General features: G+C 59.1%; 59 protein-coding genes and 1 tRNA gene (1 of these 60 only partly in view). 30 read left to right on the top strand and 30 right to left on the bottom strand.

The annotated features are described in order from the left end of the window. The 3 genes in view from BLR34_RS02880 to hflX are tightly spaced (at most 27 nt apart) and all read left to right on the top strand, a layout consistent with a single transcriptional unit that may run on beyond the window. Window positions 1-1,057, top strand: partial view of a PAS domain S-box protein gene (locus BLR34_RS02880; protein WP_176765220.1) — the 3' portion only. The gene continues 590 nt to the left of window position 1, outside the view; the window shows 1,057 of its 1,647 coding nt (coding positions 591-1,647); the start codon falls outside the window, past its left edge; it ends in the stop codon at window positions 1,055-1,057. After that, window positions 1,054-2,700, top strand: coding sequence for a sensor histidine kinase (locus BLR34_RS02875; RefSeq protein WP_092699242.1), 1,647 nt, complete (start codon window positions 1,054-1,056; stop codon window positions 2,698-2,700). Before BLR34_RS02880 ends, BLR34_RS02875 begins: the two co-directional genes overlap by 4 nt. Before the next feature lie 27 nt (window positions 2,701-2,727). Further along, window positions 2,728-4,056, top strand: a complete 1,329-nt coding sequence (gene hflX / locus BLR34_RS02870; RefSeq protein ID WP_092699240.1) for a GTPase HflX — start codon at window positions 2,728-2,730, stop codon at window positions 4,054-4,056. Between the two features lie 2 nt (window positions 4,057-4,058). Here the strand turns inward: hflX and BLR34_RS02865 are convergent, their stop codons facing one another. The 5 genes from BLR34_RS02865 to priS form a co-directional block, all read right to left on the bottom strand. Continuing rightward, window positions 4,059-5,489, bottom strand: a complete 1,431-nt coding sequence (locus BLR34_RS02865; RefSeq protein ID WP_092699237.1) for an NAD(P)H-hydrate dehydratase — start codon at window positions 5,487-5,489, stop codon at window positions 4,059-4,061. Between the two features lie 69 nt (window positions 5,490-5,558). Then, window positions 5,559-5,933, bottom strand: coding sequence for a hypothetical protein (locus tag BLR34_RS02860; RefSeq protein WP_092699235.1), 375 nt, complete (start codon window positions 5,931-5,933; stop codon window positions 5,559-5,561). A 49-nt stretch (window positions 5,934-5,982) separates the two neighbouring features. Next, window positions 5,983-6,636, bottom strand: a complete 654-nt coding sequence (locus BLR34_RS02855) for a hypothetical protein (RefSeq protein WP_092699233.1) — start codon at window positions 6,634-6,636, stop codon at window positions 5,983-5,985. A 65-nt stretch (window positions 6,637-6,701) separates the two neighbouring features. After that, entirely contained in the window at window positions 6,702-7,583 is an 882-nt protein-coding gene (locus tag BLR34_RS02850) for a hypothetical protein (RefSeq protein ID WP_092699231.1), read from the bottom strand. A 19-nt stretch (window positions 7,584-7,602) separates the two neighbouring features. Then, on the bottom strand, window positions 7,603-8,778 hold the full coding sequence (priS, locus tag BLR34_RS02845; protein ID WP_092699229.1) for a DNA primase small subunit PriS: 1,176 nt from the start codon (window positions 8,776-8,778) through the stop codon (window positions 7,603-7,605). Between the two features lie 106 nt (window positions 8,779-8,884). Here priS and BLR34_RS02840 point away from each other — a divergent pair, with 106 nt between their 5' ends. Continuing rightward, window positions 8,885-9,748 carry an SDR family oxidoreductase gene (locus BLR34_RS02840; RefSeq protein ID WP_092699227.1) on the top strand — a complete coding sequence of 288 codons (864 nt, stop codon included), beginning with the start codon at window positions 8,885-8,887 and terminating at the stop codon, window positions 9,746-9,748. A 105-nt stretch (window positions 9,749-9,853) separates the two neighbouring features. Next, window positions 9,854-13,363, top strand: a complete 3,510-nt coding sequence (locus BLR34_RS02835) for a PAS domain S-box protein (protein ID WP_176765219.1) — start codon at window positions 9,854-9,856, stop codon at window positions 13,361-13,363. A gap of 24 nt (window positions 13,364-13,387) precedes the next feature. Here the strand turns inward: BLR34_RS02835 and BLR34_RS02830 are convergent, their stop codons facing one another. Next, window positions 13,388-13,870 carry a GNAT family N-acetyltransferase gene (locus BLR34_RS02830; protein ID WP_092699223.1) on the bottom strand — a complete coding sequence of 161 codons (483 nt, stop codon included), beginning with the start codon at window positions 13,868-13,870 and terminating at the stop codon, window positions 13,388-13,390. 93 nt (window positions 13,871-13,963) lie between these two features. Between BLR34_RS02830 and BLR34_RS02825 the strand changes: the two genes are divergently transcribed. The 15 genes from BLR34_RS02825 (at window position 13,964) to BLR34_RS02760 (ending at window position 25,908) form a co-directional block, all read left to right on the top strand. Beyond that, window positions 13,964-14,362, top strand: a complete 399-nt coding sequence (locus BLR34_RS02825) for an archease (protein WP_092699221.1) — start codon at window positions 13,964-13,966, stop codon at window positions 14,360-14,362. A 39-nt stretch (window positions 14,363-14,401) separates the two neighbouring features. Next, on the top strand, window positions 14,402-14,854 hold the full coding sequence (locus BLR34_RS02820) for a DUF5788 family protein (RefSeq protein ID WP_092699219.1): 453 nt from the start codon (window positions 14,402-14,404) through the stop codon (window positions 14,852-14,854). Continuing rightward, window positions 14,851-16,593, top strand: a complete 1,743-nt coding sequence (gene polX / locus BLR34_RS02815) for a DNA polymerase/3'-5' exonuclease PolX (RefSeq protein WP_092699217.1) — start codon at window positions 14,851-14,853, stop codon at window positions 16,591-16,593. Before BLR34_RS02820 ends, polX begins: the two co-directional genes overlap by 4 nt. Next, window positions 16,590-17,048: a Mut7-C RNAse domain-containing protein gene (locus BLR34_RS02810; protein WP_092699215.1), complete on the top strand. Its 459-nt coding sequence runs from the start codon at window positions 16,590-16,592 to the stop codon at window positions 17,046-17,048. Before polX ends, BLR34_RS02810 begins: the two co-directional genes overlap by 4 nt. 34 nt (window positions 17,049-17,082) lie before the next feature. Then, a complete protein-coding gene (locus BLR34_RS02805; RefSeq protein ID WP_092699213.1) occupies window positions 17,083-17,562 on the top strand; it encodes a DUF5797 family protein in 480 nt (159 codons plus the stop codon). Between the two features lie 86 nt (window positions 17,563-17,648). Beyond that, window positions 17,649-17,719, top strand: a tRNA-His gene (locus BLR34_RS02800). 90 nt (window positions 17,720-17,809) lie between these two features. Beyond that, entirely contained in the window at window positions 17,810-18,709 is a 900-nt protein-coding gene (locus BLR34_RS17340) for a PD-(D/E)XK family putative nuclease (RefSeq protein WP_245683169.1), read from the top strand. Continuing rightward, entirely contained in the window at window positions 18,699-19,130 is a 432-nt protein-coding gene (locus BLR34_RS02790; RefSeq protein ID WP_092699211.1) for a DUF8129 domain-containing protein, read from the top strand. The genes BLR34_RS17340 and BLR34_RS02790 overlap by 11 nt, the downstream gene beginning before the upstream one ends. After that, complete coding sequence (locus tag BLR34_RS02785; RefSeq protein ID WP_092699209.1) at window positions 19,120-20,541, top strand: DNA-methyltransferase; 1,422 nt, start codon at window positions 19,120-19,122, stop codon at window positions 20,539-20,541. Before BLR34_RS02790 ends, BLR34_RS02785 begins: the two co-directional genes overlap by 11 nt. 2 nt (window positions 20,542-20,543) lie before the next feature. Further along, the gene (locus tag BLR34_RS02780) at window positions 20,544-22,208 is read left to right on the top strand and encodes a DUF7845 domain-containing protein (RefSeq protein ID WP_092699207.1); all 1,665 of its coding nucleotides are present in this window, start codon (window positions 20,544-20,546) and stop codon (window positions 22,206-22,208) included. 348 nt (window positions 22,209-22,556) lie between these two features. Beyond that, window positions 22,557-22,793 (top strand): hypothetical protein, encoded by a 237-nt coding sequence (locus tag BLR34_RS16590; RefSeq protein ID WP_143414118.1) that lies wholly within the window; start codon window positions 22,557-22,559, stop codon window positions 22,791-22,793. A 157-nt stretch (window positions 22,794-22,950) separates the two neighbouring features. Further along, window positions 22,951-23,607, top strand: coding sequence for a helix-turn-helix domain-containing protein (locus BLR34_RS02775; RefSeq protein ID WP_092699205.1), 657 nt, complete (start codon window positions 22,951-22,953; stop codon window positions 23,605-23,607). A 62-nt stretch (window positions 23,608-23,669) separates the two neighbouring features. Beyond that, window positions 23,670-24,209, top strand: coding sequence for a hypothetical protein (locus tag BLR34_RS16585; protein ID WP_176765218.1), 540 nt, complete (start codon window positions 23,670-23,672; stop codon window positions 24,207-24,209). Window positions 24,210-24,757: 548 nt separating this feature from the next. Beyond that, on the top strand, window positions 24,758-25,225 hold the full coding sequence (locus BLR34_RS02765) for a hypothetical protein (RefSeq protein ID WP_143414116.1): 468 nt from the start codon (window positions 24,758-24,760) through the stop codon (window positions 25,223-25,225). 137 nt (window positions 25,226-25,362) lie between these two features. Continuing rightward, window positions 25,363-25,908 (top strand): hypothetical protein, encoded by a 546-nt coding sequence (locus BLR34_RS02760; protein WP_092699199.1) that lies wholly within the window; start codon window positions 25,363-25,365, stop codon window positions 25,906-25,908. A 261-nt stretch (window positions 25,909-26,169) separates the two neighbouring features. Here BLR34_RS02760 and BLR34_RS02755 read toward each other — a convergent pair whose 3' ends face one another. From BLR34_RS02755 to BLR34_RS02745, 3 genes are all read right to left on the bottom strand, one after another. Further along, entirely contained in the window at window positions 26,170-26,709 is a 540-nt protein-coding gene (locus tag BLR34_RS02755) for a winged helix-turn-helix transcriptional regulator (protein WP_092699197.1), read from the bottom strand. Between the two features lie 52 nt (window positions 26,710-26,761). Next, window positions 26,762-27,058, bottom strand: a complete 297-nt coding sequence (locus BLR34_RS02750; RefSeq protein ID WP_092699195.1) for a hypothetical protein — start codon at window positions 27,056-27,058, stop codon at window positions 26,762-26,764. 83 nt (window positions 27,059-27,141) lie between these two features. Continuing rightward, a complete protein-coding gene (locus tag BLR34_RS02745) occupies window positions 27,142-27,780 on the bottom strand; it encodes a PepSY domain-containing protein (RefSeq protein WP_176765217.1) in 639 nt (212 codons plus the stop codon). A gap of 844 nt (window positions 27,781-28,624) precedes the next feature. On the opposite strand from BLR34_RS02745, the gene BLR34_RS02740 reads away from it, so the two are divergent. The 6 genes from BLR34_RS02740 to BLR34_RS02715 all read left to right on the top strand — a co-directional run bounded on the left by BLR34_RS02740 (window position 28,625) and on the right by BLR34_RS02715 (window position 33,014). Continuing rightward, entirely contained in the window at window positions 28,625-29,356 is a 732-nt protein-coding gene (locus BLR34_RS02740; RefSeq protein WP_092699191.1) for a recombinase family protein, read from the top strand. 23 nt (window positions 29,357-29,379) lie between these two features. Further along, entirely contained in the window at window positions 29,380-29,694 is a 315-nt protein-coding gene (locus BLR34_RS02735) for a hypothetical protein (RefSeq protein WP_176765216.1), read from the top strand. A gap of 603 nt (window positions 29,695-30,297) precedes the next feature. Further along, entirely contained in the window at window positions 30,298-31,230 is a 933-nt protein-coding gene (locus tag BLR34_RS02730; protein WP_092699187.1) for a hypothetical protein, read from the top strand. 234 nt (window positions 31,231-31,464) lie between these two features. Further along, complete coding sequence (locus BLR34_RS02725) at window positions 31,465-31,710, top strand: AbrB/MazE/SpoVT family DNA-binding domain-containing protein (protein ID WP_092699185.1); 246 nt, start codon at window positions 31,465-31,467, stop codon at window positions 31,708-31,710. Then, window positions 31,711-32,145, top strand: coding sequence for a PIN domain-containing protein (locus BLR34_RS02720; RefSeq protein WP_092699183.1), 435 nt, complete (start codon window positions 31,711-31,713; stop codon window positions 32,143-32,145). Window positions 32,146-32,333: 188 nt separating this feature from the next. Beyond that, window positions 32,334-33,014, top strand: a complete 681-nt coding sequence (locus BLR34_RS02715) for a class I SAM-dependent methyltransferase (RefSeq protein WP_092699181.1) — start codon at window positions 32,334-32,336, stop codon at window positions 33,012-33,014. Between the two features lie 317 nt (window positions 33,015-33,331). On the opposite strand, the gene BLR34_RS02710 is transcribed toward BLR34_RS02715, so the two are convergent. The 20 genes from BLR34_RS02710 to BLR34_RS02615 form a co-directional block, all read right to left on the bottom strand. Continuing rightward, window positions 33,332-35,329, bottom strand: a complete 1,998-nt coding sequence (locus tag BLR34_RS02710; RefSeq protein ID WP_092699179.1) for a hypothetical protein — start codon at window positions 35,327-35,329, stop codon at window positions 33,332-33,334. Continuing rightward, a complete protein-coding gene (locus BLR34_RS02705) occupies window positions 35,322-36,953 on the bottom strand; it encodes a hypothetical protein (RefSeq protein WP_143414114.1) in 1,632 nt (543 codons plus the stop codon). The genes BLR34_RS02710 and BLR34_RS02705 overlap by 8 nt, the downstream gene beginning before the upstream one ends. Beyond that, window positions 36,943-37,902, bottom strand: a complete 960-nt coding sequence (locus tag BLR34_RS02700; protein ID WP_092699175.1) for a hypothetical protein — start codon at window positions 37,900-37,902, stop codon at window positions 36,943-36,945. Before BLR34_RS02700 ends, BLR34_RS02705 begins: the two co-directional genes overlap by 11 nt. Beyond that, window positions 37,899-38,246, bottom strand: a complete 348-nt coding sequence (locus tag BLR34_RS02695) for a hypothetical protein (protein ID WP_092699173.1) — start codon at window positions 38,244-38,246, stop codon at window positions 37,899-37,901. The genes BLR34_RS02700 and BLR34_RS02695 overlap by 4 nt, the downstream gene beginning before the upstream one ends. A 328-nt stretch (window positions 38,247-38,574) precedes the next feature. Further along, window positions 38,575-40,857: a TFIIB-type zinc ribbon-containing protein gene (locus BLR34_RS02690; protein WP_092699171.1), complete on the bottom strand. Its 2,283-nt coding sequence runs from the start codon at window positions 40,855-40,857 to the stop codon at window positions 38,575-38,577. Window positions 40,858-40,914: 57 nt separating this feature from the next. Then, complete coding sequence (locus BLR34_RS02685) at window positions 40,915-41,439, bottom strand: hypothetical protein (protein WP_092699169.1); 525 nt, start codon at window positions 41,437-41,439, stop codon at window positions 40,915-40,917. Between the two features lies 1 nt (window position 41,440). Further along, window positions 41,441-41,698 carry a hypothetical protein gene (locus BLR34_RS02680; RefSeq protein ID WP_092699167.1) on the bottom strand — a complete coding sequence of 86 codons (258 nt, stop codon included), beginning with the start codon at window positions 41,696-41,698 and terminating at the stop codon, window positions 41,441-41,443. Beyond that, window positions 41,695-41,910 (bottom strand): hypothetical protein, encoded by a 216-nt coding sequence (locus BLR34_RS02675; RefSeq protein WP_092699165.1) that lies wholly within the window; start codon window positions 41,908-41,910, stop codon window positions 41,695-41,697. Before BLR34_RS02675 ends, BLR34_RS02680 begins: the two co-directional genes overlap by 4 nt. Before the next feature lie 12 nt (window positions 41,911-41,922). Continuing rightward, entirely contained in the window at window positions 41,923-42,858 is a 936-nt protein-coding gene (locus tag BLR34_RS02670; protein WP_092699163.1) for a hypothetical protein, read from the bottom strand. Then, window positions 42,855-43,109 (bottom strand): hypothetical protein, encoded by a 255-nt coding sequence (locus tag BLR34_RS02665; protein ID WP_143414113.1) that lies wholly within the window; start codon window positions 43,107-43,109, stop codon window positions 42,855-42,857. Before BLR34_RS02665 ends, BLR34_RS02670 begins: the two co-directional genes overlap by 4 nt. A 5-nt stretch (window positions 43,110-43,114) precedes the next feature. Further along, entirely contained in the window at window positions 43,115-43,339 is a 225-nt protein-coding gene (locus tag BLR34_RS02660) for a hypothetical protein (protein ID WP_092699159.1), read from the bottom strand. Window positions 43,340-43,341: 2 nt separating this feature from the next. Continuing rightward, window positions 43,342-44,022 (bottom strand): hypothetical protein, encoded by a 681-nt coding sequence (locus BLR34_RS02655; protein WP_143414112.1) that lies wholly within the window; start codon window positions 44,020-44,022, stop codon window positions 43,342-43,344. 89 nt (window positions 44,023-44,111) lie between these two features. Next, window positions 44,112-44,384 (bottom strand): hypothetical protein, encoded by a 273-nt coding sequence (locus BLR34_RS02650; RefSeq protein WP_092699155.1) that lies wholly within the window; start codon window positions 44,382-44,384, stop codon window positions 44,112-44,114. Window position 44,385: 1 nt separating this feature from the next. Next, complete coding sequence (locus BLR34_RS02645; RefSeq protein ID WP_092699153.1) at window positions 44,386-45,489, bottom strand: hypothetical protein; 1,104 nt, start codon at window positions 45,487-45,489, stop codon at window positions 44,386-44,388. A gap of 122 nt (window positions 45,490-45,611) precedes the next feature. Continuing rightward, window positions 45,612-46,391, bottom strand: a complete 780-nt coding sequence (locus BLR34_RS02640; RefSeq protein ID WP_092699151.1) for a hypothetical protein — start codon at window positions 46,389-46,391, stop codon at window positions 45,612-45,614. An 11-nt stretch (window positions 46,392-46,402) separates the two neighbouring features. After that, window positions 46,403-48,046 carry a S8 family serine peptidase gene (locus BLR34_RS02635; protein WP_092699149.1) on the bottom strand — a complete coding sequence of 548 codons (1,644 nt, stop codon included), beginning with the start codon at window positions 48,044-48,046 and terminating at the stop codon, window positions 46,403-46,405. A 5-nt stretch (window positions 48,047-48,051) separates the two neighbouring features. Then, window positions 48,052-51,627, bottom strand: a complete 3,576-nt coding sequence (locus tag BLR34_RS02630; RefSeq protein ID WP_143414111.1) for a hypothetical protein — start codon at window positions 51,625-51,627, stop codon at window positions 48,052-48,054. 539 nt (window positions 51,628-52,166) lie between these two features. Then, window positions 52,167-52,547 carry a DUF5658 family protein gene (locus tag BLR34_RS16835; protein WP_176765214.1) on the bottom strand — a complete coding sequence of 127 codons (381 nt, stop codon included), beginning with the start codon at window positions 52,545-52,547 and terminating at the stop codon, window positions 52,167-52,169. Between the two features lie 171 nt (window positions 52,548-52,718). After that, complete coding sequence (locus BLR34_RS02620) at window positions 52,719-53,510, bottom strand: hypothetical protein (protein WP_143414110.1); 792 nt, start codon at window positions 53,508-53,510, stop codon at window positions 52,719-52,721. Window positions 53,511-53,773: 263 nt separating this feature from the next. Then, window positions 53,774-54,058 (bottom strand): hypothetical protein, encoded by a 285-nt coding sequence (locus BLR34_RS02615; protein WP_092699141.1) that lies wholly within the window; start codon window positions 54,056-54,058, stop codon window positions 53,774-53,776. Window positions 54,059-54,197: 139 nt separating this feature from the next. Here BLR34_RS02615 and BLR34_RS02610 point away from each other — a divergent pair, with 139 nt between their 5' ends. From BLR34_RS02610 to BLR34_RS02600, 3 genes are all read left to right on the top strand, one after another. Next, on the top strand, window positions 54,198-54,407 hold the full coding sequence (locus tag BLR34_RS02610) for a hypothetical protein (RefSeq protein ID WP_143414109.1): 210 nt from the start codon (window positions 54,198-54,200) through the stop codon (window positions 54,405-54,407). Then, window positions 54,404-54,682 carry a hypothetical protein gene (locus tag BLR34_RS02605; RefSeq protein ID WP_092699136.1) on the top strand — a complete coding sequence of 93 codons (279 nt, stop codon included), beginning with the start codon at window positions 54,404-54,406 and terminating at the stop codon, window positions 54,680-54,682. Before BLR34_RS02610 ends, BLR34_RS02605 begins: the two co-directional genes overlap by 4 nt. A 123-nt stretch (window positions 54,683-54,805) precedes the next feature. Further along, complete coding sequence (locus BLR34_RS02600) at window positions 54,806-55,192, top strand: hypothetical protein (protein ID WP_143414108.1); 387 nt, start codon at window positions 54,806-54,808, stop codon at window positions 55,190-55,192. Window positions 55,193-55,358: 166 nt separating this feature from the next. On the opposite strand, the gene BLR34_RS02595 is transcribed toward BLR34_RS02600, so the two are convergent. Then, the gene (locus tag BLR34_RS02595) at window positions 55,359-56,603 is read right to left on the bottom strand and encodes an RNA-guided endonuclease InsQ/TnpB family protein (RefSeq protein WP_092699132.1); all 1,245 of its coding nucleotides are present in this window, start codon (window positions 56,601-56,603) and stop codon (window positions 55,359-55,361) included. A gap of 130 nt (window positions 56,604-56,733) precedes the next feature. Between BLR34_RS02595 and BLR34_RS02590 the strand changes: the two genes are divergently transcribed. Then, the gene (locus tag BLR34_RS02590; RefSeq protein WP_092699130.1) at window positions 56,734-56,943 is read left to right on the top strand and encodes a hypothetical protein; all 210 of its coding nucleotides are present in this window, start codon (window positions 56,734-56,736) and stop codon (window positions 56,941-56,943) included. Window positions 56,944-57,298: the final 355 nt, after the last annotated feature.

Below are 57,298 nucleotides of genomic sequence, written 5' to 3'. Positions count from 1 at the left end.
GTTCAATTCGCCGCCGGTGTTCACCGGTTCGGTGCTGGTGAGCAGCCTGCTGTTCGTGTTTGCCATCCGTCACTATTCGATGTTCGAATCCCTCCCGCTTGCGGGCGTTCTCGGGCGGGAACGGGTGATACGCGAGATGACGGAAGGAATCGTCGTCGTCGGTCAAGACGGGCAGATACAGGACCTGAACCCAGCGGCCCAAGCCCTGTTCGGGGTCGACAGCGACCGGCTGCTCGGCGAGGACTGGTCGGTGTTGGTTCCCGGCGATTTCTCGCTCGACGAGCTAACACAGACCGACCAGTCGGCCCGTGTCGAGCTTGCGGAGACTGTCGTTGCAATCAACGCGACAGTGGTGACCGACGAGCAGGGACGGTCACTGGGCCATCTTGTTGTCTGTCAGGATATCACCGACCGCCGCGAGCGCGAACGTCGCCTGGCGGTGTTGAATCGCTTTCTCGTCGAAACGGTCTCTGAACGCATGGAAACGCTCGAATCGGCCGCAGACGACATCGCAGACAGTCCAGCGAACGCCGCCGAGTCGGGCACAGAAATCTGGACCACGACGACGAATCTCATCACACTCCTCACCTACGTCCGGGAAGTCGAGCGTGGGCTGGCCGACGACGACACACAGCGAAGCGACGTGGCCACAGTCGCCGACAGTGTCATAGAGGACAGTCCAGCGGTGGTAGGCGACAGGTCACCGCCACCAGCCGCCATCGAGCCGCCGCTGCTCGAATCGGTGCTTGAACTGCTGGTGTCCGACGGGGTCGATACCCCCACCGAAGCCATCGACGTGACCATTGAGGCGACAGGCGAGGCCGTTGAGGTGACACTCAACGCCGAAGACACAACTGCAAACGCGCTCCGCGAGACCGCTCTCGAACTCGCACGCCTGACCGTGGAGTCGGCCGGCGGCACCGTCAGAACCGCCAGCGAGAGCGACGCCGGAAAGAGAGCCGGACTGGTGACGCTACAGCTGCCAGCGGCCGACGAACCCGGAACCGAGGGAGAGAGCACCACAGTAGCGGGACGGGTCGGTGGTGAGCCGCCGTGAGTACCGCGCTCGTCGCACTCGGGGCAGTCGTCGGCGTCCTCAACCTCTGGGCAGGTGCCCACGCCCTGCGCCGACGGGGCCGACCGGGGGCAATTCCCTTCGGATTGCTCGGAGTCGTCCTCGCACTTTCCAGCGGCCTCGTGACCAGCGAGGCGGTGCTCGACTGGAACGTCTCGGTCGCACTTGGCCTGGTGTTGGGGACGCTTCTCTGGAGTGGGTTCGCGCTCGAATACACGGGGCGAGGTCCCGCGATGACCCGGCCCCGTCTCGCGGGCCTGGTCGGGTTCGGTCTGCTCGCCAGCGGTGTGCAGGTACTGTTGTTGAACGCGTTCACCGTCGGGTCACCGTACTGGCTGGTGGTATCGGTGCTGAATCTCGTGGTGCTCTCGCTGGGGCTGTTCGGCGTATTCCTCGTCGTTCGGGCGGGCGTGACATACGACGACCTCCCGCTGGGGCGCGCGCTCGTCGTCGCGGGCGTCGGGTCGGTGCTAGTGAGTATCTGGATTGTGGGTGCAGTGGTTGCCGAACAGCTGTCGCTGACAGAACTCGTCAGCTGGCTGATTCTCGGCCTACTCGGCCTCACAGGAGTCTTGTGTCTGCTTGCCGAGTACCGCTGTGCGCTGTTCGAGACCGAGCCAAGCGCCGGCTACCTGGCCCGTGACAGCGTTCTCGACGAGATGACCGAAGCCGTCATCGTCGCCGACCGTGGTGGGCGATTGCTCGACAGCAATCGAACGGCCAACGACGCATTCGGTATCGACAGGTCGTCACTGGGTCGCCCCGTATCGGCGGCAGTCGGGGTCTCGCCCGCAGCCAGCGCCGACAGTCCGGTGAGCATCGAAACGTCGAGCGGCCGGCGCGAGTACGACATCACGGAGTCTCCAATCGAAGACAGCACGAACCGAACGGTCGGGACCGTGTATCTGTTCCGTGACGTGACCGACAAGCAGACACACGAACAGCAACTCGCGGTGCTCAACCGCGTTCTCAGACACAATCTGCGCAATAGCTTCGACTCGATTCGTGGATTCGCAGAGCCGCTCCGAGACGAGAGTGTGCCGCCGGCGGCCGCAGTCGAACACGGAGAGCGTATCAGACAGACAGCACGCGATATCAGTGACCTCGGCGAGAAAGTCTCGCGGGCTGAGCAGTTGCTCGAATGGGAACGCGTCGACCGTGAGCGCGTCGACCTCGTCGCCCTAGCGTCTGTACTCGTCGACACCGCCTCGACGGCATACCCTGACGCCACCATCGAGGTACCCGACCCCACGACAGCGGTCACAGTGCGGACGAATCGAGATATCCTAGAGGGTGTCCTCGAAGAACTCATCGACAACGGTCTGAAACACAGCCGCGAGAGCGAGCCACGAGCCACTGTCGAACTGGAGTCAGGGCCAGACGAGGTAGCCATCACCGTCTGTGATAACGGCCCGGGCATCCCCGAACACGAGCAGGCCGTGTTGCTCGACGGCGAGGAGACGCCGTTGCGCCACGGGACCGGCGTTGGACTCTGGTTTGTCTACTGGGGAGTCCGACGCCTCGGCGGGACGATTGCCTTCGCCGAAACCGACGATGGGAGCGCCGTCACGGTGACGCTACCGCGCGTCGAATCGCCCGAGAGCGGTACTGGAACTGGCATTTAAATATCATGGTACCGTACACAGGCGTAAGTGACAGAGAGAGACACACCACCCGAACGAGCGGTAATCGGCAAGCGGGTTCGGTCGGGCGAGGCGGAGACAGCGGAAGTCCGCGACCTGGCACAGGCGGCCGGCTATCGTGTGCTGGAGTCGGTCACCCAAACCCGGACAGAGGACCCCGCCTATCACTTCGGAGAGGGGAAAGTCGAGGAAATCGCGGCGACCGTCGCGGCGACGGACGCGACGGCGGTCATCGTCGACAACGAACTCGGTCCCTACCAGACGTACAACGTCGGCAACAAGCTCCCAGAAGGCGTGCGTGTCATCGACAGATTTCGTCTCATTCTCGAAATCTTCGGCCAGCGCGCACAGACACGGAAAGCCCAACTCCAGGTCGAACTCGCAGAGTTGCGCTACGAGCTCCCCCGAGCAGAAGCAAAGGCCAGCCTCGCCAAGCGTGACGAACGGCCCGGCTTCATGGGGCTTGGCGAGTACGACGAAAGCCGTGAACGCGACATCAAGGCGCGCATCTCGCGCATCCGTGACGAACTCGAACAGATAGAGCGTGACGACCAACACCGCCGCGAACAACGCCGGGAGTCCGGATTCGATTTGGTCGCACTCGCCGGCTACACGAACGCGGGGAAATCGACGCTGTTGCGCCAGCTCGCAGCCGACCTCGATGTCGACGAAAACGAGGACATCCACCCAGACCTGGACTCGACAGCGGAGTCTGAAGACCGACTGTTCACCACGCTCGGGACGACGACGCGCAAGGGCGATATCGACCGCCGAGACGTGCTCGTGACCGATACGGTCGGATTCATTTCCGATTTGCCCCACTGGCTGGTCGAGTCGTTCAAATCGACGCTCGATGCAGTCTACCGCGCGGATCTGGTCTTGCTCGTGGTCGACGTGAGCGAGCCGATGGACGAGATTCACGAGAAGGTCGTCACCTGCCACGATACGCTCTACGAGCGCAACGAGGCACCTATCGTCACCGTCCTCAACAAGTGTGATACCGTCGACGACGACGAAATCACTCGGAAAAAAGAGGGGTTGTCGGCGCTCGCGCCGAATCCAGTCGTCATCAGCGCAAAAACCGGCGACGGTATCGACCGGCTCTGGGAGCGGGTCCACGACGAATTACCGGATTACAAACACGAACGGCTGGTGATGCCGATGACAGAAGACACAATGAGCGTCGTCTCCTGGATTCACGACAACGCGTACGTCCAGACTGTCGAGTACGGCGACCACGCCGACGAGGTGACAGTCGAGTTCGAAGCGCGACCACAGGTGGTCGAGCAATCCCGCTCGAAGGCCCAACAACTCGTCGAAACCAGCCCGTCAGCCTGAGGCTACGACGGGTCCATAGCCTCGGGAATCGAATCGAACAGGTCTGACGCCACCAGTCCGTTACCGTACGTTTCAGCGGCGATATCGCCGGCACGCCCGGTGACAAATGCACCGACTGCGGCGGCATCGAACGGGTCGAGTTGCGCGGTGAGCGCGCCGGTCACGCCCGCGAGCACGTCACCCGTCCCGCCGACGGTCATCCCTGGATTGCCGGTTCGGCTCACCCGGCTGTGCTCGCCGTCGGCGACGATATCGTAGTTCCCCTTGACGAGCATCGTGTGGTCGAGGTCCGCGGCGAACCCGTCGACGAGAAACCGCCGTTCTCGCCAGTCCTCGGCCGCTGGTCCGCCCATCGCCGCCAGTTCGCCCTGGTGGGGCGTACAGATGAGGTCGGCCTCGGTTTCGACCTCCGGAACGATTTGGAGCGGATCAGCGTCGACAACAGCGGTCCCGTCGTACGATTCGATGATAGCTCTCGCGGCTTCGAGGGTCTCCTCGTCGTCGCCGAGACCTGGCCCGATGACGAGAGAATCGTGTTCGCGGGCGTACTCCATCACCGGACCGACGTGACCGGGTTCGAGTCGCCGCCCTTGCATCGGATAGAGGATGAGGTTCTCGCTGTACCCCTGGACCTCGTGGACAACTGAGGTAGGACAGGTGACCTTGACGAGGTCGGCACCCGCTCGGAGAGCAGCCTGTGCCGTCAGCGCCGGGGCCCCGGTGTAGGGACCGCCACCGATGACGAGTACCTCGCCGTGGTCACCCTTGTGACTCTCTGTCTCTCGGGAGAGTCGAAGCAAGTCGCCGCGCTCGACGAACGTCTCGACGCCCGTCGGGATGCCGATGTCGGCGACCCGAACGGTGGCATCGAGGTCGTCGAGACCCGGTTTGGTGTCGTGGAAGGTGATGACGTGGTCTGGCTCGACAGCCGAAGGTGCTGTGGCTCCGGTCTCTGCGTCCAGCCCGGACGGGACGTCGACAGAAAGCACGGGAGCCTCGGCTTCGTTCATCGCAACAGCAGCGGTCGCTGCGGGTTCGCGTAGGTCACCGCTGATACCAGTGCCGAGCATCGCGTCGACCACGACGTCTGCGTCGCCGAGGTCTATCGCCGTCGAGTCACGGACCTCCGTGGCGTCGTACTCGGCGGCGAGCAGCGCGTCCCAGTTTTTGCGTGCGATGTCTGTGGTGATGGTCTCTGCCCGTCCGAGCAGACGAACTTGCACGTCGAACTCGTCGAGAAACCGCGCCGCAACGAAAGCGTCGCCCCCGTTGTTGCCCCGTCCCGCGACGACGACGACGGTGTCGTCTGGCGAGGCAATCTCACGGATTGTGGCGGCGACTGCGTTGCCACTCGACTCCATAAGTTGCTTGCGGGGCACCCCCAGGGCCTCGGCGTTCGCGTCGACGACCGCCATTTCCGAGCCTGTTAGCATACGACGAGGTTTGGCTGGCTCCCTGATAACTGTCCGGGGAGTCGGCAGTCGACTTCCGGCTCCGGAGTGTTACACGCCAGGCACACCCAGCGCGTCGAGGTCACCGACGCCGACAACAGCGAGAACGAGCAAGGCGAACACCGCACCCAGCCACGCGCCGAGTGCGAGTACAGTCGCGCGAATCCAGCCGATTTCGTACCGGGAACGAATGACCCAGGTCCAGACGAGAAAGGCGACGACAGAAGAGAGCAGTCCACCCACGCCAACCCGACTGAACAGGAGTTCGACGAGCGCCCAGGCCAGCGCACCAAACAGCGCGGTGACGACCGCATACGAGAATTCACGCGATTTCAGCGCGAACTTGGACCCGACGTGGATGCCGAATCCACCCACGAGTAAGCTGACCGCGAACACGAGTACCGATGTTTCGACGCCGGTTGCCATACGCCCCAATCACAGGGCCTGAAGTTAACCGTTTGCCCGAGGTAGCAGGTCAGGCTGGTTCCTCCTTCGAGTCACGGAGGACGCTCGCGCCGGGGAGATAGCCCGCTATTTTCGTCACCCAGCCGAGCTTGAATAGCCCGAGTTGCGAGAGGACGCCCAGCGCAAACAACCCCAGAAACAGGGGCTCCGAGGCGTCGAAGACTATTGGGTCGAGCGTCGGGAACTCGTCGGCTGCGTCCATGATTGCTTCCTGGGTAATCGACTGTGACGCCAGCGCTGCCCCGATGAACGACGTGATGATGATGAGCGTCGTCCGGGTCAAAAACAGCCCCAGAAACGCCAGGGCGACACCGGTTCCGAGACCGACACCGACGGTCATCACCAGCGAATCAGTCCCAACGATGGGGTCGATTGCGACGACGCCAAGATAGGTTCCGACGGCGAACCCCATCGCTGCAATCGCCATCGACAGCAGAACGTACGTGACGCCGACGCCGACGAGCGCGCCAACCCCTACGGCAAGTGCGAGGCCAACAGCGCCCTCGACACCTGCCGCATCGGCGATTGTCGGCGCAACCAGATACCCGCCGCCGCCACCGAGGACGGCACCGAGCAGTCCTGCACCGTACACCGACAACGCCGCCCCGGCAAATAACAGTACGACACCGGCGGCAACCATCCCAATCGCGATAGCGTCGACCATGTTGGCTACGTTCTCGGGGGGTTCTCAAAACCTTTGTGGCAGAGCAAAAGCGCCCGTTTTCGCGCTCAGAGTTCGCGAGCGACGCCCTGTTCGAGGAGAATATCGGCATTGCCGGCGGGCAACGAGACAACGTCGTCGGGTTCGAGGTCGTAATCTCGGTCGTCGAACCCGAGAAACGTCTCCACGTCGTCGAGAATCTGGACGCGCTGGCGTTCGATATCGGGCTGAACCGCTTCGTCAGTGTCTGACTGTGGCTGCTCCGTGGCGGTTCCACCGTCGTTCCGGACGGGCGGGTCGACGGGGTCGGCCGACGGCGGGACGGCCTCGTCGGCCGGCGGACGCGGCTCGTTAGTCTGTGACGCAGCGTCGCCCGTGGCCGCTGGCTCTGTCTCTGGCGATGGGGCGCCACCCATCGCGTCGGCGGCGGTAACGCTGTCAGACTCGGCTGTCTCGTCCCAGCCAGCCGGCGTCTCGGCCGGCTCTGGGGCACCGCTGACGCCGGCGGCAGCCGGCTCGTCACCCTCTGTCGGCGCTGGCGTGTCCGTGTCGGTCGGCGGCTCGTCGCCGTCAAGCAACGCCAGCACACGCTCGCGATTGGCCTTGATGTTGCCGACGAGGTCGTCGAACAGTTCCTGTTCCTCGGCGGTCATGCCGTCGGACTCGGCCGGGAGGTCGGCCGCAGCGAACGACGCCGCCTTGACGATTTTACCGACGCGTTTCTCGTAAATTGCCTCGACGGTCTGCTCGGCGGTCTTGATTTCGTCGGTCAACTGGCGGACTTCCGGCGAGTCGAAGGGGTCATCGGCACGCTCGACGGCACGGTCGCGCTCGGCGTGTAACTGCTGGATGAACGAGCCCGCGTCGGCGTAAAACGACTCGCGCAGCTGCTGGAGCTTGTCGGTCTGTCGCTCGCGGTCGCGTACCGACTGCAGTTCGTTCAGGTCCATGGTATCACAGCGTCGTCTGTCATTCTTTGCCCTTTTCGGCGCGCCCTCGGGTCATCAGGAATACGCCAACGTACTCTGGAACGGAATGAATGCCCTCCTCCAGTGTAAAACTATCGCCACCGAGGCGAACAGTCCCGGGAGCTGTCACGTCGACGGTGATATCGTGGCGCGAGAACGTCTCCGGCACAGCATCGGTCAGCGGGTCGAACGCGTCGAGTTCGTCGGCCTGAATCGGTCGGACGACCAGGCCGCTCCCGCCGTGGAGGCTGCCGGGGAGGCGAATCAGTCGGTTCGTGTCTGTCGAGACCGGCTCGTCAATCTGTGCGTTCTGGTCGGCGACGACCGCCGGTGCGAACTGCTCTGCGAGGTTCTCAAAGACGTTGTGGGCAGAGAGATTGCCCTCCTCTATCTCGACAAACCGGTTCTGTGCGAACTGGTAGGCCGTCTCTGCCTTCTTTTGGCCGATACCATCGTACTCCTGGAGGGCCGGGACTGCCTCGTGTTCGTCCATCTCCCGCACCTCTTGCATCACCGAGAGCAGTTCCTGGTGGACCCGTTTTCCCCAGCCGGCGTCAGTCGGGAGGTAACGGTTGCTCGCTGGACTCTCTCGGCCGACAGAGCCAGCGACAGTCTGTTCCTCGACAAGCGCGTCGAACTCCAGGCCGATGCCGCGGACGTAGTCGACAATTTCGCGGCGGGCGTCGCTGTCGAGTGTCTGGACGTTGTCGTCGTGGACGTGGACGTGATAGCCCCGGCTCCCAGAAAAGACGATTTCGAGATCCTCGAAGGCGAAGTCGTCTCGGAGGAACTCGAGCAGCCGGGACAGTGCCTCCTTGCAGGCGGCGAGCATCTCGCCGTAGCTGTCGTCCGGCGTCGTCCCGGGGAGGTGGTCGGCGTCGAGGTCGAAGATGAGGTCGGAGGACTGCCAGTCTTTGCCGTCCATCGTCTTCTCGCTGGGGTCGTCGTACCGGCCCGCAGAGAAGTAGACGTGTCGTGGCCGTTCTCGCGCGAGAAAGTCATCGAGGTCACCCAAATCAAGCAGCGAGTTGTGACGGACGTACGTCTCGCCGGGGCCCTCGGTCCAGGGAACGTATCCCCACTCGCGTGCGTGGGCATCCAGCGGCTGGTCGACGGCCCCACCACGATAGTAATCGCCGAACCGGCCGCGCAGATACGCAAGCGTCCGCTCGTTCACGTCGATTCATTCTGGCAGCGATACCATAGGGTTTGTCATCTGGTGGGTGCCACGGTTGGGTAATTAACCCGGGGAACCATATCCCAACGGCGTGTCAGCGACATGCATGGCGGGGGAACCCTCAGACCTGCAAGCGCCGGAGTTGACACGCGAGGACCTGCTGGTCGTCGACGACAGCCGATTTTCGCCCGGAACAGTCGCGCTCGTCACGGGTGCGGCGTCGGGTATCGGGCGGGCGACGGCAGTCGCGCTCGCAGTCAACGGGCTGACCGTCGTCGGTGCCGACATCGACGAGTCGGGACTCGACGACACAACAGCAATCACGGCCGAACTGGACGCGGCGGGTCGCTTTCTCGGCGTCGAGACGGACCTGACAGACGAGGACGACATCGGCGCTGTCGTCGAGGCGGCCGCAGACGAGGGAACGCTGCGATACGTGGCCAATATCGCCGGCCTCCAGCATATCGACCCAATTACGTCGTTTCCGACCGCGCGGTACGACCAGCTCCAGGACGTGATGGTGCGCGCGCCGTTTCTCATCGCCAGAGACGCAATCCCCCACATCGAGGCAACCGAGGACGGTGTCGGCGCAATCGCGAACATGTCCTCGGTACACGGTCGATATGCCACCGAGCGCAAGCCGGCGTACATCGTCGCCAAACACGCACTCAACGGACTCACGCGGTCGATTGCGGCAGAAGGTGACGGGAAGTTACGGAGCTTCTCGGTGTCTGCGGGTTATGTCCTGACGCCGCTGATGGTCGACCAGATTGCAGAGACGGCCCAACAGCGAGGACTCTCCGAACAGGAGGTCATCGAGGATGTCATGCTGGGTCAAGCCCGTACGAAGGAGATGATGACACCCACAGAGGTCGCGAATCTGTTTACCTTCGGTTTTTCACGCCACGGCAGACACCTCAACGGCGGTGACTTGCTCTGGGACGGCGGCTTCACGACCACATACGAATGAGCGGGCGTGACTGCCTCTGGCAAGGTAGCGAGAGACTCGTTGTTTCGAGTGAAATGGTAACTATAGGCATGTTTTTATGAGTCAGGCACTCCTATGAAAAACAGTATGAGCGACATGTCGGGCCAGATTACGGTGCTACACGTCGACGACGACGCTGGCTTTACCGACCTGTCGGAGACGCTTCTGGAAGAGCGAAGCAAACAGCTCCAAGTCGAGACTGCCACCGGCCCGGAAGCAGTGCTCGACAATATCAGTGCGTGGGAGTACGACTGTGTGGTGAGCGACTACGATATGCCGGAGGTGGATGGCATCGAGTTCCTCGAAGCGATTCGGGCAGAGTGGTCGACGTTACCGGTCATCGTGTTCACCGGCAAGGGGTCCGAGGAGGTGGCAGCAGAGGCGATTTCGGCTGGTGCGACCGACTACATCCAGAAGCGAGGCGAGACGAGCCAGTTCACCGTGCTGGCAAACAGAATCGAGAACGTCGTCGAGCAACACAGGGCGCGACAGAGTGCCGAGCGTGCAAACCAGCGCCGACAGCGGACCCTCGAACGGATTACCGACGGGTACGTCGAACTCGACGACGAGATGGTCGTTACAGAGGTCAACGAACAGGCAGAGAGACTGATAGGGCACTCGCGTGAGGAGTTACTCGGTACCCCATACGACGAGCTCAGTTCCGAAGGAAGACCGGAAACGCTGTCGGAATACAGAGACGTACTCGACAAACAGGAAGCAAAAACCGTCGAGAGCGAGTCTGATATCAACCCCGGTCGGTGGTACAGAGAACGCATCTTCCCGGCACAAGACAGTGAGGGTATCTTCGTCTATTTCCGTGATATCACCGAACGCAGAGAGCAAAAGCGGGCTCTCGAAGAGAAAACCCAACAGCTCGAAGCCATCCTGAACAACGTCAAGTCCGCAATCTGGATGCGGGACAGCGAGAGTCGGTTCCTGCTGATAAACGAGAACTGCCGAGAGATGTTTGGTATCCCGAGCGATACCGACATGACTGGAAAGACACCCGAGACACTGTTTGGCGACAGGCTGGCCGGCCAGTTCAAGACAAACGACAGGGCGCCTCTCGACGCGGGTGAGTCGGTCGAGTTCGAAGAGGAGGTCCAGACAAAAGACGGCAACCGGACGTTCCTGACCCGGATTACACCGCTGTTCGAGGACGGAGAGGTATACGCGACAGTCGGTGTCGCGACCGATATCACGGCACAAAAGCGACAGGCCAGAGAACACGAGGAGAGTCGGCAACTCTACAGGACGCTACTCGACCAGAGCCCCAACGGCGTCGTCATCGTTCAGGACGAGACGATACAGTTCGTCAACGACCGGATGTGCGTCCTGACGGGCAAGGATGACACAGAACTGCGCGGACAGCGCTTCACCGAGATAATCGCACCGGAATACCACGAACTGGTCGAAACGCGGTACGAAAGTCGAGTCGACGGCGACCAACCGCCCGAAAACTACGAGATTGAGATGACAGCCGAAGACGGCCAGCACAGAGTCATCGACCTCTCTGCTTCGCGCATCCAGTACGAGGGTCGACCGGCCGTGCTCGCGACGTTCAACGACGTGACAGAGATAAAGCGTCACGAACGACAACTCGAAGCGCTGAAAGACGAGTACGAGAGCGTCTTCGAGCACACCGACGAGACGCTGTTCTTGCTCGATGAGGAAGGAGACACACTCAAGGTCAAACGGCTGGCCGAACCCGTTGTGGGCGAAGACGGGAGCACGCGTCCCGACGCACTGTCAGAGATATCGGATGCGAAGCTGAAAACGGAGTATCAGGAGTGCGTCGCACGGAATCGAAAGACGACGTACACTGAGCAGGTCAGTCAAAGCGGGCGGCGCACCTGGGAGGTGGTTTTGACACCAATTGCTATCGAAGGTCGCGTCGACCGCGTGGTCGGGACAGCCCGCAACGTTACGAGACAGCGGCGCCGCGAGGAGTTACAGAAGAGAATCATCGACATCTCGTCGGAGCTGATAGGCACCAGCAAAGAGGAAGTCGACGACCGGATAGAGACGGCACTCGCACGCATCGGCGAGTACGAGGGCGCAGACAGGAGCTACATCTTCGAGTTCACAGACGACGGCGACGTGATGGACAACACTCACGAGTGGTGTGCACCCGGCGTCGACTCCCAGCAAGCGACACTTCAAGGCCTCGACACCGGCGATTTCTCGTGGTTCATGCCGAAGATAGTCGACCAGCAGACGGTGACAGTCCCGGACGTAGACGACCTCCCGCCCGAAGCCACACACCTGCAACAGACGCTCGACGCCGGGAAAATCGACGCTATCGTTACAGTCCCCCTTACCCGCCACGACGAGACAATCGGATTCATTGGCTTCGACTGGACGGACGCGACTGCCCCATGGACAGACGAGACACTCGGTTTGATGGAGGTGAGCGCACACATCATCGCCAGCGCGCTCACACAAAAAGAGACGGTCGCACGGCGAGAGGAACGCGAGGAGACACTCTCTGCGCTTCACGATGCGGCGACCGAAATCGGACGAGCCGAGTCGGAAGCAGAGGTGTACGAGACAGTCACAGCGACGGCGGAACGCATCCTCGAATTCGATCTCGTGGCGATCGACGTCGAGCGAGACGGGGAGCTCATCCAGGAGGCGTGGTCACTGGAGATGAACGGCGGCGACTACTACGAGAGTACGTCGCTGGAAGACGACGACACGTTCGCGGGTCGGGCATACAACCATCAGGAGGCGATTCTCGTCGACGACTTACGGGAGTACGATATCACCCCTGCGGACAACGACTACCGGTCGGTGCTGACGATTCCAATCGGCACGTTCGGGACCTTCCAGACAGTCTCGACGAGCGTGGCTGCGTTCGACGAGTACGACCGCGAGTTCGCCGAGTTGCTGGTCGACCACGCGGCGGTGAAGCTCAGACAGCTCACGGACAAAGACCAGCTCAGAGAGCAAAAAGAGGAGCTAAAAGAGCAAAACGAGCGACTCGACGCGTTTACCAGCATCGTCAGCCACGACCTGCGGAACCCGCTGAACACACTCGAATTGTCTCTCGATTTGGCAGAGCGGACCGGCGACACGGAGCACTTCGAACGGAGCTACCGGGCAATCAGCCGGATGGACCGACTGCTCGAAGAGTTGCTGACACTCGCACATCAGGGCGACGACCTCGGCGACCTCGAATCGGTGTCGCTCAGACAGGCCGTCGAGCAGGCCTGGGAGACCGTCGAGACGGGTGAGGCAGAGCTACTACTGGCCGAAGACCTCACACTCAAGGCGGACCGCGTGCGACTGATGCAACTGCTCGAAAATCTCATCAGCAACGCCGTCGAACACGGCACCACCGCGACGAGTCCAGAATATTCCACCGTTTGTATCACCGTCGGCACGCTCGACGGCGGCTTCTACGTCGCCGACGACGGGCCGGGCGTTCCAGCGGGTGAAGACATCTTTGAGATGGGGTATTCGACAGCAGAGGACGGCACCGGCTTCGGGCTCGCAATTGTCGAAGAAATCGTCGACGCCCACGGCTGGGCGATTCGTGTCACCGAGAGTGATGGCGGCGGCGCACGGTTCGAGATAACGGGCGTCAAGGCCTGAAGCCACGGGCGGAACGTGTTTCGCTCACCGTCGTAGCAGCGACGCCAGCTTCTCTCTGATGCTGGCGTCGTCGCCGAGCTGGAGGTAGTAGGCATCGCCACCGTCCTCGTAGTAGTTCTCGATACGGCGGACAGTCTCGAACCCGAGGCCGCGGTAGAAATTCAGCGCGTTGCGGTTGGTCGTCCGGGCGTGACAGGTCACGCGTCCGAACTCTTCGGCAACTCTGGCGATGAGGCGTTTGCCAAACCCCTGACCACGGTAGTCATCGTCGACGGCCAGAAAGAGAAGATAGCCGTCGCGACGAACCGTGGCGAAGCCGATGAGCCGTCCGCGGGTCTCGTCTTTGTAGAGGAAGACACGCGAGCGGGTGTACGCACTGGAGAAGAAGTTCTTGCGCTGGCGAAGGACGCCTTCGTTGCGTCGGATACGCTCTTTTAGCCGCCAGGCTGCCTCCACGTGGTCGTCACTGCCAGGTGCAACCTCCAGTCGGCGGATGTTGACGCTCACTAGCTTACGGTTAGGTGGGCTGAATAATAATTCCTGTCGTTCCACCGCCGCGACAACGCAACCCTTTCGGTCGCGTTACCGTTACCCCGGGTCATGTCGTTCGAACTCCGCGACCACACGGCCGATATCGCCGTCGCCGCGACGGGGGCGACGCTGGGCGACGCCTTCGGCGCTGTTGCAGACGGGATGGCGGCCGCGATGTGCGAGGATGTCCCCGACGGCGGGAAGCGCCACCAGATTTCCGTCACTGCCGAATCCCGAGATGCGCTGCTGTTCGATTACCTCGACGAACTCATATACGAACGCGACATTCGGGGCGTGTTGCCGGTCGACAACGAGGTCACCGTCGACGACGGACGCGTTGGCGGGAGTTACCGCGGTGTCGGACTCGACGCCGTCGACGCCAGGGACCTCAAGGCGGTCACCTACTCGGAGATGGAGATTACCGACCGAGGAGACGAGTGGGAGCTCTATGTCGTCTTCGACGTGTAGGGCGAAGAAGCGAAGTAGCCCAGGCGAGTATACGGTCGTGTGAAAGAGTTCCAGCGCAAGCAGTTACTCGAGCGCGTCGAACGCGAGGGTGCGACAGTCGGAGTCGACATTCCCGACGCCATCACCATACAGGGAGAGGAACTCGATTTGCAGGCGTTCGTCTTCGAGATTCGACAGCGCGACACCGTGCCCTCGGGCGAGCGACAGCGCGTCGAGCAGGCAAAAAAGAACCTCCGGCGCGAGCGTCTAGAGCGTAAACAGCGTATCGAGGAGGAAAATATCAGCTACGAGGACGGCGAGGAGTTGGCCGAGGCAATCATCGGCATCGACAGGGCGCTGAACGCTCTGGAACAGCTCGGACCAGTCGACCTCGAACAGGAGGCCAGCGCGCAGGCGGTCGCAGACCGCAAGCGATGGATGAAGTTCCTCCAGAAGGCACTCGGCCAGGACAGCGACTCGACACACGGGGTCGGACGGGGGCAAGGGCGATGACGCGAAACGACGAGGTCGCCGCCCTGCTCGAAGAGTTTGCCATGCGACTCGACGCCCAAGGCGTCGACTACAAGCCACGGGCCTACGAGCGTGCCGCCGAGAGCATCCGCGACCATACCGTCGACATCGAGGCGCTGGCTGCCGAGGGAACCGATGCGGTCGCGGAAATCGACGATGTCGGTGACGCCATCTCCTCGAAGGTCGTCGAGTACCTGGAGACCGGTGAAATCGCCGAATTAGAGGAGCTACGAGCCGAGCTTCCCGTCGAGATAGACGCCCTGACCCGAGTCGAAGGCGTCGGCCCGCGGACAGTTGGCCAGCTATACGAGGAACTGGGCGTCCAGACCCTCGACGACCTCGAAGCCACAGCCGAGGCCGGCGAGATTCAGGACCTGCGCGGGTTCGGCGAGAAGACCGAGCAAAATATTCTCGACGGCATCCCGTTCGCTCGCGAGGCCCACGAGCGTCAGCTACTCGGCGAGGCACGGCCACGAGGCGAGCGCGTCCGTACGTATCTCGCAGACCACGACGCAGTCTCTCGCTGCGAGCTTGCGGGGTCGATTCGACGCTGGAAGCCGACTATCGGCGACGTGGACGTACTCGTCGGCAGCGACAACCCCGAGGCCGTCATCGACGCCTTCACGGACTATCCCGACGCGAGTGCCGTCATCGAAGCCGGCTCGACGAAAGCGAGCATCCGGGTGGGTGCGGTCCGTGTCGACGTTCGTGTCGTTGCCCCCGAGGAGTTCGGCGCTGCGTTGCAGTATTTCACCGGGAGCAAAGACCACAACGTGGCCGTTCGCAATCGTGCACTCGACCGCGGACTGAAAATAAACGAGTACGGCGTCTTCGATGTCTCCGCCCTGGCCGACGACAGACAGGAACACCAGCGGGCCGGCGAGCGGGTGGGCGGTGAGACCGAGACGGAGATGTACGAAGCCGTCTCGATGGCGTGGGTCCCGCCAGAGTTGCGCGAGGACCGGGGTGAGGTCGCAGCGGCCGCAGGCGAGGAGTTGCCCGCACTTGTCGAACCCGAAGACTTGCGCGGCGACCTCCACACCCACACTGAGTGGTCCGACGGCGACAACACCGTCGCGGAGATGGTCGCGGCCGCGGCGGACTTCGGCCACGAGTACGTCTGTCTCACCGACCACGCGACCGGTCCGGGGATGGTCGGCGGAGTCGGCCTCAGCGACGCGGAGATACGCGACCAGCGTGCCGAGATTCGTGCGGCCGAAGACGAGGCCGATATCGACGTGCTGGCCGGTATCGAGGCGAACATCGACGCCGACGGCGCCATCTCTGTCGGCGACGACGTACTCGCTGAACTGGACCTGATTGTCGCCTCGCCACACGCTGACCTCGATGGCGACGGCACCGACAGGCTCGCGGCGGCCGCTCGTCACCCGGAAGTCGACATTATCGGTCACCCGACCGGCCGACAGCTCAATCAACGCGAGGGGATGGACGTAGACATCGAGCGACTCGGCGCCGTCGCGGCCGAGCACGGGACTGCCCTCGAAATCAACGCGAACCCGAACCGTCTGGACCTCGCCGGCCGCCTCGTTCAACGCGCCGTCGAGCAGGGGGCGACCGTCGCCGTCAACACGGACGCACACCGTCCGTCGAGTTACGACTTCGCTCGCTACGGCGTCCACGTCGCCAGGCGGGGATGGGCCGAGCCAGACGACGTATTGAACGCGTGGCCCATCGCTGAGGTGCGCTCGTTCCTCTCATGACTGGCGTGGTGACTGACGCGATGTTCGGTCGGCTCACGACGTATCTGCGGATGTGTGGATACGACACCGTATACGTACTTGACGAGGACCTCGAAACCGACGACGAGATTCGCGCTGTCGCCGAAGATGAGAATCGAACCCTGCTGACGCGGGACGCCGACCTCGCCGCACAGACACACGATGCGCTCTTGCTCGAGTCACGGGACACCGAGACGATGCTCTCGACGCTTGGAGAGGCCGGCTTCGACCTGTCACTGCCCGAGACGCCCGAGCGCTGTAGCGCCTGTAACGGTATCGTCGAGCGTGTCGGCGGCGACGAGCCGACGCCAGAGTACGCACCCGACCCACAGACAGAGGACATCTGGCGGTGTACCGCCTGTGGGCAGCACTTCTGGAAAGGGAGTCACTGGGAGAACGTGACAGACATGCTCGGGGCCGCCCAAGAGAATTCATAATGGGGATAACTCTGGTTGTAGTACGAGCAGACATATGACACTCTCGGAGGAGGAGGCACGCGAGCGGCTGGCGGATATCGTCGAGCTACAGCCCACAAAAAACGCCGACCTACAGGAGCGCTGGGGGATGGAAAGTGGCAGCGAGGTCCACAGCTACCTCGAATCCGAACTCGGGGACTACTACTACCGGAACGAGGACAGTCTCATCTGTGCAACGCCGGAGGCGGTCGGCCTCATCGACGGCGAGGAGCCCGCCGACGACCGTTCTGTCCGAGGAACACCCCTCCAGGCATCGATTGTCGCAGTCCTTCCAGCGCCCGACACAGAACCCCAGAGCGTCGTCGCCACGCTCCACGACGTCGAAGGGGAACTCGACACTGACGTCGACGAGGTGCGGTCTGCATTACACACTCTCGTCGACAAGGGCATCGTCGAGCGTGTCCGGACGACTGTGCCGACGTTTCGGCTCGCGCTCGAACGCGACCGCGTTACAATCGACACTGACGAGTCCTGAGCCGCCGTGGGAGGCGATATCACCTGCCAGCACCGGTACCAGTCCGTAACGTATATTTATCCTACTCGGTAACCAACGAGTGCGTGTCCGGGCTGGGGTAGTGGTATCCTTTGGCCTTGTGGTGGCCAAGACGTGGGTTCAATTCCCGCGCCCGGACTCAGCCGAATTATTTAACGTCCGCGCCTGACGCGGCTGTTTTCAACGTTTCAGCGTCTCGCATAGCGGCTGCTCAACGGAGGTGTCGGCCGTGACGCCGTGGCCCGTCGAGCACGACGGCGACGAGTACCAGCCCGTCCCGCCCTCCTGGCTCGATCATCCTGACGCCTACCATCGGCAACATCGGACCGGCCCGCGCCTGCTCGCAGTCTCTGTTGCACTCCGAAACCACCGCACGCTGCGAGTTCGCTACGTGCATCCACGGTCCGACGAAGTTCTCGTCTGTCAGACCGCCGCTGTCGAGCACAACAACGGCCACTGTCCGGAAGCACTCGTCAACGGCACCGGCTGGCCTCACTCACTTCACCCTGGCCCGTCCGAACCCACAGATGTCCGACGAGAGTGCGAGACAGAGCACCTCCAGGACCTCTGGGGAGATCGGCTCGACCAGGCGGCCTCACACGAGGACGGCTCGAAAGAGGTCATCGCCGACGGCGGAACCAGAGTCCCACAGAACCCGATGCACCCGAAGCGGACTGGTAGCTCTGTCGAGAGTGTTGTCATCGACGGCGAAGAGGGTCTCGCGACGGTGGGCGACCGCGAAGCAGCGTGGCACGACGCCGTCACCACGACCGCACTCACGCCGACCGAAGAGCGTCCCTTCGGGAGCATCTGTGTTGTCGAGACTGACACGCCAGTCGAGATCAAAGGCTGCCTGCCCGAAGTCCAGAACGGCGACGGAACGGTGTCGGGTCGGTGGTACATCAAGCGTGAGGCCCACGAGCAGCTGACGGAGAACACGGGCGTCTACTGGTTCACCGTCTACGCACCTCGACCGGAGACGCCAATTCTCGCGCAGATCGTCGTGCCCGCGGCCGTCGTCAACGACCTGCTGGCTGGGAGCTGGTACGACAACGGGCGACGAGAGGTTGCGAAGCTCACCTGGACGACGATTCTCAGGGAATCGGAGGTGAGCAACCGTGCCGAGTAGTTCGCAGCACGCGGCTGGGCACGACCGCGAAGAGTTCGCCCGGCTCCGGAGGGACTTTGGTGAGGACCCCGCCCGGTTCCTCGATCACGACCTCATCCAAGACAGCGACAAGCGGCAGCTGGCGATGGCTCGGATTCGAGGAATCGACCGTATCGAGGTTATCCGTGGCTGGATTGCTGTCGAGCGGGCGCTCGACCGTCCTACAAGGACCGGCATTATCCGCGCACTCGAAGAACGCGAGGACACGCTTCAGGAGATAGGCGAGCGGCCAGAGCGGCTTCAGTTCGGCCCACGGCGTCCGCCGTCGTTCTACGAGGATGAGCGAGGAGACAGCGAGGACGAGGAGGAGAACCTGAGCGCGCATCAGAAACTGAACCGAATGCGTGCGCGGACTGACGGAGGTGAGCCCGATGGCAAGTGAGGACACAGACGCCTTTGATGAATCCTGGGCCAGTGACATCCACCAGGGAGACGCCGCGGAAACCCTCGCCGAGATGCCAGAGTCGTCGGTCCACATGGCGATGACTTCGCCGCCGTACTTCGGGCTCCGGAACTACGGCGTCGACGGTCAAATCGGACTCGAAGACTCTCTCGATGAGTACATCAGCGAACTCCTCGACGTCGCCAGTGAGTTGCGGCGCGTTCTTCGCGAGGATGGGAGTTGGTGGCTTAATCTCGGCGATTCGTTCGCTGGGTCCTGGGGCGCACAATCGAAGGACGACGAGGCGAACCACCGCAGCCGGGATGCTTACCCCGGCAAGACCCCGGCACGAAGCGGAGCACTACGCCGGAAGTCGAAGATGCTTGTCCCCCATCGCGTCGCTATCGCCCTCGAGGATGCCGGCTGGATCGTCCGGGCGGACTGCCCGTGGGTGAAACCGAACCCGATGCCGCACCCGGTCAAAGACCGACTTCACGAGCACAAGGAGTTCGTCTTCCACCTGACGCCGGAACCGGACTACTGGTTCGACCTGGACGCGGTTCGCGAGCCGCATAAGGAGTCCTCCCTGGAGCGGCGCGGACGCTACGACTACAACACCTCAGGCACGGCCGCCGACGCCTACCCGAACGAGCAAAATCAGGATGACGAGTATATCGGTACCGAGCCCGAGGACGCGCTGCACCCCAACGGGAAGAATCCGGGCGACGTGTTCGAGATCCCGGTGAAGGCGTTCCCCGAGGCCCACTTCGCGGTCTACCCGCCGGAGCTGTGCGAGGCGCCGATCAAGTCCTCGTGCCCACCCACAGTGTGCGCTGCGTGCGGGACTCCATACGAGCGTGACGTCGAGGAAGTTCCCGTCTGGGAGCGAGACCGGTCGGAGATAGAGCGCGAGCAGCTTAAGAAGGCACTTGACCGCTTCGACAAGTCTGACCTGACCGAAGAGCACTTAGAGGCGGTTCGCCGGGTCGGATTCAACGACGCGGGGTACACTGAGGTTCACCAAGTCGGACTCGGGAAGGCGGGCGAAGACGCCGAGGTACTCGCCCGAGAGGCGAAGGAGGTCCTCGGCGGATACTTCCGAGAGATCACCCTGACCGCCCACGAGACCGCGGGCTGGTCGCAGGCTTGTGACTGCGACACCGACGAGACCGACGCCGGCATCGTCCTCGATCCGTTCGCCGGCGCTGGTACGACCTGCATGGTCGCTAAGGACCTCGGCCGGCGGTTCATCGGGATCGACCTGAATCCGGACTACGTCGCGCTCGCTCAGAAGCGGGTCGGCGTGACTGTCGAGGAACCCGAGCGTCTCCTTGAGGACGATGCTCAGACCACTTTGGTTCAGACTGACGGCGGCCGAGAATCCTCGCCATGCGACACAGGTGGTGAGTAGAGATGCCCCAGATCAAACCAGCCACTCACGAGGCGAAGGGCCATCTCTACTATCATCCGGAGACAATCCACCGGTACAACGGGCTCGACCCCTACTGGACGGTGGGTAGTCTCCTCATCAACGAGTTCGATGGCTACGCCGATATCCAGACTGTTCTCGATGGCGAGCACTTCGACATCTCGCTGAACTATTCGAAAAGCGGCTTCGCACCCCGGCCACACGACGACGTCGAGGAGCGTCTGTACGAGTTCGAGTTGCATCTTCAGGGCGACGGCGAGCGGAAGTGCCATTTCAACATCTCTCCACGCTTCCCGGAGATGCAGCATTACGAGACCGGCGATGGGATTTCTGTTGCGTTCGACCATCTGGACGCTCGCGAAGGCATCACGGTTCAGTTCCAGGCGTCGAATCTCGGGCTCGATGAGATTCCGACTCTGCTCCCACGAGCGCTTCAGGAGATTGCTGAAGCTGCTGGGACATCGTTCGACCACCAGTACTTCCGTGAACCACAGGGCGGCCGTATCGAGGAACTCGAACGGTACGTACGCATCACGCGCGAGTGGAACCGGAAGCTCATCCAGCAGGGCGGGCTCTTCGACCGCATGACGATGCTTCTCTCCAATCAGAAGGGAACGAAGGGGGAGTACAAGTGGGACAACGAGAAAGAGGTCGGCTACAATACCCGGATGGAGTTTCACTCAGCGAGTGCCAGCAAGCTTGTCCCCCACCACTCCTACGGAAAACAGTTGAAGAGTTATCTTCCCGAGAACCCAGACAACTTCGACCCTGAGGACGCACTATATCATCCGAAGCTCGGCGTTCTGTTCCGAAAGAGTCTGAATAGCTCGACGAGCCTTCGGTGGTGCAAGCGCGACGAGCTCCTGGACGAGATCGACGAGACGGTCATCAACGTCCTCCACTGGGCGGACATTCCAGTCGATATCGGCGATGCGGCAAACAACGATGGCAGCTCGGGCTCTGGCGGTGGTGGAAACACGGTATTCGTCGCTGACGACCATTTCGGGGTTCGGCCTCGCGCCGAGGCAGTTCCGCTGAACGAGGACCCGCTCCCGCGCTTGGAGGCGGAGCAGGATCACCTTCTGATGACGGTTCTCCGGGATATGAACGTCTCGGACACGGAGATCGTCGAAACGGTCGCGACGGACGGCGGCCAGCCTGTCGACGACCTCGCAGAGAGTTCGGGATACTCGCTGTCGACGATTTACCGGGCACTCCAGCGTCTCGACGGTGTCCTGGAGAACCGCGAGGGTCACGTCCGGTTCGTCTCCCAGAAGATCGCCGAGGAGATTCGCGGCATCGTCCAGTCCGCCGAGCACGCGATTGAGAGCGCTGCGGACCGGGCGGCGAAGCTGTTTGACATCGAAGTGAACCAGTCGGCGAACTCGGCGGTCTCCCGGTGGCTCGCCGAGTACGGCGCGGAGTTCATCCCGCCCGAAGGCGAGACCGACCGCGGGAAGGTCCGCATCGATACGCTCATGTCCGAATATAAGGGCGCACCCCAGCCGACGCTCCAGGAGGCGCTCGATTACCTGTATCACGCCTGGATTTCCGATAACCGCCAGCGCGTCGACGTCGACGAACTGCTGGTTGAGGTCGATCTCGCGAGAGGCGAGCACTACTGCGCCCCCCTGAAGACTCTCCGGTAGCGCGGCCCTCGGTAGTGGCAACACTATTCTTCGGTCGGTTTTGTACAACTAATATTTCGTAATCCACTGATACCCTCCAAATACGGTTGGATTAGACGGCTCGGCTGTCGGCGTTATCACGGCGCTCACTCTACCCGGATGCGGCGGTCGTTCCCGCTCGGCGGGAATACCCCCTTAGGGCGTGTGCCTAAGGGCACGCCGCCTGCCGGCGGCGCAAAAATACAACGGCGGTTGTGGAGATTGTTTGTGTTGAATATATATTCTAAACCTGTATTCAGGTATTCTTGCCCGTGTTATCGACAGATTTAGACCAAGGTTATTTAGCATTGTCTTGAATATATCTTCAACATGGCGACGTACACAATGCGAGATAAAATCTGGAATGTTGCACTCTCGAAGGACAGTGTTCACCCGACAGACCTCACGAACGGCCTAGAGATAAGCGAGCGTACGGCACGAGATACGCTCGAAACAATGCACGATATGGGCTGGTTGAAGAAAGAAGGTGGCGAGGGTTCCGAACCTACTCGATATTCAGCAGTTATTGACCCTGAGCCAAAAGAGGAATATGCTTCTATAAGATAGATATCCTGAACGGTTCTTACTGAACATATCGAAACAGCGGTATCTGTCTGTGTTTTGGTCGGTGAACCAGTGCAAGATATAGAGCGTAAAGTCAGCATGAGCCGCCCTGCCAATCAATGGTGGTACTATTTTGTAACGTGATGACAGATAGTATATTATGCGCGCTGAGATACTGACAGGTTCGTATTTCCTTGCTGACACGGTGGAGGAACTCTCAGAGGCGAAGTTGACAGTGGATAATCTGGATGCTTCCAAACAAGTTCCGCTGCGAGCAATTGTCTGGGCGGACACCAGAAATCGAGAGCGCTTTGAGTCGTGCTTAGACGAGGACCCGACGGTCGCTGAGTATGAGCATCTTGTGACAATTGACGGACGAGAGCGATACTCTATTGAGTACGCTCAAGATGCACGAGACATCCAACTGTACCGTGGTCTTGTTGAGAACGGGGCCACTGTCTCATACGCAGCGCGAGAACCTGACAATGACGGCTGGCTTGTTCACTACACATTTCCTGATCGTTCTCGGTTCACCGTTTTTGAGGAACTCTGTACCGAGCTTGGCGTTGAGTTGAATATTAACACAGTCGACAGGCCGGGTGCCCCAGACTGGAATGAGAGAAATACCCTGACTGTTGAGCAATGCGAAGCACTTGTCAAAGCACTAGAAACGGGGTACTTCGATATACCTCGCAAGCGCACACTGGCAGAAATTGGTGATGAACTCGGGATTTCTCGCCAAGCCGTTTCAGAACGGCTGCGCCGGGGCCAGCGGCGTCTGATTCGACAGAGGTTGATTGGAAGTGATAACGATTGAATTGATATTCACTTACATATGTAAGCATCCATTTCAACTTGATGAGACTGTCACACGTATGTATGGATTCGCAAGCGGAAGTTACAGGACGGTACATTGTAAGTATGGCTGAGAGTGCTGGTGAAGTGTCGCCAGTATTTGAACGAAAAATTCGAGAACTGCTGGAAGAGCATGGCATTAAAGATCCAGAGGCAGACGGTTGGTACTCGGCAGAACATTTTGTTGAAGCCGTCAACCGAGCTTCAGAAGACATCGGAAGTAAAACTATTTTAGAAGCTGGTACTCAGATGGGTCGGGACGTGCCGCAGCCAGAGGAGGTTGACGGACCAAAAGACGCGCTAGCAATCGCCGACGAAGCACAACAAGCCGCATATCGAAACGCGAGCGAAGAGCGCCCTGCTGGAGGGTATAAATACGAAGAGACAGGAGAGAACTCCGTACGAATGGGTGTTACTAGTAAGTTCCCGTACCCGGAAGAGATCGCGAAGGGATCAATTAAGGGAATTGTTGAATCAACGACAAGCGGGTCGGCGGCGGCGGTCGTCATATCGGAGGTTAATGCAAATCCTGATGAAATGTGCGCCTATGAGATTGAGTGGTAATAACGGGTAGTTCCTGCACCGCTCCGTTCAGCGGATGTTGGAAACATCATATGTCAGATCCAGTCACAACATCCAGGTCCCAGAAAACTCAAGAGATATGAGTCTGCAAGACTCGCGCGATGCATCTTGCACGACAATTAGTAACAATATCACACTTGTGCCGTTTCACCAGATTAGCTGATTGCAGGCGGTAAGCCCTCTTCCCCAAGGAGCAACGCAGGCCGAAGGCCGAGTAGCGTTGACGAGTCGCATAGTACTCCGTAGAAGGTTTCGAACAACTGGTGCCACGCAACAGCGTCAGCAGCTACTCTGTGACATACTTATGAACTCAGCTCTGAGTTTGATTATGTACGGGTGGCATGGATATTCAGGTTTTGCGGTTGTTTTAGAATTAATGCAGAATCGGTTACTCCCTCTCTGAGTAATTATGGAACATGATTCGAGAGGTCGACACCTCGAAGTACCGGGATAACATCAAAATCACGGGACTGTATATTAATAGCACAATCGAGTCTATGTCTGCTGTGTCCCCAGTGTTCAAAAAGAAAATGAGTAATATTCTGTCAGAGAATGGTATCGAAGACGTTCAAACAGACGACTGGTATCCCGCGAGACCATTCTTCAAGGCCGTCCAAGAAATCGCATCCAAAGCAGGAGACGGTACCACATTCGAGATTGGCCGAAGCATGGGCCAGGATGTTCCACTTCCAGACGACGTGAGTTCGCCACACGATATGCTATCGCAATACGATACCCTCCACTACGACTCGTATCGGAACGTCGACGCCCAGTCTGGTCGGTCGATTGGCGGGTACACATACGAACGAATCGATGCCACAACGTGCCGGATGGGGGTTACCGAGGACTTCCCGTACCACACTGGCATCGCACAGGGCAGCACCGAAGGCCTAACCTCAACGATTACAAATGGAGTCGTTCGAGGCAAAGAAGTCGAAACCCAACCAACAGACGCACAAAAGAACCCGGAACGACGGGCGTTTCGACTGTCGTGGTGACCCCAGCATCGAAGACCCCGCTTGATCAATCAAGTATATTCATGTTCAGCGCTAACGTGCTGCCACTCAATACCTGACGCCGGCGTAACCGACCAGCGAGAGGGAGCCAACGAGAGTCGAACCAGGTTACACGAGACATGAACAACGAAACACAGATTCACGGAGTCGCTGTGATGGGGGTGGTGTGGAGTGCCGACCGGGTTTCCCCGCTATTTGGGCGGAAGATACGACACCTGCTGGCCGACCGCGGCATCACCACGTTGGAGCAAACAGAAACCTATCCAGCGGAGGCGGTAGTCGGTTCTATCAGCGAGATCGCCCGAGAGTTCGGCTCGAAGCCAGTCGCATCAGCTGGCGCAGTCATGGCCAGAGAAGCGTCGACACAATCGGAGTGTGAGACCAGCTACGCGGCCCTTCAACGCCTCGCAGAACTCCCAGAGGACTGGTTTGACGACCCCGCCGAGCAGTACCCCATCGGCCGGTATACACTCGAAAAAGAGGGATCACGCGAGGCGCGGCTCGGTGTAACCGATGCGTTCCCCTACCCGCCCGATATTACCAAGGGAAGCATCCGGGGTGCGCTCGTCTCGACAGGTGCCAGCCCGTTGAGAATTGAGCGAACTAGACCGCGTCAATCAGAACAGTTCGCGTACTACATCAAGTGGAACGACGACCCTGAGTGACCAATTTCAGACATAGAAGGGAGAACGGACTGACTTGTGGTGCAAGACTCGCGCCTTCTATCTTGCATACTAGGTCAAATATCACATTCACCTGATTGTTTCTGTAGCGCTCAGTCTAGGGGCTGGATGTATCGCTCTGGATTGCGATCTATCTGAATTCCATCAGAAAACCCGTGCAAGATTCAGAGGGTGTATATTGCGCCGAGAGAACTGAAGATTGGGCGCTGTTCTGTCCGATTCCCTATTGCTCATTTTGATCGCTCAGCCCCAGAAATCAAGCACGTTATCGACAGCTCTGTCAACGAAGCTTTCCTGATATCGCACCAGGAGTTGCATGGTGAGGTCTTCATCAGCGACAGTATAGTAGGTGGTTCGGCCATCCTCTACCTCGGATACAATTCCGTTTTCGACGAGGCGTGAGACGTGCCAGGACACCGTCGGCGGTGACACACCGAGTTCCTCGGCGATCGCTCCGTTCCGGGCCGTTGACTCCTCTACTAAAAACAGCAGAATGTGACGTGTCGTCTCGTACCGAAGTGAGGAGAGGATTGCCCGCTCCTCCTCGGTAAGTTCCTCGGCGACGAACAGTCGGCGTTTGCCCTGGTGATCTTCGCTGGTAAGCACGTCGTAGTCTTCGAGGGTGGATAGGTGATGCTGTACGAGCCCCGTCTCCATGTCGAGGTCGCGCTTGAGTTGGCTGAAGTGGGCCCCCGGATTTGCCTGCACGTACTCGAAGATTTCTTTGCGTGTCTCCAACTCCAGAACATCTTCCTCGTTGTCGTGCGAGTTGCGTCTACCCATCGTGTGTGCCCTCAGTTCCGTTCATATGAGCCGACTCAGTGTGTTTGAAGCGTCATGATGGCTCCCGCTCGAAGCGCCACACTACCGTCGCCAACAACAGGAGTGAAATCCCGAGCGCGAACAGACTCGTGAGCAACTCGAAGTAGGGGATGCCCTCTTCGAGAAATTCGTCACCGACTTCCAGAAGGAGGTCGGTAGCGAGCAGCGCAGCGAGCAGCGCGAGTATTAGAACGCGACTCACTCGGGTACGATAGTACGCAAGTGCTGTGATAAAAAACACCACCAAGGTAATTAATAGCGTGAGCGTCCGGATGAGCGTATCCGGTTCGAACAGTTCAATTTCTGTCATCGGATTTCAGAGTATGTTGAATGCGACTAAATGGTTGGTGGGTCGATAGGGCGTGTTGATCGAGCAGGGGACTGAATTTGCTTTTACTCGCCAGTTTCCTCGTCTTCAGTCTGGGTCTCCAGCACCGTCCCGTCGTTCGCGTGGACAGCCACTTCGGTTTCCGAGCCATCTGCTGTCACGAACTCAACCTCGTAGACGGGTGTGCCGTCTTCGCTTTCGAGTTCGACTTCCTCGACGTCTCCGTCAGCCTCGGCGGTTGCGATATCAATCGCTTCCTCCTCGGAGAGTGAGACGTTACCGGGCGCAACGGACTCGTCGTCTTCTTCCATCTCGTCGTCTTCTTCCATCTCGTCGTCTTCTTCCATCTCATCCTCCTCGTCTTCTGCCTCCGTTTCGAGGACCGTCCCGTCGTTCGCGTGGACAGCCGCTTCGGTTTCCGAGCCATCTGCTGTCACGAATTCGACCTCGTAGACGGGTGTGCCGTCTTCGCTTTCGAGTTCGACTTCCTCAACGTCTCCGTCAGCCTCGGCGGTTGCGATATCAATCGCCTCCTCCTCGGAGAGTGAGACGTTACTTTCTGCAATCGAGTCATCACCATCGCCGTCATCCACTGGGGTAGACCCCGAGTCCTGCGCGATTGCCAGGCCGCTGCCGGCAATGACGAACAGAGTGAGTGCGATGACGCCGACTGCTCCAAACACCGTTCGACGATTGAAGTTCACTTTTTCGTGCCTCCACATTCAGGTAGGTGCCCAGTAGTAAAGTGTCGTTAGGTATATAAGTCTAACAGTGGTACGCGCCTCTAACAGCTGAGTATGGCAGATTTTCCACGTCGGTTAATGTGATATTCCAAATAAACCTATCACAACTGGCGGAAAGCCGCAGCCAATCCAGTTTGAGCAAAGTGAGATGTGTCCTTCCGATGTTGAAGTGCTCAAGATGCCAAAATTGGGATCTGATTGCGTGCAAGACTCGCGCCTTCTATCTTGCACAGCACTTCTGATGAATATCTGGCAAGAAGCACACCTCACCGGTCACTATTTGCCCTGGATCAATCATTCGCAAACAATATTAGCACTAGGAATTGCAGAAATCGTTGAAACATGCTTCGAATATTAACGACAATTCACCATTACCGACTCCCCATTCTCGGAGTGTGTGGGGCAACAATGACGATCATATTTTCTAGCCCAGGCAGTACTTTGAGGACCGTTGGCCCACTCAGTTTAGATATGTTCTGGGTTTCTCTAGTTGTGTCTGGAACATTGATACTGTCTGTACTCGTTCTCGGTGAGTACAACCCAGAAGAATACGGGTTAGAGCCCAGGAAACGAAGCAAGTAGCACTTCTCTACTGACCGATTTGATTCACTGTAATCAGAAGGTGATGAGTGCAAGACACGCGCCTTCTATCTTGCATGTTAGTCGGTGTTATTGTCAAAGACATAATATATATTTATTAGATAGAGGAGGGCAATACTTAATTTGTCCTGTGTGCGAACGTGCGTTCGCGTACAGACTGTACGCGAGGAACATTCTTTATATTGTAGCGGGATGTAATCAGACCATGTCCAAATCGGACGATTTTGCGGTGTACATCCGACGGTCGACTGCCGACCAGGAAGAGAAACACCAACGCGATGCAATCACCGACTGGCTCGCTGACCACGACCTCCGTCTCGGCGACGTTGATGTCTACGCCGAGCAGGCCAGCGGGGCCAGCGAGGACCGCGACGAGTTCCACGCACTCATCGACTCTATTGAAGCCGGGCAGTACTCGCACGTCGTCGTGTGGGAAATTTCGCGCATCGCCCGGAAAGGGTTTCTCGCCCAGCGATTTTTCGACGCCTGTGAAGACAACGAAGTCACAATCAATGTCACCAACGGGAGCGTCCGGAAGGTCGAGCCCGACGGTCATGGCCGTATGGTCGCAGATGTCATCGCGGCAGTTGCCGCTGAAGAACGTCGCTCATTGATTCGGCGCACCGAGGCTGGCATCGCACGGGCGAAAGACGAAGGGAAGTGGGTCGGACAGGTTCCGGCTGGCTTCATTACCGTTGAGGGTTATCTTCGACCGAACTTTTCCCCCGACTACGATGACGGCGAAGCTGGCTTTCACGACATTGCCGACGCGCTCGGATCAATCGAGAACGGAGAGAGCTATCGGTCAGCTGCGGCAGAGACGCCGAACGTGACGCGACAGACACTCATGCGCATCCACAAAGACGACGACCGACGTTCCTGGTATCTTGACCAAGAGGCCGAAGACGAGCGTGTTCGGCAGGCATTTAATCACTGAACGTGGTGAACCGCCTCGGGGTCATGTTCACAGCACTGTGGCTGGTTGGAATCGTTTCAATCGGCTATTCAATGTACCGAGTACACACCATTATGTCAGACAAGAAAGAACGGGAAACCGACAAAACCGGGAAACAGATTCGCGGGATGCTTGATTATCCATACGATATTCACAATTCAAATCTCGCAGGTGATGAGGGTCTGGAAGAAATCCAGCACCGTCTAGAACAGGTGCGAACAACACGTGAGTACCCCTCAACAGTCACGATGTGGACACAGATCGGAATTAGCGTTCCCCTCCCACAAGCGTTGCAGCTCGTCTTTCAATTCGGTTCCTGAAGTAAAGATGTGTGTCAACGCGATAGCTGACCGCACTGGTAATATCGATTCGGACCCCTGAACCTGGCAGATAGCCGTGCAAGATTCGCGCCCTCCATCTTGCATGCCAGCAAAATATTATTTTCACCTGGTAGTTTCTTCACCAGTCAGTTCGCATCTGTATTCAGCAATTCACGGTTTATGTGATAAACCGTGACTTCGGTGAGAGTCCGGGCTCTGAGCACTACGCCGAAAATACCGCACAACTGCAGAGAAACTCAGCTGTCGAGCGCGTCGAAGATCTCCCGGTCTTCTTCGATGATCCGGTCGATCTGCTCGTCCAGATCTTCATCGTCCGTCTGTTTCAGACTCATTCGTGTTATGTAGTATGCCTACTACAGATCTAAAGCTTTGCGCTACCGAGGGTGAACCGCTCTTCGTTGATCTCACCACTTTTCAGCCACTCAGCAATCTCTTCAACGCTGACTGATCGGATGTTCCGCAACACCCGCTCGACGCCGCTCACGACAAGTACGACATGGTGCTGGACGCGAACCTCCGCCGGATCGGCGCGTGGTCTACCGCGCTCCAGTACATCGAGGACTTCCGGGAGGCGTTCGACCGATGACGCGCATCCAGCAAGTCCAGTGGGAGCTGGAGATGGACTACATCGGCCACCCCTACTACGTGAGCGGGAACGCCATCATGCACGCGCTCGGTCAGCAACTCCCGCACGACGTCCACCGCCACCTGAACGCGAGTCACGGCGTCTTCGTCCCCGGCCAGTTCGGGACGTTCCCCGAGGAGCACTCGCAGAGCGGCATCCGGCCGTACCTCGGAAGCGGCCTTCCGGACGTGGAGTCCTACGACGACCTGTTTCTGATGCGGCAGGCGTCCCACTCGTGGCTCCTCGATTCCCGGCCGCGAGACGCACTAAACACCCACGACATCCGCGTCCAGAGCGGCCATCCGGCGCTGTCCCACGAGACCATCATGGGGAAGCCCGACGACGCGCGGAAGCAACAGCAGACGACGAAGTGGTACATCAACGTGTACCTGCACGCCGACCACGACGACGTCCTCCCGCTCAACGAGAGCGACCTAGATGGCCTCCAGTTCGGCGGGAAGCGCAACTACGGCTACGGCATCACGGGGCTGAAAGACACGCAGGTCGTAGACCTGGAGGCGTTGGACTACTCGCGTCTCGAAGACGGCGAGGCGTTCATCCTCGAACTCGTGACGCCGTTCGTGCTGGAGTCGGAGTACCCGAACGCTCACGACCAGGACGTGCCGTGGTGGTGGAAGGAGGATCGCCGCGATCTCCGTGAACGCGAGGAGAAGGTGCTGGAGCAACGCGAGGTGTACAAACTCCAGACGGTGGACCACGGGCAGGTGGTCCTCTACGAGGGCGACCGTCCGGTGGAGACCACGAAGAGCGTCATCCTCCGGGTCGGGAGTCACTCGAAGTACGGCTTCGGAGAGCTCCGAGTGAAGCCCGTCGAACCCCGCTCGAATCAGTGTCAGAAATCAGAGGAAAAGACGAAGGTCACCGGGTGAGATAACTCATGTGAGACGGGAGAATCGGCACGAAAAAATCACGCCGCAGACTGAATAAAGAAATCGTATTTGCAACAACTGTTATCGATAGCGTGTTAGATAATCATTCTCGTGGGTTGGTTTCACCGTGAATTGGACGAATCAACTGATTAGTTGCACTGTCTATCCATCACGCGGACCAAATAGTGTGAGAGCACACTAGCGTTTATCAGGTCTCACCTCCTATAGCCACCTATGAGTAGTGAGGGCGTTGATTCCGAGAGCAAAGTGTCGGGCAATCAGGCGAATATCCCCGTTCACATCCGCCAGAAGCTCGATATCAACGACGGCGACAAACTCCGATGGCAGATCGAAGACAACGGAACGCTCCGCGTCGAGGTCGTCCAGCAGCGTCGCGGCACGTTCCGTGACTTCGACGGCTACGACGGTGACCAGACGACAGAGGTCACCACTGACCACGATGTCTGGGGCGTCGAATAGATGCCGCGGGCGCTCGTTGATACGACTGTCCTCTTCGCTGCAGCGTACCAACAGGACAGTGCCCACGACGACGCCCTCCCTATCCTACAGGGAGTCGACAACGCAACACTCCCCGAAGCGGTCGTCATCGATTTCGTCCTCGCTGAGACGTTGAACGGGCTCACGACACACGCCGGTCACGACGCCGCGACGGACTTTCTCGACCGAGTCGAGGAGAACACACGGTTCCACGTCGACTCATTGACGACCGACGAGTTCGCCACAGCCAAGGCACTCTTTCGCCAACACGCCCCGTTTTCATTCGTCGACGCGTGCATCGTCGCATACATGCAAGCAGAGGGGCTCGGCTACCTCTACGCGTTCGACGACGATTTCGACGCCGCCGAAGACATCTACCGCCTCGACACTGCAACCAACCCATATCAGCCGGAGTGACCGATACGCGCGTTCTATCTTGAATGAGGTAGAGTGACCTATCCGAGAGATGTCAGCACAGGCGCGCAAAATGTAGAGCGTAAAGTCAGCAGACAGTACTTGCTGAAGAGAACCACAGCAGCGAGAGCGTATTGAGAGATAGTTATCAACCGATGTTCCTTTGTTGCCTGCGTAGGTACTCCCAACTAATGCACATCCGGAGTGAATTCGACCAGTGGGCAGCATCCGGACGAGACCGTGAGATGGAAGAGACCCACTGGCACACAGCAAAACGTGCGCTTGCTCGGATCCCCATTGAACAGGGCGATACGATTCTTGATCTCGGCACTGGCTCAGGGTATGTGCTCCGCGCACTCAACGAGACACGCCATATTGGTCAGGGGATTGGCCTTGACGTGAGTCCGGAAATGGTAACAAACGCACGTGAGTACACTGATGCGAACAATATCAGCTACACAGTTGGGGATTTTCATCACCTTCCGATAGCCGACGATAGTATTGACCACATCTGGAGTATGGAGGCGTTCTTTTTCGCCAGTGAACCGCTTGAGATGCTTGAAGAAATCCGGCGTGTCCTCCGACCTGGTGGAACTTTCTTTTGTGCGGTGAACTTCTTTGAAGAATCCGAACAATCACACCGATGGCGAGAGCGCATCGATCTTCCGATGTATCTGTGGAGTCAACAGGAGTATCGAACGTTGTTCCGCAAGAGCGGGCTGTCCGTCGCCACACAGGACACAATCCCGGATGAAGATATCGACATCCCGCCCGAAAGTGAGTTTCCAACCGAAGAGTGGGAGACGCGTGCAGCAATGATTGATCGGTACCGGACGTGGGGGACGTTGCTGACTGTCGGTGTCGCACCCTGACTGTGCGAGATACGCGCCCTCCATCTCGCGTACCAGAACCAATATATTTTAATATAGTAATTTCCCAAGATTCAGTTCGTAGTCCTACTGATCAGCTGAAAACTGATTGTATGACGCACTGAAAGCAGACTGGAACGCGGAGTTGTAGTTCGGTCAACACAGGTGGTGTATCAGTAGTTGAAAGCACGATGATTCTATTCAGTAGATTTGCGAGGAGACGGTCTATCACTATTGCTTAGCTGAATAACTCAGCTGTATTTTCAACAACTGGTATACAGTACGGCAGGGAGACTACTTCGTCTACAGAGTCCTGATGGCTACGGGCCGGCCCGATTCTGCCCGGAAAGCGAAAGCCCGTCGGCACTCCACGGGTCGCCGGTCCGCTCCAGACGGTCGCCGTGGTCGATGAGGATGCCCAACTGCTCCCAGTGCTCGATTTGCGGCCGCCAGATTGACTCAGGGAACTCACTCATCATCTCTTCGAGCTCGTCTTTCGAGACCTGGCGGTCGCCGGGCTGTGTCTGGTAGCGGAGTTTTTTCCGGACGCGTTCGCGCAGTTCGTCGACGACATCCGCGTCGACCTGCCCGAGTTCGAGCAGGTCCTCGGCACGCTTCCGGCCGATGACTATCGGTGGGTCATCGCCATGCTGTGCTGCATCGGCCACGCGCAGTACGTCGTCGACGGTTGCGTCAACGTCTCGCCGGGAGACGCGATACTCACTCCCGACCTTCGCGACGAGATGGTAGTCCTCGTCAGCATCCGGGAGCGCATAACACTGGATGAGCGCGCCGCGTCCCCGTGGGTCAGCATCGCCAACCAGCGAGAGGCGGTGCGCTGCACGGTCGACAATCACGTACCCTGCGTGGACGACCGCTCCGAACAGTAGCGCCCCGGCGAGCGCCAGCACCGCGCTCCGGAGCAAGGCGTACAACAGCGCGAACGCGAACAGTCCAGCGCCGATGGTCGTCCCGCGACGGAACAGCGCGAGCCGGACTGCCTGTCGAGAGAGTGCCTCGGAGACGGCGGCGTGGACATCGTCCCACTGATCCCGCGCGACGTACGCGATACCACCACAGACGGCCAACACGACCGCTAGCAGCCCGACCTGAACCAGTGCGTCGGCCATGAACAGCGCCGCCAGAATCTCGACGGCTGCACCCTGGACGAATATCGCGGCCAGATACGCCGGGACGAGCGGGGCAGCCACGAGTGCGAGCCCCAACCCGACGTAGGTTGTCACGAGATAGCCGGCAACCAGGAGGTCCGGTCCCTCGTCCCAGTCAATCGTCGCCGCGTGTCGCATCCGAACCCGTAGGGACCGGAACGCCATCCGCAACAGGAGTGCGACGGTCCCGAGCGACAGCAGCCCACCGAGCCCTGCCCCGAGCGTCGGGAACGGGATGGTCACGACGATGAGGTCAACGTCGCCGATGAGTGCCCCGGTGGCGGTCGGGATGACGCCGGCGAGCCACACCGCGACGACAGCGCCGACGCTCACCAGCATGAGCGACGACCGGTCATGGCGGTACAACGTAGTGTCGATCTCGTCAGGGACTTCGCGGTCGAGCACAGCAATCCCGCCGGCGAGAAGGCCCAGTAAGACAGCCATCAGTAGATAGTTCTCGTACAGGATTGTGAACGCAAGAACACCGATAGCGAACAGGATGCCCGCGAGTTCGACCGCTCCGGGGAAGACAGCCAAGACGGAGATGACGCCGTCGACGGCACTCTCGGTCAGCGACACGGCATGGCCGACGAGCGCCCCGAGTCCGGGCCCGCCACCGCCACCAGCGTCCCGGGTGAGCTGGTCAACAATCCACTCGGTCGAGACGGCAAGCGCGCCCAGGACTGCGACGGCAATCGCCAACACGCCCACCCGAATCGTCGCCTGTGGGACCGTCGGTAGTGTTTGTTCGCTGGACTCGTACAGCGACCGTGCGACCTTCCGCGCTGCCTCCCTGACGGGCACCCGCTCTGGGTTATGCGCAACGGCAGCGTTCTCACGAGCTCGCTTCTCGACTCGGTCGAAGGCGTCGACGAGGTTCTCGCGGTAGTCGTCGACGTCGGCACTCCGAGGGATATGCAGGGTTTCGGGCGTCTGCTCGCGCATCGCACCCAGCAGCGCGCTCTTGTGTTCCGCGGCGTCTCCGTCGAGACCGGCGAATCGCGTCCGTCGGTAGGCCGCGAGCAGTGCGATAATGATGACCGCGACCGCAAACAGCGACAGCACGAACTGCCCCTGTGTTCGCTCAGGGACATTGAGGTCGGACGTTTGCAGGACAGTCCGGCCGGTCGTTGCGATGAAGCTATGCATCATGATTGTCTCGATGGTTCTGGAGGAACTCGTGTAGGTCGTCGTCTTGGTCGTACGCGCGGGTCGCGGCCTGGAAGTGCTGGGCCAGCTTGTCGGCGTGGGGGAACTGCTCGGTATCGCGAGCGAACTGCATCACCTGCAGGAGTTGCTCAAGCTGGAGTCGCACCTCGTCGACCTGGCCGTCGTCATCGGTCACCGGGTGGTCGCGGATTAGCTCCATGAACTCGACGAGGATCTCCCCTACACGCTCGTCATCCTCGAACGCCCACTCGGAGAAATCGAACTCCTCGACGAGCGAGCGTAGGTCCAGCGATGGCATCTCCCGGTCGATTGCCGCCGGGTCCACGTCGGCCTCACGCACGTCGAACTCACAGAGCCGGGCATCGTCCGGTGAGACGCCGGCCACGAGTTCGTCCCAGTCGGTGGCCGTCGGGTCGATCTCGCGGAGGTCATCGCGCTCGGCCAGTGTCTCACCCGGCCTCAGTTCTGCATCAAGATCAACAACACGTACCGGTGAACCGCCGTCCGCAGCCACCTTGTCGTCACTGTCGACCTGGAAGGCGTAACCGTCGTCGCCCATCGCGAGCAATTCCGTCTCTTTCAGACGCTCCGGCGCAAAGCCGTACACCAGCGTCAGCAACATCTCAAGTGGGTTCTCACCGAGTCCGGCTTTGCGTAGCTCGGCGGCCTCGTGGTCGGTGACCGAAGGGATGTCGTTCAACTCCCAGTTCGAGAGATTCGCCATCCGGCGCTCGAAGTCGAGTTGCTCCTGGCGTTCAGAGATATCGCCTTCCTCTTCTTCGAGTCCGCGGTACCGACGCACTTCGGCCCAGACCCGGCGGACGATGAGCAGGTCCGGGATTTTGAGCAGCCCGAGCAGGAACAGCCCGCCCACGGTCGTCGACATGATAATGACGCCAGCCGTGAAGCCACCGGAGAGTAGGTGGAACGGCGACCGACTCGTCAGATATGCGTTTATCATCCCCTGGATGACATCCTCGTTGGACTGCGGCTCGGAGAAGATGTGGCCGACCATATCCGAGTTGCGGATGTCAGTAACCGTCGCGTTGAACTCCTGCCAGCGCTGGGCGTCCTGCTGTGTCTGCTGGGCCTGCGCGCTGGAGAGGACCGTCACGTCCGCTTGGTCGTCGACGCGCACGATAGCCTCGAATCGCTCGACGCGCTCCTCGGTCGTCGTTTTGTTGCCCTGCGCGACGGTAACTGTCTCTGTCGTCTCCCAATACAGCCGGAACGAACCGGTTTCGCCGCCCGTGTCCAGCGTGTAGCGCCCCCACTCGTCATCAGCGGAGAGCGAGCCTGCACCAGTCACGAGGCCGAACGACTCGACGGCGTCCATCTCGAAGTTCTCCGGGGCGACGTGGATGGTCTCTCCCTCGACGATATAGACGGGGATACCGTCCTGTGACTGTCGTTGCACGTCGGTGTCGACGTAGTTGGGCTGTTCGACAATGAGGTCTGCCGCGCTGGCGGACTGGTTGTTGTCGACAGTCGACTGTGCTGCGGCCGGCGCGGTCGCGACGGCGACGCCGACGGCCAGCACGACCGCCACGAAGACGACTAGGCGCCAAGCAACCCGGCGTGTCGAAACAGCGTTAGTCATCATCGGGCGTCACCTCCTGCTCGACCTGATTCATCCGCGTCTGGAGTGCGGTATCCCCAACCGGCATATCGCCGTTCGTTGCCGTGTCGACGTTCGTTCGAGAGCGACTCGATGCCACTTCTATCCGTTCGTAGAACTCAAGGAACTCTTCCATCATCTCCTCCGTCGTCTTCGCACCGTTGTCTTTCGCGTTCTGGAGCTGTCGCCGCATCATCTCCATCTCGTCGCGAAGTTGCTGGACCTCTTCGCGCTCTTGCTCGATTGTCCGCTTGAGTTCCTCCGAGACTCCTTGTCGGATGAGTTCTGGTTCTGGCGCGTGGTGGGTCGCTTCACTCGCAGGATAGTCGCTCGCGAGCGCGGTCGTCTCCTGCGTGATGACATGTCCGAGGTCGGTACTCGCAAGCTGGACGAAAGCCGGATGCAACCGAATCCGGGCCGGGTCATCGGCGTCCGTCGTGTGGTTCGAGATGGTATCTGGTAGTCGCTCGTTTACTTCTTCGACTGTGTAGGGGCCGCGTGGCCGTCCCAGCCGGTCAAACCCCTTGTAGGGGACGAACGTCGGCGTCCCCTCGGTGTGGGCTTCGCCGACAAAGCGAACGGGGCCGTCCTCGGTCGACAGGACGAGCCAGTCGTATCCCGAGAGCAGTCCGAGGCGACGCTGGTCGGCGGCGTATGCGATGAGTGCCGTCCACAGCAGGAGCGGGACGCCCAGCCGGACGTAGCGATTGCCGGCGAGTTCGGGGTAGAGCGAACTCGTGTAGGTCAGTGCAATCGCGAGGCCGACGACGCCGAAGACGGTCCCGAAGGCGGCCTTTATCCAGTTGTTTCGGATACGCTCGGTGAGTGAGGTCTTGGAGTCGTCTTCGATGGTGTGCGGGTCAGAGATTTCGTCGAGGTCCTGGTTCGGCTGACCGACAAATCGCTTGTTAGTCGTCGTTGATGCCTGATTCATCGACGCTCACCTCTGTCGTCAGAAAGGCTATTCCCCCGTTCTATATCGGCGGGTCGTCTTTCTGCTCGGTGTTTGTCTCGCGTGTCGATACTATCGGGCATCTCGATGTCGAGCTGGTACTGGTCTGCAGAGCGGACAGTCACGTCGACGGGGAACGAGAAATCGGCTCGCTCTGGAAGCAAGACGATGGCCTGATCGGGAACCAGCAACGATGTGAACCTGTTGCCCGGTTCCAGCGGAAAGCCGATCTGCTGCGTGTAGGCTTTCTCGAAGTAGACCTGTGCTGCATCCCCGTTGGGGATGACGGTCCCCTCAGCGATGATTTGTGGTGTGGTGTTGTGCATGGAAGAATGAGTATAGTTGTTCTATAGCGATGCTGTAGGCTGGCTGTCTGCTGACTGCCGATAGAATATAGCTATACTGGAGGTGGGCGGTCGGCCAATGACCCGCGCGCGAAAATTTTGGGTGTGTCCGGAACTCGCTCGCCCAGCTCGAGGACAGTGCCTGCGAGACTATTCTTTCTCAGTGAACAATTGAATCGTGCGTGCGGATGATGCGCGCGAAGGGTAGTCACTAGACCGTAGCCGGGGTAAATCAGGTCGAAATGGTTGAAATGGTCGTTCCGTCTGTGGGTTTGTATGTCGTAATTGGTTGGATTTATTCCGACCATCGTCACCGCCCAGTCATATCTCGGTATTCGGTGCCGATCTTGGTGAGTCGCAGGTCTTGATAGGCTTTTGCGTCTCCTTCGGGCGTCTCGACAGTCGTCGACTTGAGGGACCCCTCGATGTGTTGTTTGAGCGCTGTGCCGAACTCTGTGAGTTTACTTCGGGAGTCGAAGTCCCAGCGGTCGTGGCCGTGGTCGGCTGCGAACTCGTTGAACGCGGCGTAGATGTGTTTCTTCGCCGTATTCGTTCCTGGCGCGCGAGTGAGGCACTCGTAAGCGAACGCTCGGACTGGGAACGTCTCTGGATCTGGCGCGGTGCCGCCACCGACTTGCTCGCCAAAGGGGTCTATCTCGAGTTCTGGTGGTACCTCATCTTGCCAGTGAACCGCGTCAGTCGATGCTGGCCGGCGGAGTTCCTCACAGCGGCCACCAGAGCCATCCAGCGACCGCTCGCCACACTCTGTGCAGGTGACGTAGTAACCATCCTCGCTCCGCTCGATAGCGTCGCTGTCGCACTCTGGGCACACTTCGAGGGGTGTGAAGTACTTGGCTCGGGCGTGCCAGCCAGTCCCGTCACGTTTCACGTCGAAGTGGTGATGTGACGGTGGCGTCACTTCGACTGGAGAGATAAACTCGATATCCCGATTTTCGATAGCTGGTTCTGCCTGCCCAACTACGCCAGCCTGCCCTGCCTTCGCCGTCATCGTCGACCAGAACGACCGCGTCCGGTTGTTCTGTGTCCACTCGAAAATGTCGTCGATGGTGTCCTTGTTCGCTGAGTAGACGACGTAGTGGTTGAACAGTTCGCGGATAGATTTCAGGAGGTCGTTCGGCTCCTGTGTATCTGCGACGACATGGATTCCGGCGTGTCGGTTCTGGCGCATGACCTTCATGCCGATCTGGCCGATTGCCTCTTGGACGGCCGCTTCACGAGCGTCGAACGACCGTCGACGAGTATGGGGCATCACTTCCCAGAGCTCTCGCATCACCAGCACAACCTCGGAGTCGGCATTGCTGTTCTCACGTTGTCGGTAGATGGAGTCGAGCAGATACGCGAACGTCATCAGCGCAGAGAGGTCGCTGTCACACAGCGATTGTGAAAAAATCGAGTACGTGTCCGTATCACTGAGGACAGCGTCCCAGTCGAGCGTGTGTTGGTCTGCAGCGGTGCGGATGAACCCTTCATTCTGGAGCGACCGCAACACGCCGATTGCTTTGCTCTTGTGCTTGTCCGAGAGTTCTTGGCGGCCGGCGATTTCGTCGGCGAGGTCTTTCAGCGACCAGTCGTCTTTCGCCTGCTCGATATCGTCGTACACTTCGCGGATGGTGGCCTCCTCGCTCTCGGAGAGACGAGACATGAGCAGCGACACCATCACCGGCTTTCGGAACGCCGAGGCTGGCACAGTGAACGGTCGCACGACGAACTCCTCGGCATCGACATCGAAGGGGAGTTGATGCTTGCTGAACCCCTGGGTTATCGGATGAAGAATCTCTATCTCCGGCGGTTCGTAGTCGTCGTGGTCAACGAACGAGGGCGGTAGGCCATGCTCTTCGCGAACGCGGCGAAGGTCATCCTGTTGCTGAGGCACGTCCGGCAGCCAGTTCTCTCCCTGCCGCATCCCGAGGATGTCACAGACTTTGTAGTCCCGACCAGGACGCTGTGAAGCGGCGAGATAGTCTTCGATGAATCGCTCGGTTCCAGTCGACTTGCCCAACCCAGTCCCGCCACAGACGAGCCACTTGAGCGTATCAACCTGCTTGTCAGTGACTAACTCCAGCGGGTCGCCGATATCCATCTCGCCGTCTTGGAGATGCTCACCCAGTTTCATTTCGAAGCCGACGGCGTCGGCGCGGCCTGCATACGCGTCGTGGACGATACCGGACTGCTCGGCAATCGCTGTCATCGAGCGAAGTGCGGCCTCCAAGCCGTCGACGTACCACTCCCGGCGCGACTGGCTCGCAGTCAGATACTCTGTCCGGAAGAAGCGAATGAACGACTCTTGCTCGTCGTACCAGCGAGCGAAGGTGGCAAAATTCCAATCCTCGTGGTCGGTAACTGCCTCGTCGAACGACAGCAGGTGGCGAGAGGTGTGGGCCTCAAGCAGTGGTCCCAACTCGCCCGCCAACTTCTGCGCGGCGAACTGGTACTTTTCCTGAGTGCCGTGTTCCAGGCATCGCGAACACTTCTCGATGAGTGCCTCGATGCGTTCCTCGCGGTCCCAGTACTGACGCTTTGACTCTTTGCTGACTGTGAAATCGACTTTCGTTCGGTGGTCGTCTGATGACATGATTGAATCTCGTTGGTGATTATCGACAGACTATAGCAGAATTATAACAAAGACGGGTTAGTCGTCAGCCGGCTCCTGATGCGACTGTCCCGATGCCCCCAGTTCGTCGGGGAGCGTGTTGTTCTGCGCGCAGTTGAGGATGCGACGATGCTGATACCAGCAGTCGACAACGCGCTCCCGGAACTCGTCTCGTGCATCGTGGATGACGACCGGTTCACCAGCATGGCTGTCGGCGTAGGTACGCATCGCCTCACGCGGGTCGTCAGCGACGCGAATCTGCCGTGGAAGCTCTCCCTTCTTGAGTGGACAGTACCGGTCGTTACAGAGACAGAGCGGTTCCTGTCGCTCTGTCCCGTCGTTGCCTAACCGCTCCGGTTGTGTGTATCGCGTGTGCTCATGCGAGATGTGTCTGCTCAGGAAGTCGAGAAAACCATCCCGGACGAGAACAACTTCGGCGAGACGGTCAGCCTCTCGCAGCCTCTCGTTCAGTTCGTATCGAACATCTTCGTCGAGGCTGTTCCGCTTGACCAGTCGCTCGACGTCACCACGAAGCCGCTCTAGTCCGTCGAGTTTGCGTTGCATCTTATCTCACCGCCTCCTCGATATTCGTCTCGAAAAACACGGTCCAGACCATCAACACAATCATCACGAAGCCGACAGTCACCAAGATCGGACTCCCGGTACCTAAGAAGATGAACGCTGTGAGAACGGCCACTGCAGAGAAGATGGCCCGCCGTGCAACCAGAATGCGTTGTAGTGCCCACTCCGTCCGCTCTGGATACCAGTACGCAATCCCGAGCGCGGCCAGAACCCCGACAACTGCCAGCAATATCGCACTCATGATGATCGCCCCGGCGTGACCGACGCGTTGAGTAGCCAGCGGTGAATCCGGCTGCCGACGATGTACACCAAGTACGTGAGTATCGCGATGATGACCGCGGCGACCGCCACCGTCAACAGCGTCGACGCGAACAGCGCACTCACGACGACAGCGATGATTGCCAGTGCTATCAGTACCCCTTTCGATGTGTTTGGTAGTTCTAACAAGCTCATGGTTATCTCCGTTCAGGACAGCAGGTCGTCAACCCAGTCGCGGGCACTCTCGACGGCTTCCTTCGGGATATCGAAAATTGCCTCGTCCAGCGAGGCACGCAACTGCGCGAGGAACCCACCCTCAGCCTTGAAGCGGACATCCGGCGGATTCTCAACCTGCGTCATCACGTAGACGACCGTCTCGCTGTCGGCCTCCTGCTCGAAGGAGCAGACAGGCGCGTCGCCGCCAGTCAGCGAGTCACAACTGGGGAGTGGCCGCCACTCTTTGCCGTTCGGGTCTGACGAGTTCGCGGCATCGTACTGGAGTGTGAGACTATCGCCATCGGGACGGATGCCGAACGTCGGTTCTTCCCGGCTAAGTTCGGTCATCGGGACGTACTCCCAGCCGTCGCTCTCAGGTGCAAGACTCGGCAGGTCGATGCCCGTCTGGTTCGACAGCCAAGACTGCGTGTACTCTCTGGCGTGGAACACCAGCGACGCCTGCTTTTTGATTTGGAAAACGCCACTCTCACGCCCCTCGAAGTGGACTTCAACAGCGGACGCGCCGTCGCCTGTTGGCTCCATCGACATCGTGAGGTCGCTGTCGATAGCATCAATCTCGTCTGGATGCGGGTGCCAGTAGCCCTCGGGAATGTGGATACGAACCGTCCGCTCGATGGACTCTTCGTGACTGAGTTTGAGATAGATGGTATCGAAATCCGTGTACTGGATGCCGTCGACGCCCACGTCGCTGCTCTGCTCGGCGACGGTGAACGTCATCTTCGGCGAAACGTGGTTGACCTGGACCAGCCCCTCCTCGTCGAACTGCTCGATAGTCGACTGGTCCGAGAGGCCCGTGTCGTCATCGAGTGTGACCACGCTACTGCCAGCGACGGCAAGCACGGCCACACTCGAGACAACAGTCAGCGCCGCGATGATGAACGCCAGTCGGCGATGTGTGCGAGTCATGGGACTGATAGTTCGTACAGGTTCGCGTTCCAGAGGTCAGTGACAACGGCGCGGATGGAATCGCTGACGAGCGTTGTGACGATGATACCGCCGAGAATCCAACCCAGCGGGCCTACAGCCGTGAGCAGCCCCGCGAAGGCGACAAACACGACGAGCAGGAGTGCCCGCCAGACCTGGAGTGCTGTACTGCCTGTCCAGAGTCGCCGGACCCAGCCGACGACGGACTTCGGAATCGGAGTCGGGACGTTCATTGCGATCACCGTGAGAGCAGCCAGTAGCCACCGCCGGCGATGACAGCGAAGCCGACACCCGCTGTCGGACTCACCACCAGCAGGACGGCGATGATGAGCAACACGATGAGCGCGACGGTGGCCATCAGCGCCGTCTCGCCAAGATTCGTCAGCGCCCTGGCTCGGGCGTTGGCGACATCGGTCACAGACTGTGCTACGCTCTCAACAGACTTAGTCAGCGTCCGGAGCATGGTTACAGCCCCTCCGTCGAGAACTCGCCGAGGAGGCTGCTCGTGATGTGTGTTCCCTCGGAGTTGCCGATTGTGTACCGGCCCGCCAGTCGTGACGCGTAGCCCGTCGAGATATCCTCGTTGGGCTTGATGAACTCTGCGTGAAGGTCGGCCAGCTCGTCGGCGGCGTTCTCGACAGCAATCCCGCGGATTGTCGCCGTGATATCCGGGTCGTCAACAGCGTCCGTCGAGAAGGTCGTGCCGGCGTACTCCTCAGCGCTCGTGTCGTAATCGGCTCGCACGTAGCGCGTCGTCTCCTCGTCGCCATGCTCGAACGTTATCGCCGCCGACTGGCGGTCAGCGCTCCCGAGGTCGCGGTCGTTAACCCACGACACCCAGTCCTGCTCGTGGTCGCAGTACTCTTCGACGATGTCGTCGACGTGGCCTTCTAGGCGCAGCGACGACGAGCCCGTTAATTCGTTGGACGCCCACGCGCGGACACCGGTCATCAGCCCGGTCACGTAGCCGAAGGTTGCCTCACTGTACGAGATTTCTTCGTCGGCGAACAGGCCCGACGGGCCGGAGTCTGCCGTGCCACGGCCAGCCAGAGCCGTCCCGCCAGCGGCGGCCGTCGCGACGGTCGCTACTCCGGCACCGGTCCGCCGAAGCACCTGTCGCCGTGTTGGATTGGTTTGCTGACTCATCGAGGGCAGGGTCGGGACTCGAACCCGACAAGCCACTGCTGTGGCTCACAACCAGTCCTGCAAGGTCGCTCTCCAGTTAGCTGCGGCCGCTACCGTCCGGGCAGCCAGACGAGGCGCTTTGGCCCACCGCCCGTCAGACTGAAAATCAGCATCTCTGTGTTCCAGAGAATGGTCGTGCTGACGAGCGACGCCGGCCCCGAGTCTTCGGAGAGGTCGTTGCGGCCGGTGATTAGCTGCCACGGGATGTCGACAAGCATCCAGATGAAGCCGACGAGCGTGACGATGCCCGAGATGAACGCGGCGATAGTCATGCCGTACAAGAGTGCGAGAATCCGCCAGAGTGCTTGGCTACGCTGTGCCATATTACGCCTCCGTCTCGCCTTTGAGCCGACGCCGCCGCACGGTGATGACGCCGATACCGCCGAGCAGCAGCGGCGAGAACGAGAACACCCACGTCAAGATGCCGAACTGGTCGCGGATGTCCGAACTACTGAGGCCGTCGTTGTACGCGCTCTCCACGTCCGACAGCGACATGTCGATACTGTCGCTGAGCGGGTCGGCTGACGAACTCTGGAGCGTCACTGTGTCACTGCTCCCATAGTCGTCGCCGATTTCGATGCGAAGGTCGCCGTTACCCTCGTAGACCGCGTACGTGTCGCTGGCGTCGACGATGTCGTCATTCCGCTCCGAATTGAAGACCGGAATTACCTCGTCGTCGGCCAGCACGCTCATACCGAGGACTGGCGTTCCGCTGTCGTCGTAACCGTCCGCGCTGTCCTCGAAAGCACTCGTCAGGTTATCATCGCCCGCGTTTTTGATGTGGACCGTTGTGGTGTTGCCGACCACGTCGCGGTCCTCCTCAATGTGGTAGTTGTTTTCCATCTCATCGTCATCGTCACTCAACGGGTTGAGTGAAGACAGCGTACTCATCGACAGGAGGCCGTCGTCGACCTCCTCAACGTCGACTGCAGAGTCGCTGTCATCCTCGATGTACATGACCGACCGCGATTCATCGAAGACGATGTCTACCTGGAACTCATTGGCCGTCGTCGCGATGTTGCCGTTCGAGTCCACCCCCCAGGTGGTGACGTTCACCGTCGTCGTCTGGTTGATCTGTCCCGGGAGCGTATCCAGCTCGGCCTGCGAGAGTCTGATCAAGTGGGACGCCGAAGCGCCGTCAACAGAGTCGTTCGAGTAGGTCGCGTGCTCCACCCCGTTGTGGGTGATGTTCATCTTGATGGTCGTGGTTCCATCAGTGCTGAAATCCGTCCCATCTGATGACACGGAATACTCGATGTAGTCGTTCTCTGAGGCGGTGAAGTTGTTGATGGTGTCGGTCCCGTCGCCGGCTAGCGTCACCGTAGTCGCTGCCGAGGCTGCCATCGGACCAGCCGTGATGACTGCCCCGACAGCTAGCAACACGACGAAAAGCTGTGCTATCCGTGCGTCTGGTAGGTACTGTCTCATTGATGTTTGAGAACTGCAAGTAGTGAGCGGACGATACAACGGCCACCGACATCGAAACCGGTGGTGGGACCGGTGGCGGCGGCGGGTTCTGGAGTGTGTAGTATGGCAGTGACATTGATGAGTTATCGAAGGTTCTCGGCACGGTCAGACCAGCCACGAATGCCGATTCGTCGCCACACGCGCATCGTGAGGTAGTCGATGTTGACGCGGATTGGGAGCGGGCCGTCGGCCTGGAGGAACAGTTTCTCGTTCCACCAGCCACCGCGAGCGCCGTGGTCCGAGTGCATCGTCCATGGTTCCTCAAACGCCTCCACAGCACCGCGCTCGTACAGGCCGTTATCGACGAGATACGACCGGCGGGCGTGCCAGTCTGTCAGCCCAAAGAACGCGCCCGAATCGGGTCGCGCAAGCACGTAGTTGTGCCACGGCGAGACGACAGTCAACGAGACGTGTGTCTCTGTGTCAGTCCGCTGTGCTGACAGCGGCGCTGCCGAGCCAGAGACAGCGGCCGCGTTCCAGTGCCAGCCCGTGAAAATGACTTCGTCGACCGTGCCAGCGTCCTCGTCGACGAACACGTACACTGGCTCGGTATCGTAGAGGTGGCTGTCCAGCCCGGTGAGTCCTTCTTGATGCGAGTATCGCGTAACGTAGCAACACGCCGTTGTGTCGTACTCGTCCGAGCGCGCCACCCACGCGAGCTGGTTGCGAAGGTTCGGCCTTGTTTCGCCGTCAACGAGCAGGCGTGGCTGGAACTGTTCGAGAGTTGCCTGCTCGAAGCTGGTGTCAACATGGCTGTACTCGCTGTCGATGTCATCCAAATCCGCCGCACTGGCACTCTCGACAACGACGGTCGCGCCACCCGCGGCTGCGAGGGACTGCAAGTATTGGCGTCGCGTTGGCATTGTATCCTCCCTCAGAAGAGTCCAGCGAGGAAGCCACCCTGTGCGTCACTCAGCCGCTCGTAGGCTGTGTCACGGGTCTGTGCCTCGTCTGTCCGGATCGTCTCCTGCGTGTCGGCAGTCGCGGTCCCGTTGATTGCACGGTCTACGTCCGGGTAGCCCGCGCCTGCCTCGTGAACGCCCGCCTGTTCGAGTCGTTGCGCGTGGTCCTGCATGTGGGCAACGAGGTCGTCGGCCCCGACGCTCGTCTCGGCTAAAACAAGGCCCGCCGCTCCGACAACACACGGCGTTGCCATCGACGTGCCAGAGAGCGCCTTGAACGACGTGTCACCGGCGGAGTCCGCAACGAGGGCGTCCAGTTTCATTCCTGGGCCAGCCAGATCGGGGTCACTGCCTTCTGTCGCGCCGCCTGAGAGGTCGCGCGTGCCGGGGTCAGGACCGATGTTCGAGAAGTACGCGATTTCGATGTCGCTGGGTTGACTGGCGATGGTTCCGGCGGCGATGGCGGCCGCGTCGCCGGCGTCGGCAGGCGAGGCGACCCACGTCTGGCGCGTTCGGGCGTTACCCGCAGCGATAAACGGGACGACGCCACTCCCAGCTGCGTACGAGATGGCCCGGTCGAGTTCGACGCTCCACACGGGTGAGCCGAGCGACATGCAGAGCAGGTCCGCGCCCTGGTCTGCCGCGTACGTGACCGCGCGGGCGATATTGTCCGTGTTGCCGCTTCCATCATCACCGAGCGCCTTGATGACGAGCAAATCACAGCCCGGCAGGTAGCCCGTGTACTCCTCCATCACTCCGTTTCCGGGGTCCGCTGCGATAGTCGAAGCGACGTGTGAGCCGTGCCCAGCGCCGTCGGCGACCGCGTCGACACCCCCCTCGGCCACCGTCGTGTCCGAGATAGCGTTCCAGCTCGCGTCGAGGATGGTGGTGCCGCCGAAGACCGCGCCGCCAGCGGTGTTCGCACCGGTGTCGATGACCGCCACGGTCACGTTGCCGGTCGCTGCGCCCTGGACCAAGGAGTCCGGTGCGTTCGTCGACTGGCGGGCCGCTCGGAGCGAGCCTTTGGAGGCATCCTCACTGAATGCAACGCCGTTGCCTTTGTCCAGCGGGGAGACGTTATCGAAACCAAGTGCCACCCGCTCCAGTCGGCTGACTGGGACAGATGCATCATCGTCGAGGTCGACAGGCTCTGGCCGCGAGAGTTCCGTTCGGATGTCGATATCTCGCTCCGTATCTACCCACTCCTGGTCGCTCAGCGATGGCGACGAGAAGACACGGGAGACAACATCGGACAGCGGCATGATGATAGTCGCTGTCTCCGTCGCCGTATCGACCGACACGAGCGTGCGGTCGTCGGACTCGTCAACCCACGCCTGAATGTCTGACTCCGAGCCGGAGAACGGCACGTGCATCGAGACGCGATTATCGGAGTGTAACAGCGTTTCATCGCGAGCGGAGAGTCCGCCAAAGAGGTCGATGTTCTCGGCCGCCAGTGGAGAGAGTGATACCGTGTTCAGCCACGCTGATTCAAGGCCAAACGGGAGTGTAGCGGCCGTTGCGGCCGTCCCCGCGCCGAGCATGAACTCGCGACGGGTCTGTTCCTCGTCGAACTGTACGTCTGTCTCGGTGTCAGTGTTGTCAATGTTATCGGTCATGTCTGTCACACAAACCACCTCCGGCGGATGAACGGGAGTGCAAGGACGGCTGGTATCAGTGCGAACGGCGACGGGAAGCTCTGAATTTGCAGGTCAATCCAGTGCTGTGCGCGGTCAAGTACTCCAGGGTCAGGCTCCAGCGACACGTCTACCTTCCCCGTATCATCCGAGTAGGTCAAGACCAAGCCGTCCTCCTTGAGATACTCCCCGAACGGATTTCCGGCGTGCGGGACTGCATCCCCATTCCGCCAGACAAGCGTGTCGTCGGCGAGGTTCTTGTGCAAGTAGACGGTGACATGCTTCGAGACGCTCACGCGCTCGTCGCCAGCCACAACGTCGACGCTGATGGTTTCAGCGCTCACTTGGTTCAGCGTTCGGACGTGCAGGCCAGAGATGTCCGTGTCCGCCGCCACGACCTCGATGTTGGCCTTATTCTGGGCGGGCAATTCCTCAATGTTCACCTCGCGAACACCATCACCGGCCATTCCGATGGTCCCGCTCGGCCCGCGGTCGAACTGGATTGTCGGCGCGGGCGTACCGCCTCCGTCACCAACTGCCTGTAGCTGGAAGTCGTGCGTGAAGTTGTGCCCACTCGTGGACTGGTACACCACTTCTATCCAGTGCGCTCCCGTCCCGTTCATCGAGACAAGTGCAGCATCCTCAACACGGTCAACCTCTGCATTCGTCGGGTTCCCGTTCGGGCCGTAGGCACTCACGTCCACGATGCGCTCGTACCGACTCTTGTCAGCCACGAGGTTGACGCGGACCTGGTCATCAGCCGCCGGGCGGAGCGTCGAGAGGTCAACCGACGAGAGTGACGGGATATCGCCACTGAATGCCGGGTTCTGAACCGAGTTCTCGCTTTCTTTCGGTGCACCACCGGCGACTGTCTCGACGCGCACGTCGGCAATTGCCATATCGTCCGGGATAGGCACGTCCTCAATGGAGACGACGTCCGCATCTCCGAACAGTCCCGAGCCGGAGATAGACCAGTACTCATCCGAGAGACGGCTGCTCCCCTGGATTGGCTCGGACGTAACTGGGTCGCCCGTCTCCGGGTTTGTTATCTGCCGGGCGTTCGTGCTGTCTGCCCAGTCAATCCAGACCGTCGTGCTGTCGGCAGCGACTTCCGAGGGGAAGTGGAATTCGCCCGAGTAAAGGCCATCCGTTATCTCGCTCGTGTCATCAGGGCTGGAGACGGTTTCCTCGAGTGCCGAAATCGTCGATTCGAGCGCGGATATCCGCTGGAGGAGGTCCTCCGGCGGTTCGTTGCTCGGGTCCTCTGGGAAGATGTTCCCCAGCTCGGCGATGGCCTTGTTGAGTTCGTCGATATTCTCGATGTTTGTGTTGAGGTCAAGTTCGCCGAGAATCTGCCGCAGTTCCTCTTCGCTGAGTTGCCCCTGCTGGTTTTTCAGACGCTCTATCAACGACTCCATCTCGTCAATTCGACTCGTCATTTCCTCGCGGTCTTTGAGTAAGTCCTGTAAGAACGAGTCCAGTTGCCCCAGACTGTCAATCTCATCAAGCGGCACGTCCAGTTCCGAGAACAGCGAGTCGAGATGGTCGTTCAAGAACTCCTCGTACTGTGAGTTGACAATCTCGTTGTAGATACCGGGATTGATGAACGAGTCCGCAGCCACGCGTGTCGTCTCAATATCTGCGTTCTCACCGACCGAGAGTTCGACGGGCTCGCGTGGCGCGTAGATTTTCTCATCAAGGAGTGAGTTCTCGAAGTTCGACTGGTTCATCTCAGATTTGATGTCGGATAACGATACCTCCGTTGAGTTCACCACATCGCTGATGTTCCGGATGTCCTCTGGATTCTCAATATCCTGCCCCTTCGCGACCAGGTCGTCGATGGTCGATTCTAACTGCGACTCAATTTGTGTGATGGCTTCCGAGCGGAGGTTCTGGATGTATGCTTGGACGGATGTGTCGGCGTTCTCGATATCTTGCACGTCGAGCAAGTTCTTCGGCCCCTTCCAAGCAGTGACACCGACAGTCTTTGTCGACGACGGAAGGTCCGCACTCCAGCGGCCGTTTTCGTCGGCCTGCACGGTCGTCGTGTTGAGAATGCCAGCGTTTGATAAGTTCTCCAGTTTCTTTGCCTTGTCAAGCAACTCTCCCTGTTTGTCTTTTAGGTCGTGGAAGTAGCCAGGATACAGCTCTTCAACATCTGGGTCGCCGGCTTTGACGATGTACGCAGCCGATGAGTCCTCAACACTCACCTCGTAGAATCCCTCGGAGAAGGTGAACGACCGAACAGGAACCTCTTCTGTGCCCGTCGTAATGCCAACAGGTTCGCTTACATCGACGGACTGCACGTCAGATTTAATTGGAAGACCCGTAGTTCCCATGTCCTCACCACTCGGCCCGAGCTGTGTGATGTCGACTTTGCCGTCGACCGGCGAGCCGACGACATCCTCCGAGGCGAAGTCTTCGAAGAGGTTGTCGAGAAAGCCAGTGCTCTGCTGTGTCGGGTCCCACAGGCTCAGTATAACCTCCTCGTCGGCTGGAACCGTGACCATCGGGTTTTCGAGATCTGGTCGTTCGCCCGCGATGAACTTGTCAGTCAGTGATGAGTCACCGCGGATACCCCAGTCTTCAGGACTGTGAATCAGTGGGTACGTCGCTTCCGAATTGGCATTGGCAACATCTTCGAAGACGCTCAAGTCTGCGTCAAAATTGATGTCCCACGAGCGCGCGTCTTCGAGGATATTTTCAGCTTTCTGCTTGGCTTCCTCCGGTGAAGAGATATCGCTGAAATAGTTCTCGATTTCAACGTGGTCTAAGCCGACGATCTCGACAGTGGCATTCGGGAGCGGCGACGGGTCAACGCAATTGAGATCGTCTGGCGAGCAGGCGAGAACTTGACCCCCGACATCGCCGTTTGCCAGCGTAAAATCAACGTTTGATGCGGGTACGGACACCTTCTTGGTATTTTCATCAACTAAACTCTGAGCGGTTATCTCAACATCTGAACTAGTAGCTGACGTATTGAGAGGAAGGGTATATGAGCCATCTTGGTCGGTTGCAATCTCTGAGCTAGCACCAATAACAGTTGCTCCAGAAATTGCATTTCCATCAGTGTCTGTGACAGTTCCAGTTACAAAGGGGCCGGTGGTGAGTTTGTGGATTTTGTTGTTGTTCGTGGACGCGAATATAGACTCACCATTGTCATCTGCTTCAATTGAGTTAATGCCTTTTGATGAGATGTTAAGCGAGTGGATAATATTCCCATTCCAATCAAGCTGAGTGACTACACCGTTATCACCTGCTGCATAAATATAATCATCAGTGACGGCAACATCGTGAACGTAAGTACCCCACTCCTGAGTGACTTCTAGCGTAAGAGTGTTTTTATCGAATATTCTTACACCATCATTAGTTGCAGTGACAACTTTATTGCTGTATACTAGTCCATCCTGATGATCGTTTGTTTGTGATGTTGTCCGCTTCTCAGTTTCAAGTGCTGTATCATACACGGATATCGAGTTACCCTCAAATACAAATACTTCATTCTCAGCGTACTCAATACCAAGTGTAAATGTTCCCCATGATATACTTTTCTTTTTTGTCAAATCACTTCGTGAGCGTAGTTCAATGACATAGTTACCGTTGTATCCGCCGGTAAATATGGTAGAGTCGTTAAGTGCGATATCTTGATAGCCAGTTGACGTAATTGTATCTGAGATATTGCTTTTTGGCGCTTTGCCAAGCTTGTTTGAGACTTTCGCAGTCCCACTGCCGGTATAGACATAACTTCCAGCAGTTTTAATTATATCCCATTTTTGAGAAGATTTTTGTAGATTCGTCATCGTACTTGCATCGATAACTGTAGAGCCAGAATTTGTTCCGACTCCGTACACTTTACCGTTAGATGTTGCTAAATCAAGGAACGGCCCGTTCGTACCGTCGTAAACGTCGATAACGGCTAACTTGTTTTCAGAGGACTGTGTCAGGGAATTACTAGATGAAGACACCGAATATGATGGATTTGTGTCCGCACCACGAACGATCGCCAAAAATGGAGCAACCTGTAAGCCGACAATAATGACAATTGCCAACGCAACAGGTGCGACGGTACTACTGTTTTTATCGTCTAATAGCGTTTGTCTGATCATTGGAACATCACGTTCGGATTCGGGATGTCAACAATTGTTGGGACACCAAGTAGCTCAGCTACCACAGACACGTTCCAGACCACAATCCAAGCCCCTCGGCTTGCTATCAGTGTCGGCAGCAAGAGTCGGTAGCTACCAGTCCCATCGGTGAACACATTATCCAATCGATGGTAGGCAACCCAGATGATAGCAAGAGCCACAGCAAACAACAGCTTGTGTAGTGCCAGTCCTGCGATACCAAACTGGCTATAAAACCATCCGGCAGGTTGTGCAGACTCGTAGCCACCGAGAGTTAAGACAACTGCAGTGGTGACAGTATCAAGTATGCAAAAAATCACTAGAACGACGGTCCAAAACTCTCGTTCGAAAGAATGCATGGGTTGTTGTGATTGACGTGACGTCTTTTTGAGCGCGCTATGCGGCTGGCAATAGTCAGGCCAGGAAACCGTGAAAGCGGTCACGGGCCCGACGAGCGCAGCGGGACTTGAGCCCGCCCGAACGATCTGGACGTTCAGGTTAGCACACGATACTAACAACTCGATACAGGGTCAGGCTGGGAACGAACCCACATCCGCTTCGGGATCGCACACGCGCCGCGTCATCTCGATAAACGTCGCGAGGGCATCCTGTGCGGTCGACTGGTTTGGGTCGCGATACAGCCGCTCTGCGTAGGTGAGTGCGCCGTCAACGAGCGAGTATCGCAACTCTGACTGCGCGAGATAGTTGTGGACGGCGAGCAGCCAGACATCCTCGTCGATCTCATCGGGAACGTCCGTACTCGTACTCTCGCCCCAGTTAATCCAGCCTGTCTCAGGGTTGATGCGGCGGCGGTGACGATGCTGTCGGTACTCGATGACTCGGAGTGTTCGGTCTTCGAGAATCGACTCGTCGCAGTCGTCGGCCGTACACTCGAGTCGGAGTGGGGCCACACGCTGGAGATGGTCATTGTCGCATGCTGGGCACGTGTCTGGCGTTCCATCGCGCGCGACGCCCAGCTCGCGACGACTCTCTTTGGGGAGGTACAGACACGGCTCGGACAGTTCGATTTCGCGGTCGTGTCGGTCGAGTGTGCGGCCACAGACCACGTCGACCACGTCCGAGAGGTACTGGTAGGCGAGGTACTGTGCTGGGTCGGTTCCCGAGGTCTCGACGTGACCCTGCTCGTCGTCGTTGTCCTGGTCGAGCGAGCCCCAGTAATTGTCGCGAGCATAGGGCGACTCTGTTGTGGCTGTCGAGTGTTGTGACTCTGAGTGTGACATGGCTGAAGAGACGGATGACTGCTCGGGTGCATCCGCGGCGTCGGCCACCCCACGACCAGCCAGCGACCCTGGGTAGGTCACGGCCTTCCAGCACCCTGGGCGGTGGGGTGTTCCCTCAGCGGGACGCGACACCGCGTGGTTGTCTGTATAATGACGCTCTGCGGTAGTAAAAGCGGATGACCTCCTCTCCAGCTAAAGCCGTGGGGAGTCAGCGGAACCCGTGTGTGAACTATCGGCACCGGCGAAACTAACCGTTGGGGTTCCCGTCCGGCAGTCTCCGGTAGTTAGTGACACGGATCTTACGCGATGCACGCCCGGATTCTCTCGCTGAATCAAGATAGAAATCAATCAGACAGTTTGTCTCTCCCTTTTTCAGTTATAATATAGTACGCACGGTGAGTTCTTCCAGATGGCAGACTGACGAGTTCTCTCTCTTCCAATTTCTCGGGATCAACACGGTCACAAAGCCCCTCCTCGACAAATTCATCTAAATAGTTGTCGACGCTAGAGTAGCCAAACGTAATATTGTAGTGGAGTCGTAAGTTGCGGTAAATCGCCCGAGGTGGCAGCGCTAAATCGTATTCAGCGAGAAATTGAAGAACCTGCTGCTGCCTATCCTCTTTCGCCATGTTCCGTGTATTATGAGGCTTCGGTATAGTTTCGTCGGACGGACTTTTATTAGAACAGATGTTGTATTTTAGATACTCCTGTCTATTTTTTACTATACTAATGGCAAATTTGATACTCTATCAGCTCATTGTCTTACTCATGGGACAGGCACACACCAAAACGCTCGCTGCCAAGCGCGTCATTCCAATCGTGAAAAACCTCAGTTCGATTTTCACTATCACTGGGACAGCCAACGCGACCGTGTTGGGAACGGACCGACTGCCAATCACTCTAACTTCGAGAACAGGGTTCCTCGCTGGCTGTGACGACTGCCAGCCGCACCGGCAGTCCGCGGAGGGATTGTCGTGACTATCCTCCACACTGTCCGACAGCGCGTACGGGCATTCTTTGAGGAGGACACGGTGCCCGAGTCACCCGGTGGCGACGCACCAGCATCCCCGCAGACCCTGCGCGAACTCAACGAGATTCGTCAGCTCGCCAGTTCGATCAAACTCCGCGAGCCAGAGGAGAGTTCACAGTATCGGACCGCCGCCGAGATTCGAAGTCAAGCGTTTATCGGCGAGGTTGCCGAAGCTGCCGAGACAGAGCAAGACCACGAACACCCGACGGAGGTACAGTCATGAGGAGCCGGTCCTGCAAGCTATGTCCCAGTATCGAAACTTACAGCCGTGTGAACCGAAGTCAGACGGTTCACAAGTCAGGCACTGCCATCCAGATACGGCACGCTACCAATGGAGGAGAGTCCAGTGGCAACTAACTCAGAGTCGCCGTACGTCATCGAGCGCGGGCCAGGGTACGAGACGACAGTGACACTGTCCGAGTATCGCCTTCGAATCTCTGGCGCGACGACAAAGCCAGAGTGGGATGTCGCGGATGATTATTCGGTCGTTGACGGCGATAGTCCAGGATTCCGCATTGTTGAGGGACAGCCAGACAAGCAGAAGCCTCTGGCTTGCTACAAGTGTCGCAACGGTCGTCGCGAAATCTGCGTGAGTGCAACAATTGTTCACCGCCTTCTTCCTGTTGAAGGCGACGACCGCGTCGTTGTCTACGACCGCGATGATGAGGCTGGATTACGTGTCGTCCCGGCACAGAGGGACCCGTATCAACCAGAAAGTAGCGACCGTGTCTGATCAAATTGCTCTGTTGAAATCCTGATTAGACGTTGCCTCGGACGTAGTGGCTTGCAACGCTCAGTATGGAAGTACCCGGGGATCTGCATGGCTAGAATTCAGTGCTGGCTAAATTAGCATTCCTAGCATGCACTGGGAATGGGTGTGGGGGTAAGCTAACCCACGGCTAAAGCCGTGGGCTTTCAGCGTGGACTCCCGCTCTGGCCGAATCCTCGACAGGAGGTTCATACTCTCCGTTTGCGTTCAACGTCCCGCTGTTCAAGCGCACGCCTACGGGTGCGCCTCCACCGGAGCCAGTTTGGTTCCGGCGGAGATACCGCAGTCCGATATTTTTCGCGGCGTTGTAGTCGGCGTGGTTCTCGTACTCGCATTTCAGGCACTCGAAAGATTCGTTTTCACGATTGTCCGGGTGCGTGAACCCACAATGTGAACACCGCCGAGACGTGTTCTCAGGGTCAACCTGTTCTACGTCGATGCCGCACGCTTCGGCTTTGTATTCGACGTATTCGTACAGGCGGTTGAATGCCCACTTGTGTCCCCACGACGCACCAGTGCGCTCACGAATGTTGGTCAAGTCCTCGAACGCTATCACCGAACACTCGTGGTCACGGGCTTCAGCTACCAGCTCGTTCGAGATACGGTGGAGCGTCATCTTGAACCGACCATCCTCTTTGCGTCCGACCGCCTGCATATTCTCGTGCGCCCACCGTGTTCCGCACTCTTGGAAGTCGCCACGCCGCTTCTCGTATTCGCGCCGCCAGTGGTCGAACTCGTCGCCAGTCCAGAACGTGCCAGTCGAGGCAACTGCAAGATTGTTCACGCCGAGGTCAACCCCGAGAACCGTTCCGTTCTCAGGTGTTGCCTGTTGGGGCGTGTCAGACTCCACATCCTTCTTGCAGTGGATGTGAAGCATCCAGTTGCCGTTGCTGTAGTGTAGCTCCGCCCCTGTCGTCTCGTATTCGTCCGAGAAGAAGTATTCTGCGTGGGGTGTGTCTCGCTCATTGTCGGGGAGCACGTAGTCGGCTTCAATACGACCGTCAACGGTCGCCAGCGACACGTACTCGTCGTGGAATGTGGCAGTGCGGTGGTCGTAGACGACGTGTGGACTGGTGAAGTACGGCATCGACGCTTTCTTGCCTTGTTTCCACTTCTTGACCACGCTCTTACAGGCTTCGGCGGCTTTGTTTCGGGCAGCTTGGACGTGGTTGCTGTGCAACGCTGTCTCGTCGCGCACGTCCTCGTAGGTGTCGTCGTGGAGCGTGGTTTTGCTTGTGGTGACATATTCGCCTTGGAAAGCGTGGCGTGTCACGTAGTTAGCCGCCCACAGAAACTCGTCTACGGTGTCTCGGAGAAGTGCAGTGTCGTCACTGCCCACGTCGAGTTTCACGGGGACAGTTCGCCGCTCCTCCATACATCATATGTAGGTTTTGGGATTGAAAAGCGTTGGGGGAGTCGGCCTTGTCGTGGCTAGTGGTTAGAGATATGGAGCTTACGCGCTTCCTCCCACCCGTGAACGGGTGGGTTTCCGCGCTGTTACCGCTATGATCCACTCAGACCCACTGACGCGACTGTATCCAGTCGGGCTGGTGGTTGCAGACATAGTGTTCGGAACAGCGCTGTACGAGGCCGGTATCACCGGTGCTGCAGTCCTGATGTGGCTCGCCGCCGTCGCTGCGTGTCTCGGACTGATTACTACCAGTGGGTCAATCGGGAGTAACGTCGGTGGCCAGGCAGCCCCAGATAATCGATAGTCGTGCAGGGTACTGCCCGGCATTGCACAGCATGCAAGCAGACCCTTACAAGAAGCACGACCGATGATGGTCACTGCGTTGTCTCTGACTACAACATTATACCACTCACGTGATATGATTCAACTTGGCCACGCTCTCTCAGAACGACTGAATCACGGCCCAAACGCGCTGAAATGATATTGAGGTCTGTAGCAAAGCAACGTCCGAGTGGAGAGTCTCACGAAGTCCTGTCTGAGATGGTGGCCGTGGCGTCGGCGTCGGTATGGTTAGTCCTCGCGGGTTGGTCTGAACGCCTTCGGGTGTCCAATGGGCCACCTGGGATGGCTTCAATCCCTCACGGGTTCGTCTGGAACTC

The sequence above is a fragment of the Halovenus aranensis genome (assembly GCF_900100385.1).
GTDB lineage: Archaea > Halobacteriota > Halobacteria > Halobacteriales > Haloarculaceae > Halovenus > Halovenus aranensis.
The sequence above is the reverse complement of the archived record's forward strand: the minus strand, read 5'-3'. Positions and strand labels throughout refer to the sequence as shown.

Bases quoted from the DNA above. Each gene is read 5' to 3' on its own strand.
- BLR34_RS02865 (WP_092699237.1), bottom strand. From the start codon at position 5,489: ATGCTAACAGGCTCGGAAATGGCGGTCGTCGACGCGAACGCCGAGGCC.
- BLR34_RS02860 (WP_092699235.1), bottom strand. From the start codon at position 5,933: ATGGCAACCGGCGTCGAAACATCGGTACTCGTGTTCGCGGTCAGCTTA.
- BLR34_RS02855 (WP_092699233.1), bottom strand. From the start codon at position 6,636: ATGGTCGACGCTATCGCGATTGGGATGGTTGCCGCCGGTGTCGTACTG.
- BLR34_RS02850 (WP_092699231.1), bottom strand. From the start codon at position 7,583: ATGGACCTGAACGAACTGCAGTCGGTACGCGACCGCGAGCGACAGACC.
- BLR34_RS02840 (WP_092699227.1), top strand. From the start codon at position 8,885: ATGGCGGGGGAACCCTCAGACCTGCAAGCGCCGGAGTTGACACGCGAG.
- BLR34_RS02835 (WP_176765219.1), top strand. From the start codon at position 9,854: ATGAGCGACATGTCGGGCCAGATTACGGTGCTACACGTCGACGACGAC.
- BLR34_RS02825 (WP_092699221.1), top strand. From the start codon at position 13,964: ATGTCGTTCGAACTCCGCGACCACACGGCCGATATCGCCGTCGCCGCG.
- polX (WP_092699217.1), top strand. From the start codon at position 14,851: ATGACGCGAAACGACGAGGTCGCCGCCCTGCTCGAAGAGTTTGCCATG.
- BLR34_RS02810 (WP_092699215.1), top strand. From the start codon at position 16,590: ATGACTGGCGTGGTGACTGACGCGATGTTCGGTCGGCTCACGACGTAT.
- BLR34_RS02805 (WP_092699213.1), top strand. From the start codon at position 17,083: ATGACACTCTCGGAGGAGGAGGCACGCGAGCGGCTGGCGGATATCGTC.
- BLR34_RS02785 (WP_092699209.1), top strand. From the start codon at position 19,120: ATGGCAAGTGAGGACACAGACGCCTTTGATGAATCCTGGGCCAGTGAC.
- BLR34_RS02780 (WP_092699207.1), top strand. From the start codon at position 20,544: ATGCCCCAGATCAAACCAGCCACTCACGAGGCGAAGGGCCATCTCTAC.
- BLR34_RS16590 (WP_143414118.1), top strand. From the start codon at position 22,557: ATGGCGACGTACACAATGCGAGATAAAATCTGGAATGTTGCACTCTCG.
- BLR34_RS02775 (WP_092699205.1), top strand. From the start codon at position 22,951: ATGCGCGCTGAGATACTGACAGGTTCGTATTTCCTTGCTGACACGGTG.
- BLR34_RS16585 (WP_176765218.1), top strand. From the start codon at position 23,670: ATGGATTCGCAAGCGGAAGTTACAGGACGGTACATTGTAAGTATGGCT.
- BLR34_RS02765 (WP_143414116.1), top strand. From the start codon at position 24,758: ATGAGTAATATTCTGTCAGAGAATGGTATCGAAGACGTTCAAACAGAC.
- BLR34_RS02760 (WP_092699199.1), top strand. From the start codon at position 25,363: ATGAACAACGAAACACAGATTCACGGAGTCGCTGTGATGGGGGTGGTG.
- BLR34_RS02755 (WP_092699197.1), bottom strand. From the start codon at position 26,709: ATGGGTAGACGCAACTCGCACGACAACGAGGAAGATGTTCTGGAGTTG.
- BLR34_RS02750 (WP_092699195.1), bottom strand. From the start codon at position 27,058: ATGACAGAAATTGAACTGTTCGAACCGGATACGCTCATCCGGACGCTC.
- BLR34_RS02740 (WP_092699191.1), top strand. From the start codon at position 28,625: ATGTCCAAATCGGACGATTTTGCGGTGTACATCCGACGGTCGACTGCC.
- BLR34_RS02735 (WP_176765216.1), top strand. From the start codon at position 29,380: ATGTTCACAGCACTGTGGCTGGTTGGAATCGTTTCAATCGGCTATTCA.
- BLR34_RS02730 (WP_092699187.1), top strand. From the start codon at position 30,298: ATGACGCGCATCCAGCAAGTCCAGTGGGAGCTGGAGATGGACTACATC.
- BLR34_RS02725 (WP_092699185.1), top strand. From the start codon at position 31,465: ATGAGTAGTGAGGGCGTTGATTCCGAGAGCAAAGTGTCGGGCAATCAG.
- BLR34_RS02720 (WP_092699183.1), top strand. From the start codon at position 31,711: ATGCCGCGGGCGCTCGTTGATACGACTGTCCTCTTCGCTGCAGCGTAC.
- BLR34_RS02715 (WP_092699181.1), top strand. From the start codon at position 32,334: ATGCACATCCGGAGTGAATTCGACCAGTGGGCAGCATCCGGACGAGAC.
- BLR34_RS02710 (WP_092699179.1), bottom strand. From the start codon at position 35,329: ATGCATAGCTTCATCGCAACGACCGGCCGGACTGTCCTGCAAACGTCC.
- BLR34_RS02705 (WP_143414114.1), bottom strand. From the start codon at position 36,953: ATGATGACTAACGCTGTTTCGACACGCCGGGTTGCTTGGCGCCTAGTC.
- BLR34_RS02700 (WP_092699175.1), bottom strand. From the start codon at position 37,902: ATGAATCAGGCATCAACGACGACTAACAAGCGATTTGTCGGTCAGCCG.
- BLR34_RS02695 (WP_092699173.1), bottom strand. From the start codon at position 38,246: ATGCACAACACCACACCACAAATCATCGCTGAGGGGACCGTCATCCCC.
- BLR34_RS02690 (WP_092699171.1), bottom strand. From the start codon at position 40,857: ATGTCATCAGACGACCACCGAACGAAAGTCGATTTCACAGTCAGCAAA.
- BLR34_RS02685 (WP_092699169.1), bottom strand. From the start codon at position 41,439: ATGCAACGCAAACTCGACGGACTAGAGCGGCTTCGTGGTGACGTCGAG.
- BLR34_RS02680 (WP_092699167.1), bottom strand. From the start codon at position 41,698: ATGAGTGCGATATTGCTGGCAGTTGTCGGGGTTCTGGCCGCGCTCGGG.
- BLR34_RS02675 (WP_092699165.1), bottom strand. From the start codon at position 41,910: ATGAGCTTGTTAGAACTACCAAACACATCGAAAGGGGTACTGATAGCA.
- BLR34_RS02670 (WP_092699163.1), bottom strand. From the start codon at position 42,858: ATGACTCGCACACATCGCCGACTGGCGTTCATCATCGCGGCGCTGACT.
- BLR34_RS02665 (WP_143414113.1), bottom strand. From the start codon at position 43,109: ATGAACGTCCCGACTCCGATTCCGAAGTCCGTCGTCGGCTGGGTCCGG.
- BLR34_RS02660 (WP_092699159.1), bottom strand. From the start codon at position 43,339: ATGCTCCGGACGCTGACTAAGTCTGTTGAGAGCGTAGCACAGTCTGTG.
- BLR34_RS02655 (WP_143414112.1), bottom strand. From the start codon at position 44,022: ATGAGTCAGCAAACCAATCCAACACGGCGACAGGTGCTTCGGCGGACC.
- BLR34_RS02650 (WP_092699155.1), bottom strand. From the start codon at position 44,384: ATGGCACAGCGTAGCCAAGCACTCTGGCGGATTCTCGCACTCTTGTAC.
- BLR34_RS02645 (WP_092699153.1), bottom strand. From the start codon at position 45,489: ATGAGACAGTACCTACCAGACGCACGGATAGCACAGCTTTTCGTCGTG.
- BLR34_RS02640 (WP_092699151.1), bottom strand. From the start codon at position 46,391: ATGCCAACGCGACGCCAATACTTGCAGTCCCTCGCAGCCGCGGGTGGC.
- BLR34_RS02635 (WP_092699149.1), bottom strand. From the start codon at position 48,046: ATGACCGATAACATTGACAACACTGACACCGAGACAGACGTACAGTTC.
- BLR34_RS16835 (WP_176765214.1), bottom strand. From the start codon at position 52,547: ATGCATTCTTTCGAACGAGAGTTTTGGACCGTCGTTCTAGTGATTTTT.
- BLR34_RS02615 (WP_092699141.1), bottom strand. From the start codon at position 54,058: ATGGCGAAAGAGGATAGGCAGCAGCAGGTTCTTCAATTTCTCGCTGAA.
- BLR34_RS02610 (WP_143414109.1), top strand. From the start codon at position 54,198: ATGGGACAGGCACACACCAAAACGCTCGCTGCCAAGCGCGTCATTCCA.
- BLR34_RS02595 (WP_092699132.1), bottom strand. From the start codon at position 56,603: ATGGAGGAGCGGCGAACTGTCCCCGTGAAACTCGACGTGGGCAGTGAC.
- BLR34_RS02590 (WP_092699130.1), top strand. From the start codon at position 56,734: ATGATCCACTCAGACCCACTGACGCGACTGTATCCAGTCGGGCTGGTG.